50 protein-coding genes and 1 other annotated feature (2 of these 51 cut by a window edge) are annotated in these 57671 nt (G+C 44.7%); of the genes, 17 read left to right on the forward strand and 33 right to left on the reverse strand.

What is annotated here, in order from left to right:
• Together proB and proC are read right to left on the reverse strand one after the other, a co-directional pair.
• Positions 1-70 carry the beginning of a glutamate 5-kinase gene (gene proB, locus ABXS78_RS17520; protein ID WP_366248316.1) on the reverse strand. Its footprint begins 1070 nt before the window's first position, so 70 of the gene's 1140 nt are visible here — the first part of the coding sequence; its start codon is at positions 68-70; the stop codon falls past the left edge of the window.
• Positions 70-939 carry a pyrroline-5-carboxylate reductase gene (gene proC / locus ABXS78_RS17525; protein WP_366249977.1) on the reverse strand — a complete coding sequence of 290 codons (870 nt, stop codon included), beginning with the start codon at positions 937-939 and terminating at the stop codon, positions 70-72. The genes proB and proC overlap by 1 nt, the downstream gene beginning before the upstream one ends.
• A gap of 268 nt (positions 940-1207) precedes the next feature.
• On the opposite strand from proC, the gene ABXS78_RS17530 reads away from it, so the two are divergent.
• The 4 genes from ABXS78_RS17530 to ABXS78_RS17545 all read left to right on the forward strand — a co-directional run bounded on the left by ABXS78_RS17530 (position 1208) and on the right by ABXS78_RS17545 (position 5715).
• A complete protein-coding gene (locus ABXS78_RS17530; protein ID WP_366248317.1) occupies positions 1208-2587 on the forward strand; it encodes a PepSY domain-containing protein in 1380 nt (459 codons plus the stop codon).
• 16 nt (positions 2588-2603) lie between these two features.
• A complete protein-coding gene (locus ABXS78_RS17535; protein WP_366248318.1) occupies positions 2604-3080 on the forward strand; it encodes a FixH family protein in 477 nt (158 codons plus the stop codon).
• A 101-nt stretch (positions 3081-3181) separates the two neighbouring features.
• Complete coding sequence (locus ABXS78_RS17540; RefSeq protein ID WP_366248319.1) at positions 3182-4333, forward strand: FtsW/RodA/SpoVE family cell cycle protein; 1152 nt, start codon at positions 3182-3184, stop codon at positions 4331-4333.
• A 62-nt stretch (positions 4334-4395) separates the two neighbouring features.
• A complete protein-coding gene (locus tag ABXS78_RS17545) occupies positions 4396-5715 on the forward strand; it encodes an MATE family efflux transporter (RefSeq protein ID WP_366248320.1) in 1320 nt (439 codons plus the stop codon).
• Between the two features lies 1 nt (position 5716).
• Here the strand turns inward: ABXS78_RS17545 and ABXS78_RS17550 are convergent, their stop codons facing one another.
• Entirely contained in the window at positions 5717-6973 is a 1257-nt protein-coding gene (locus ABXS78_RS17550; RefSeq protein ID WP_366248321.1) for a DNA polymerase IV, read from the reverse strand.
• 464 nt (positions 6974-7437) lie between these two features.
• Positions 7438-8265 carry an HAD-IIB family hydrolase gene (locus ABXS78_RS17555; protein ID WP_366248322.1) on the reverse strand — a complete coding sequence of 276 codons (828 nt, stop codon included), beginning with the start codon at positions 8263-8265 and terminating at the stop codon, positions 7438-7440.
• A 108-nt stretch (positions 8266-8373) separates the two neighbouring features.
• Between ABXS78_RS17555 and ABXS78_RS17560 the strand changes: the two genes are divergently transcribed.
• Positions 8374-9354 carry a LacI family DNA-binding transcriptional regulator gene (locus ABXS78_RS17560; protein WP_366248323.1) on the forward strand — a complete coding sequence of 327 codons (981 nt, stop codon included), beginning with the start codon at positions 8374-8376 and terminating at the stop codon, positions 9352-9354.
• A gap of 33 nt (positions 9355-9387) precedes the next feature.
• On the opposite strand, the gene ABXS78_RS17565 is transcribed toward ABXS78_RS17560, so the two are convergent.
• Complete coding sequence (locus ABXS78_RS17565; protein ID WP_366248324.1) at positions 9388-10716, reverse strand: 6-phospho-beta-glucosidase; 1329 nt, start codon at positions 10714-10716, stop codon at positions 9388-9390.
• A gap of 179 nt (positions 10717-10895) precedes the next feature.
• Between ABXS78_RS17565 and ABXS78_RS17570 the strand changes: the two genes are divergently transcribed.
• The gene (locus ABXS78_RS17570; RefSeq protein WP_366248325.1) at positions 10896-11897 is read left to right on the forward strand and encodes a LacI family DNA-binding transcriptional regulator; all 1002 of its coding nucleotides are present in this window, start codon (positions 10896-10898) and stop codon (positions 11895-11897) included.
• Positions 11898-12132: 235 nt separating this feature from the next.
• Here ABXS78_RS17570 and ABXS78_RS17575 read toward each other — a convergent pair whose 3' ends face one another.
• The gene (locus ABXS78_RS17575) at positions 12133-12585 is read right to left on the reverse strand and encodes an NUDIX hydrolase (RefSeq protein ID WP_366248326.1); all 453 of its coding nucleotides are present in this window, start codon (positions 12583-12585) and stop codon (positions 12133-12135) included.
• 112 nt (positions 12586-12697) lie between these two features.
• Between ABXS78_RS17575 and ABXS78_RS17580 the strand changes: the two genes are divergently transcribed.
• From ABXS78_RS17580 to ABXS78_RS17590, 3 genes are all read left to right on the forward strand, one after another.
• Positions 12698-13057 (forward strand): Lin0512 family protein, encoded by a 360-nt coding sequence (locus tag ABXS78_RS17580; protein ID WP_095221987.1) that lies wholly within the window; start codon positions 12698-12700, stop codon positions 13055-13057.
• Between the two features lies 1 nt (position 13058).
• On the forward strand, positions 13059-13520 hold the full coding sequence (locus ABXS78_RS17585; protein ID WP_366248327.1) for an 8-oxo-dGTP diphosphatase: 462 nt from the start codon (positions 13059-13061) through the stop codon (positions 13518-13520).
• 430 nt (positions 13521-13950) lie between these two features.
• A complete protein-coding gene (locus ABXS78_RS17590; protein ID WP_366248328.1) occupies positions 13951-16377 on the forward strand; it encodes an immune inhibitor A domain-containing protein in 2427 nt (808 codons plus the stop codon).
• A gap of 29 nt (positions 16378-16406) precedes the next feature.
• On the opposite strand, the gene ABXS78_RS17595 is transcribed toward ABXS78_RS17590, so the two are convergent.
• Both ABXS78_RS17595 and ABXS78_RS17600 read right to left on the reverse strand, forming a co-directional pair.
• A complete protein-coding gene (locus tag ABXS78_RS17595; RefSeq protein ID WP_366248329.1) occupies positions 16407-17834 on the reverse strand; it encodes an ATP-binding protein in 1428 nt (475 codons plus the stop codon).
• On the reverse strand, positions 17831-18508 hold the full coding sequence (locus ABXS78_RS17600) for a response regulator transcription factor (protein WP_366248330.1): 678 nt from the start codon (positions 18506-18508) through the stop codon (positions 17831-17833). The genes ABXS78_RS17595 and ABXS78_RS17600 overlap by 4 nt, the downstream gene beginning before the upstream one ends.
• Positions 18509-18711: 203 nt before the next feature.
• On the opposite strand from ABXS78_RS17600, the gene ABXS78_RS17605 reads away from it, so the two are divergent.
• Entirely contained in the window at positions 18712-20187 is a 1476-nt protein-coding gene (locus ABXS78_RS17605) for an ABC transporter permease (RefSeq protein ID WP_366248331.1), read from the forward strand.
• Positions 20188-20202: 15 nt separating this feature from the next.
• Positions 20203-20880, forward strand: a complete 678-nt coding sequence (locus ABXS78_RS17610) for an ABC transporter ATP-binding protein (RefSeq protein WP_095221996.1) — start codon at positions 20203-20205, stop codon at positions 20878-20880.
• A 44-nt stretch (positions 20881-20924) separates the two neighbouring features.
• On the opposite strand, the gene ABXS78_RS17615 is transcribed toward ABXS78_RS17610, so the two are convergent.
• Both ABXS78_RS17615 and ABXS78_RS17620 read right to left on the reverse strand, forming a co-directional pair.
• Positions 20925-22286, reverse strand: a complete 1362-nt coding sequence (locus ABXS78_RS17615) for an amino acid permease (RefSeq protein WP_366248332.1) — start codon at positions 22284-22286, stop codon at positions 20925-20927.
• Between the two features lie 34 nt (positions 22287-22320).
• Entirely contained in the window at positions 22321-22938 is a 618-nt protein-coding gene (locus tag ABXS78_RS17620) for a GPR1/FUN34/YaaH family transporter (RefSeq protein ID WP_095222000.1), read from the reverse strand.
• 156 nt (positions 22939-23094) lie between these two features.
• Between ABXS78_RS17620 and ABXS78_RS17625 the strand changes: the two genes are divergently transcribed.
• Complete coding sequence (locus tag ABXS78_RS17625; protein WP_366248333.1) at positions 23095-24516, forward strand: amidase family protein; 1422 nt, start codon at positions 23095-23097, stop codon at positions 24514-24516.
• Between the two features lie 317 nt (positions 24517-24833).
• Positions 24834-26300, forward strand: coding sequence for an amino acid permease (locus ABXS78_RS17630; RefSeq protein WP_366248334.1), 1467 nt, complete (start codon positions 24834-24836; stop codon positions 26298-26300).
• A 16-nt stretch (positions 26301-26316) separates the two neighbouring features.
• Here the strand turns inward: ABXS78_RS17630 and ABXS78_RS17635 are convergent, their stop codons facing one another.
• From ABXS78_RS17635 to manA, 3 genes are all read right to left on the reverse strand, one after another.
• Positions 26317-26583 carry a DUF4190 domain-containing protein gene (locus tag ABXS78_RS17635; RefSeq protein ID WP_366248335.1) on the reverse strand — a complete coding sequence of 89 codons (267 nt, stop codon included), beginning with the start codon at positions 26581-26583 and terminating at the stop codon, positions 26317-26319.
• Between the two features lie 105 nt (positions 26584-26688).
• Positions 26689-28677 carry a penicillin-binding transpeptidase domain-containing protein gene (locus ABXS78_RS17640; protein WP_366249978.1) on the reverse strand — a complete coding sequence of 663 codons (1989 nt, stop codon included), beginning with the start codon at positions 28675-28677 and terminating at the stop codon, positions 26689-26691.
• Positions 28678-28998: 321 nt separating this feature from the next.
• A complete protein-coding gene (manA, locus tag ABXS78_RS17645; RefSeq protein WP_366248336.1) occupies positions 28999-29952 on the reverse strand; it encodes a mannose-6-phosphate isomerase, class I in 954 nt (317 codons plus the stop codon).
• Between the two features lie 208 nt (positions 29953-30160).
• Between manA and ABXS78_RS17650 the strand changes: the two genes are divergently transcribed.
• Entirely contained in the window at positions 30161-30958 is a 798-nt protein-coding gene (locus ABXS78_RS17650) for a PAS domain S-box protein (protein ID WP_366248337.1), read from the forward strand.
• A gap of 29 nt (positions 30959-30987) precedes the next feature.
• Here the strand turns inward: ABXS78_RS17650 and ABXS78_RS17655 are convergent, their stop codons facing one another.
• From ABXS78_RS17655 to ABXS78_RS17715, 13 genes are all read right to left on the reverse strand, one after another.
• Positions 30988-31545 carry a TetR/AcrR family transcriptional regulator gene (locus tag ABXS78_RS17655; RefSeq protein ID WP_366248338.1) on the reverse strand — a complete coding sequence of 186 codons (558 nt, stop codon included), beginning with the start codon at positions 31543-31545 and terminating at the stop codon, positions 30988-30990.
• Positions 31546-31566: 21 nt separating this feature from the next.
• Positions 31567-33885 carry a YhgE/Pip domain-containing protein gene (locus ABXS78_RS17660; RefSeq protein ID WP_366248339.1) on the reverse strand — a complete coding sequence of 773 codons (2319 nt, stop codon included), beginning with the start codon at positions 33883-33885 and terminating at the stop codon, positions 31567-31569.
• A 356-nt stretch (positions 33886-34241) separates the two neighbouring features.
• Positions 34242-35450, reverse strand: coding sequence for a S1C family serine protease (locus ABXS78_RS17665; protein ID WP_366248340.1), 1209 nt, complete (start codon positions 35448-35450; stop codon positions 34242-34244).
• A gap of 56 nt (positions 35451-35506) precedes the next feature.
• The gene (locus tag ABXS78_RS17670; RefSeq protein WP_366248341.1) at positions 35507-36304 is read right to left on the reverse strand and encodes an MBL fold metallo-hydrolase; all 798 of its coding nucleotides are present in this window, start codon (positions 36302-36304) and stop codon (positions 35507-35509) included.
• A gap of 13 nt (positions 36305-36317) precedes the next feature.
• The gene (gene yycI / locus ABXS78_RS17675) at positions 36318-37169 is read right to left on the reverse strand and encodes a two-component system regulatory protein YycI (protein ID WP_366248342.1); all 852 of its coding nucleotides are present in this window, start codon (positions 37167-37169) and stop codon (positions 36318-36320) included.
• Positions 37169-38461 (reverse strand): two-component system activity regulator YycH, encoded by a 1293-nt coding sequence (gene yycH / locus ABXS78_RS17680; protein ID WP_366248343.1) that lies wholly within the window; start codon positions 38459-38461, stop codon positions 37169-37171. The genes yycI and yycH overlap by 1 nt, the downstream gene beginning before the upstream one ends.
• A complete protein-coding gene (walK, locus tag ABXS78_RS17685) occupies positions 38458-40311 on the reverse strand; it encodes a cell wall metabolism sensor histidine kinase WalK (RefSeq protein ID WP_366248344.1) in 1854 nt (617 codons plus the stop codon). Before walK ends, yycH begins: the two co-directional genes overlap by 4 nt.
• Before the next feature lie 5 nt (positions 40312-40316).
• Positions 40317-41021: a response regulator YycF gene (gene yycF, locus ABXS78_RS17690; RefSeq protein WP_095219677.1), complete on the reverse strand. Its 705-nt coding sequence runs from the start codon at positions 41019-41021 to the stop codon at positions 40317-40319.
• Positions 41022-41199: 178 nt separating this feature from the next.
• The gene (locus ABXS78_RS17695) at positions 41200-42489 is read right to left on the reverse strand and encodes an adenylosuccinate synthase (protein ID WP_366248345.1); all 1290 of its coding nucleotides are present in this window, start codon (positions 42487-42489) and stop codon (positions 41200-41202) included.
• A gap of 152 nt (positions 42490-42641) precedes the next feature.
• A complete protein-coding gene (dnaB, locus tag ABXS78_RS17700) occupies positions 42642-44006 on the reverse strand; it encodes a replicative DNA helicase (RefSeq protein WP_366249979.1) in 1365 nt (454 codons plus the stop codon).
• A 104-nt stretch (positions 44007-44110) separates the two neighbouring features.
• A complete protein-coding gene (gene rplI, locus ABXS78_RS17705) occupies positions 44111-44557 on the reverse strand; it encodes a 50S ribosomal protein L9 (RefSeq protein WP_095222027.1) in 447 nt (148 codons plus the stop codon).
• On the reverse strand, positions 44554-46521 hold the full coding sequence (locus ABXS78_RS17710; RefSeq protein ID WP_366248346.1) for a DHH family phosphoesterase: 1968 nt from the start codon (positions 46519-46521) through the stop codon (positions 44554-44556). The genes rplI and ABXS78_RS17710 overlap by 4 nt, the downstream gene beginning before the upstream one ends.
• A 36-nt stretch (positions 46522-46557) precedes the next feature.
• A complete protein-coding gene (locus ABXS78_RS17715) occupies positions 46558-47496 on the reverse strand; it encodes a YybS family protein (protein ID WP_366248347.1) in 939 nt (312 codons plus the stop codon).
• A gap of 756 nt (positions 47497-48252) precedes the next feature.
• Here ABXS78_RS17715 and ABXS78_RS17720 point away from each other — a divergent pair.
• Both ABXS78_RS17720 and ABXS78_RS17725 read left to right on the forward strand, forming a co-directional pair.
• A complete protein-coding gene (locus ABXS78_RS17720) occupies positions 48253-49068 on the forward strand; it encodes a histidinol-phosphatase HisJ family protein (RefSeq protein ID WP_366248348.1) in 816 nt (271 codons plus the stop codon).
• 205 nt (positions 49069-49273) lie between these two features.
• Positions 49274-50590, forward strand: coding sequence for an amino acid permease (locus ABXS78_RS17725; RefSeq protein ID WP_366248349.1), 1317 nt, complete (start codon positions 49274-49276; stop codon positions 50588-50590).
• 34 nt (positions 50591-50624) lie between these two features.
• Here ABXS78_RS17725 and serA read toward each other — a convergent pair whose 3' ends face one another.
• Both serA and ABXS78_RS17735 read right to left on the reverse strand, forming a co-directional pair.
• The gene (serA, locus tag ABXS78_RS17730; protein ID WP_366248350.1) at positions 50625-52208 is read right to left on the reverse strand and encodes a phosphoglycerate dehydrogenase; all 1584 of its coding nucleotides are present in this window, start codon (positions 52206-52208) and stop codon (positions 50625-50627) included.
• Positions 52209-52210: 2 nt separating this feature from the next.
• Positions 52211-53368, reverse strand: coding sequence for an alanine--glyoxylate aminotransferase family protein (locus ABXS78_RS17735; protein ID WP_366248351.1), 1158 nt, complete (start codon positions 53366-53368; stop codon positions 52211-52213).
• Positions 53369-53452: 84 nt separating this feature from the next.
• Positions 53453-53686, reverse strand: a binding site (T-box leader).
• A gap of 164 nt (positions 53687-53850) precedes the next feature.
• On the opposite strand from ABXS78_RS17735, the gene ABXS78_RS17740 reads away from it, so the two are divergent.
• Positions 53851-54570, forward strand: coding sequence for an NAD-dependent protein deacylase (locus tag ABXS78_RS17740; protein WP_366248352.1), 720 nt, complete (start codon positions 53851-53853; stop codon positions 54568-54570).
• A 28-nt stretch (positions 54571-54598) separates the two neighbouring features.
• On the opposite strand, the gene ABXS78_RS17745 is transcribed toward ABXS78_RS17740, so the two are convergent.
• The 5 genes from ABXS78_RS17745 to ychF form a co-directional block, all read right to left on the reverse strand.
• Positions 54599-56029 carry a DHA2 family efflux MFS transporter permease subunit gene (locus tag ABXS78_RS17745; RefSeq protein ID WP_366248353.1) on the reverse strand — a complete coding sequence of 477 codons (1431 nt, stop codon included), beginning with the start codon at positions 56027-56029 and terminating at the stop codon, positions 54599-54601.
• 226 nt (positions 56030-56255) lie between these two features.
• On the reverse strand, positions 56256-56486 hold the full coding sequence (gene rpsR / locus ABXS78_RS17750) for a 30S ribosomal protein S18 (RefSeq protein ID WP_038562624.1): 231 nt from the start codon (positions 56484-56486) through the stop codon (positions 56256-56258).
• A 20-nt stretch (positions 56487-56506) separates the two neighbouring features.
• Positions 56507-57007 (reverse strand): single-stranded DNA-binding protein, encoded by a 501-nt coding sequence (gene ssb, locus ABXS78_RS17755; RefSeq protein ID WP_366248354.1) that lies wholly within the window; start codon positions 57005-57007, stop codon positions 56507-56509.
• Positions 57008-57019: 12 nt separating this feature from the next.
• Complete coding sequence (rpsF, locus tag ABXS78_RS17760; RefSeq protein ID WP_366248355.1) at positions 57020-57310, reverse strand: 30S ribosomal protein S6; 291 nt, start codon at positions 57308-57310, stop codon at positions 57020-57022.
• Positions 57311-57455: 145 nt separating this feature from the next.
• Positions 57456-57671, reverse strand: the 3' portion of a protein-coding gene (gene ychF, locus ABXS78_RS17765) for a redox-regulated ATPase YchF (RefSeq protein ID WP_095222057.1). 885 nt of this gene lie beyond the right edge of the window; 216 of the gene's 1101 nt are visible here — the last part of the coding sequence; its start codon lies off the right edge, out of view; it ends in the stop codon at positions 57456-57458.

Genomic DNA, 57671 nt, shown 5'->3' on the forward strand with positions numbered 1-57671 from the left:
TGACGACAATACGTTTCGGTTTTGTTGCTTGAATAGAAATGATAACGTCCTCCAGTTTCCAGATTTTCATTAGCGAGTCAGCTGTTGTTTTTTTAGCTCCTCGCTGATAGCATTGGATCGTTCAGCTGCAGAAAGGATTGCCTTGGTCATCGCTTCTCCAGCACCACCATTATTCAGTGCTTCCAGTCCTGCTGCCGTTGTACCATTTGGCGACGTCACTTTTTTCCTTAAAGACTCCGGGTCTTCCTTCGTTTCTAATAGCATCTTAGCAGCACCGAGCATAGTCTGGGTTCCAATCTTCCTTGCTTGCTCTCGATCGAATCCTGCAGCTACACCAGTTTCCTCGAAATGCTCCATCAGTCTATAGAAATAGGCAGGTCCGCTGCCGGCCATTCCTGTGAAAACATCCATTTGATCTTCTGCAATAACAAAAGCCTCTCCAAAGGTCTTTACCAGTTCTGTGGCGAGTGTAAGCTGTTCTACAGATACATATTTTCCAGGTGCAATGGCTGTAGCCGATTCACCAATGGTACTGGACGTGTTAGGCATGATACGAACAACGGGTTGGTTTTCTGGCAGATAATGCTCGATTTGTTCATTCTGGATACCTGCTGCTACCGATATGACCAGCTGCCTTTCCTGAACCTTATCTTGCAAGTCGATCAATGCAGCGGTGATGTCCTTCGGCTTCATCACAAGTATGATGACATCCATACTGACCCAATCCACCTCAGCGTGAGGAATTCCGGTAATGGCATAACGCTCCTGCAGCTCACCCAGACGCTCCGAGTTCGTTCGATTTGTCACATAAACCTGCTCGTTATGCACGCTGTCTGACCCGTTCATTCCTGCAATCATTCCTTCTGCCATCGATCCTGCTCCGACATACAAAATCCGTTTGTTAGTTAAGATACCTAATCGCTCCTTTTGAGAAAGAATTTCGTTCCCTGTTAACAGTTATCTATGCTAACACTATAGGACTCCATGTCAAGGAATGTCACATCACAAAAGCCTGGCCTATCAGCGTTTCAGCCCCATGCACAAGAGAATGGAAACGCTTTATAAATTAATCAATGTTATGTTCAAGGAATGGTCATAATAACCTGCATTTCCCTACTTGTATGGGCGTGAAAATTGTCCTAAGCTTAGGCTTGTACTACTTCGCCTATTATTACATTTAAATATAGAAGAAAAGGAGTTGTCCTATATGGAGGCACAAAAGGAGCCGTCGGTGTCGAAGCAGAAACAACAGAAACGTCGGTCACTTTATCAGTCTGTCTGGCGCTGGCATTTCTATGCAGGTCTTATAATTATGCCATTCCTCATTATTCTGGCTATCACAGGCGGTGTTTATCTATTTAAACCTCAAATCGAAGCAGCCCTTTACAAGGACTATTATGAAGTCACACCGCAAACTACTGTCACAACTCCGTCCGAGCAAATTAATACAGTGGAAGCTGTGAATCCGAATGCAGCAGTGACGTCGTATCGTCCAAGTGACAGTCCAGACCGTTCTGCTGAGGTAGGTATTACAGAAGACGGTAAAGCTTATACCGTTTACGTAGACCCTTATGAAAATGTCATACTCGGTAAATTAGAAGACTCTTTCAAGCTCGTTAACGTATTTGAAAAAATTCATGGTGAGCTGCTGATGGGTACTTTCGGGGATCGTATTGTCGAGTGGGCAGCTTGCTGGGCGCTGATCTTGATCATTACTGGCGTTTACCTGGGCTGGCCTAAAATGAAAGGGAAATCGAAAATCTTTGGTGTTCTCATTCCGCGCTTGAACAAAGGGAAAAAACTACGGGCACGTGACTTGCACGTAGTGCCCGCATTCTGGATTTCGTTAGGTCTTCTGTTTCTGATTCTTACAGGACTGCCTTGGTCAGGATTATGGGGAAACAATTTCCAAACGCTTACCACTAATGCAGGTGTCGGCTATCCACCTTCTGTGTGGGTTGGTGATGCTCCTGCTTCTGATGTGAAAACAAAAGAAATCGCAGATGTGCCTTGGTCAGCTGAGAACTTGCCAGTTCCAATTTCAACAAATCAGCAATACACACAGCTATCTGTAGATGATGTTGTGTCGATAGCCGAAGCGGAAGGTGTAAAGCCGGGATATAATATCATGATTCCGCAAACGCAGGATGGCGTATTCACTTTATCTGCTTTCCCGCCGAAAGCTCGGGATGAAGTTACAATGCATATTGATCAGTATACTGGCGCTGTTTTGGCAGATTACCGCTATGACAATTATCATACGCTTGGTAAGATTATTGCTTATGGTATTACCATTCATAAAGGAACGGAATTCGGTATCTGGAATCAGATTATCGGATTGCTTGTTTTGATTGGCATTATAGGTATTGCTGTGAGCGGCTTCATCCTATGGCTCTCCCGCAAACCGGAAGGGAAGCTTGGCTCGCCGAAAGCACCGTCTGATAAAGTCATGAAAGGCGTTATCGTACTGATTATCATTCTTGGCATCATCTTCCCGCTTGTCGGAATCTCGATTATCGTCGTCTGGCTGTTTGACCGGTTTGTCATTCCGAGGGTGCCTGCACTGAAGAGGTTCTTTAATGCGTAAGAAAGGAGAAAAGCAGATGCGACTATTTAAAATTACGCCGTTGTTACTGACATTCTTTCTCCTTGCTGCATGCTCTGCCGATCCTGAAGCAGCTGACCATTACGCGAAACGGGAAGAAGTGAACGTGATCATTGAAGCTCCTGAATCCATCGAAGCAGATTCTGCTCCTAAAATAGATGTAAAGCTGTCACATGATGGGAAAGCACTTGAACAGGAAGCAACCGTCAACTTCCTTGTATGGAAAGATGAGAACAAAGCAGATGCAGAAACAATTCCTGCCTCATTGGATACAGACGGAACCTATCATCTGGAATATACCTTCCCATCTGATGGCGTATATTTTGTTAAAGCAGATGTAAAGGTCGATAATATCCATTTGATGCCGACGAAACAAATTCGCGTTGGAGAATTGACGCAAGAAGAGATAGAAAAGATAGAACAGGAACAAGAACAGAAAAAACAGGATGATAGTGGAAGCCACCATCATCATTAATAGTAAAAAGCCGTATTTCTTCTGGAATACGGCTTTTCTAATTGGAAATATCTGTTACGATAGTAACAGTGGCTTATTATTATGATGAAATGGTGACAAGCATGCAAAAACTGCAAACATATCTAGAGAAATTCGATTATATCTACTTTTCACTTATCATACTGCTCGGACTTGCAAGCCTAGTCAGTTTATATCAAGTACAACTCTTGCAAGGAGAATATTTTGTTCTGCAGCAAGTTGTCTGGTATGTAATTGGTTTAGGCGGCTGTTTTGTCGTGTCTTATTTTCTTGATCTCGATATACTGAAGCGTTTATCACTTTTTGTTTATCTTTTTTTCCTGCTGTTATTAGTAGGTATCTTGATTGCACCCTCCAGCATCTCCAAAGAAATCAATGAAGCATACGGCTGGTATACAATCGGCGGCTTTTCATTCCAGCCTGCTGAATCGATGAAAATCGGATTGATTCTGTATCTGGCACAAGTGATCAGTAAAGGGACGGATAGCTCTCCTACATTAAAGGAGGAAATACTGCTTGTCGGCAAACTGACAGTTATCACATTAATCCCTGTTGCTGTCGTCATGCAATTTCCAGACTTCGGTAATGCAATGGTTTATCTTGCTATTTACGGGGCGATGCTGCTTGTTTCCCGCGTCCGGATAAAAACGATACTGCTTATCTTCTCTGTTCCATTAACGATTGTACTTGCCTTAACCATTACATACTTCGTTGCGACTGATTTCTTCCTCGATCGGATACTCGGCATGCTGCCAAGCTATCAGGCAAGCCGTTTCTATGGCTGGCTGCAGCCAGAAAAATATACGATTTCCGGCTATCAGCTGAATCAATCGATCATGGCGATTGGTTCTGGTAATATGAGTGGCTACGAACATCTGCCACATGTGCCATACGCCTATTCAGATTTGATTTTCGCAGTCATAGGCGGCGTTTTCGGCTTTGTCGGAACAAGTCTTGTCCTGCTTCTTTACTTTATGCTCATTTATAAAATCGTCATGATTTCCCAGCGTTATCATGATTCATTCGGAACCTTGATTGGTGCAGGAATCGCTGGTTTCCTGACATTTCAGATATTCCAAAATGTCGGTATGAGTATCGGACTGATGCCCGTAACGGGACTTGGTTTGCCGCTTATCAGCTATGGAGGAAGTGCCCTCGTCATTACACTTGCATCTCTTGGATTGATCCTCAATATGCGTGTAAATACGATGACGTTTATGTTTGGAAACAAATAGCGTTTACTTCTGCAAACATGTGCGGTATATTATATCGTAATTACTACTATTAAGGTGAGTACATGCAGCATAAAAACTACTTAGCGCTAGCCCTGCCGCTGACCCTATCAACGATCACGACGCCATTGCTCGGTGTTGTTGATACAGCCGTTGTCGGCCAGCTTTCCAATGCTTCTTATATTGGCGGGGTCGCCATCGGTACGATTATATTCAATACGATGTACTGGCTTTTCGGATTCCTACGGGTAAGTACATCCGGGTTTGCCGCTCAGGCATCTGCCAGTCTCGATAAAGAAGAACATGTAATGGCGTTAATGCGTCCTTTCCTGGTCGCTTTTATTGTCGGCCTGCTATTCGTTCTTATACAGCAGCCGATCCTGCACTATTCCCTCTCCTTCCTAGGAGCGAGTGATGCCGTGAATAGCAGTGCTTCGGCTTACTTCTCAATCCGGATTTGGGGTGCGCCATTTGCGCTTGCTAACTATGTCATCCTTGGCTGGCTGATTGGCATGTCCTATATCAAAGCAACACTTGTTCTGCAGATAAGCACGAATGTGCTGAATATCATTCTTTGTATTCTTTCAGTTCATGTGTGGGATTTGGGAGTGGCTGGTGTAGGTACTTCTACGCTGATTGCCGAGATTTTCTCTTGTGTATTCGGCATTGTCCTGCTGCGCAAATACGCCGGCAGCATCTTGCAGCATCCATTCGTACAGGTCTTGCGACGTGCAGTCGATCCTAAACCGATGTGGCGAATGATGAAGGTCAACCGAGATTTATTCATTCGGACGATATGCTTACTTATTGTTTTTAACCTGTTTACAGCAAAAGGTGCTGCGTTTGGGGAAGATATGCTGGCAGCCAATGCCATCCTGATTCAGATTCACTATATGATGGCGTATTTCTTTGATGGCTTCGCTAATGCGTCCAGCATCGTGGCCGGTCGGGCGCTTGGGGAACGCAATGAAAAACTCTTTTCGCAATCTCTGCGTCTATCTCTGCAATGGGGGCTTGGTATCGGGGTGACGCTTGCGCTTCTGTTCCTTGCTGGCCAGGAGTGGATCTATCCTTTGTTCTCCGATCAGCAGCGCATTATCGAGCTGACTGGCTCCTATGCCAACTGGCTTGTTCTGTTTCCGATCGTCGCCAGCCTTGGCCTTGTCTATTATGGCGTTTTCACTGGCGTAACGGAAGTACGCTTTGTCCGCAACTCCATGATTCTTGCTGTCCTGCTTTACTTAGCGGCGCTTTATGCCCTGCAGCCACTCGGCAATCATGGACTATGGATCGCCTTCCTGCTGTTCAGTCTCGGTCGGTCCGTCTTCCTTATCATGTATGTACCAAAGCTGCGCCGGCTGTTTCAGCAGACGGCAGCAGCTTGACTCAGGCCTGATGGCCTCCGATTTTCGTACTGCGTTCAATTGTCATTCCGGCAGCTGTATGGCTGCTGGCACGCAGAATGGCGGTCGTACCAAAGCGCGCCCGAATCTGATCCATCGTCCGACTCAAATCCTTCTGCTTGCTTTTGTCCTCAAACAAGCTGAGCTGCGTTGCTTCTTCTTCGTATAAATTGGTCAGGGAGACAGACACCCGTCTGACTTCGTGGCCTTTTTGGTAGTACTCATGAAATAGTTCGAGGCAAAGCTTATACATATCCGTCGTCAGATTCGAAGGGCTCGTAAAGGAACGGGACCGGCTGAAGCCGCCGCCATGCTGACTGGCATACCCAACAGCCAGATGGACTGTATTGCCTTCCTTCCTATCTCGTCTTGCCCGTCTGCAGGCCTCCTCGCATAGCTCCAAGATGATGGTCGGAATCTCTTCGCCACGGTAATTACGCAGCAGTGTAATGCCGTGTCCGTAGCTTTTCTGCTCCTGTTTGACGAAATCACCGAGCACCTCGCTCTCATCGATTCCCCATGCATGCCAGTATAATTGCTCACCCATCACACCATACCGTTTCTTGAGATGCTCCAAGGAAGTATGAGCAAGATGCCCAAGCGTGACAATACCCATCCGATTCAAATTCCGCTGCATTCGTCGTCCAATCCCCCAAACATCCTGTATCGGGACCGGCCACAATAAGCGCGGCACATCCTGATAATGGCAAACAGCAATACCAGAGGTCTGTTTCTTTGCATGAATATCCATCACGACCTTGGCCAGGAACTTGTTATCTCCGATTCCAATGGCCGCCGTAACACCGAATTGCTCCAGGATATCCGCCTGCAGCTTGGCCGCTGTCTCCTCTGCAGTTCCATGCAGCTTTTCCGTGCCATCAAGTGTCACCCAGAATTCGTCGACAGAATAAACATGGATCGCTTCCATCGGCACATACTCATGCACTAGCTCGGTAATTGCCACCGAAACCTCCAAGTAATCCTTCATATGTGCTTCCGCAATGACGAGTTCCGGATCTTCCGGCAACTCGAAATAACGGCTCACATTGCTGACGCCATGCTTCTTCTTCAGCGCAGGACTAGCAGCGAGCACAATACTACCCGGCCGCTTCGTATCCCCGACCACTGCAAGCAGTGTCGTCATCGGATTAAGGCCGCGTTTAACGCATTCCACACTTGCATAGAAGCTCCGCATATCCACACACAATACCTCATGCTGCTGAAATCCGCTATAATCCATCTTTACCACCTCCAAAGGGAACAAATGTTCTTACTTTAGATTACCCGATTCGAGGCAGTTATAGTAGCTGTAATTTTTGGATAGGGAGGAAAAATGAAAAAAGATTGCTCTAAACAAACAATTATATCCCCTCTATTTAGCAATATAGTTATATAAAGGATACCAATTAGTTGTCAGAGGAGTTCATTATGAGGATTTGGTTGATTTTCATTATATAGTAGGAATCTTAATACAGAACAGCTTCCTTATGATTTGGTTCTAGAGGGACATATTAAATGGTTTTACCTAGCTATATTTATTAGTCAGCTGGGTGCTATATATTCAATGAAAGAGGATCAAAAAGACCAAGCAGCGCATTAACGGTTCTGCTAATAAATGAACTGCGTCCCAAGTAACCCTCAACTTTTGGGACGCAAAGAAGTAACCGGTATTTTTCTAGGTTTAACAATTCCACACTACTCTTATCAAATAAAGAAATGTTGCAGCGTCGTACGGATACCGGCTGCGTAAGGTGTTCCGCATACCTGACTATGCTTCTGTTTCGCCTCCTCTGTTGCATTAGCAACAAGGAAACCATTTCCTGCATATCGCAGCATTTCAAGGTCATTTCCACTGTCTCCAAAAGCATAGATCTGCGATGGCTCCACCATGCAATGATTTGCCAAGAACTGAACGGCCGCTCGTTTTCCAGTCCTTAACGGAATGAAATCCACATCATATGCCCCGTCTGGGTCTCCTGCCAGTGGATTGCATGCGTTCACATTCAATCCTACCTTAGCTGCAGCGGCTGCCTGCCTTATACGATGCATTACCTCAGCCAAATCATCTTCATTAGGAAAGTAATAATAGTTCTTTTTGTACGAGCTCTGCCCATGCATCGTCTGTGGCTGTAACGCTATCCCATCCAAAGAGAGCATATGAATCAAATCCTCTACAAGCTGATTGAATTCTTCTTGAACAGGTAAATGCTTTTTCCAATCGTATATCTCCTTTAGTTCTCCACCAGCTGTTAGTTGGTACAGTTCCGTTCCTAGATTAGCTGCAATGAAATGGGGCATATAAGTCAAATGTGCACGCTCCATTTTAGCAGCCAGGGAATTACAATCACTTCCGGTAACCCATGCAATCTTCACATGATACTGCCTGGAAATCTGATCTAGATAAAGTTCCATAGCATGCAGATCCTCCAGCTGCCCTTTCTCACAAGCATGAGGAAAATAAGTCTCATCAAAATCAAAACAAATAAGTGCCTTTGTGCTGTCGGTACTAGCAAAGCATTTTTTCACACTCATTATTCAACCACCTCCCTTCCTACCATAAGAGATGGGAACGTTCCCAGGTCAACAAGAAAACAGGTATGCTATGATAAAGCTACATTCAATGTCCAAGGAGCTGGTTGAATGCCTACTATAAACGACATCGCAAAGAAATGCGGTGTTTCCAAAAGTACTGTCTCTCGCGTATTAAATGGGCATCCTTATGTATCTGAACAGAAGCGGCAAAAGATCCTTTCTGCTATCGAGGAATCCGGATTCACCCCGAATAGCTTGGCTGTTCAATTTCGTAAGCGAAAAACCTCTGCCATAGGTATTCTCACACCTCAAGTCGATCATCCTTATTTCGCAGCATTGGTGCAATCATTATCGAATGCCTGTACAGCAAAAGGATGGAAAACCGTAATCTTTCAGACATTCGGTGATAAAAAACGTGAACTGGATGTATTCGCCAAGCTGAAACAGCGTGAACTGGACGCTATAATCGCAACTTCATCAGCACTGGAAGCTCCCCTTTTAGCCCGTTGCTTAGAAAACGGTCCAATACTTATTTGTAATGAGAAATACGAAATTGACACAACTGTATGCAGTCTAGATGAAGAGAGTGCCGCCTATAAATTGACCATGCATATGCTGCAAACAGGTAAGAAGCGACTCTTATTCTGCCTTGACCACACTTCCCCATCCCAAGAAGCTAGATATAAAGGTTTTCTAAATGCCTTAGCTGCGAGAAATCTAAAGGAAGGCGGGAAACGCATAGAAGGAATGGTATCAATTGAGGATGGTATTCGTTTGGGTACTGATTTATTTCATGATAAACAATTGCTCATAGATGGCATATTTGCTGGAAGCGACTTCGTTGCCGCTGGGATTCTGCATGCTGCCAAGCAGCATCAAATCGCTGTGCCAGAAAATTGCGCAGTTACTGGGTTTGATAACCATCCTATCTCTCAGATTACCGATCCTCCGCTGACCACCTATGATAATGAAATAGAGGCCATGGCACGAAAGACTGCAGAACAATTAGATATGCAGCTATCTGGTAACATTAATGTACCCAAACTATTTCAATGGCAAGGATATCTTGTACCGAGGCATTCCACGTAAAAAAGACCCGTGCTCTCTGCACGGGTCATCTTTTTATGCTTCTATCTTTTTAAAGAACTGTGGCAAATGCTCTTTATGAGCCTCCAACATTTCATCCATTATCTTCTTCGCTATCTCATCAGAAGGTACAAGCGGGTTGATTGTCATCGCAAGCAAAGCAGTGTTGTAATCACCTGTTACAGCTGCCTCAGCTCCAACACGCTCGAATGACTTGATTTGCTGAACAAGTCCGCGTACTGGTACTGGAAGGTCACCAATACCAATCGGTTTTGGACCATCTTTGGTAATGACACAGTTGATTTCGATAGCAGAATCGTTCGGGATGCTCTGGATAGCACCATTATTGATTGTGTTCACTGTCTGAATATCACGTTTGTCATTGTAGATGGAGTTGATCAGACTGCAAGCAGCATCACTGTAGTATGCACCGCCGCGTTTGGACAGCTGCTCAGGTTTCTCTGCAAGATTCGGATCTTTGTAAAGCTCGAACAAATCACGCTCAACGCCTTGCACGACCTCGGCACGTGTACCTTCGTTATCTGCTTCTTCAAGCTCTGCTTCAAGCATTTGCGAAGTCTTGTAGTAGTAACGGTGGTATGGACACGGGATAGCTTTCAAACCTTTGATGAAGCTAGGTTCCCAGTCAAGATTTTTGATGTTTCTCATCGTCATCTCTTTTTTATCGGCGCTTGTCATTTTATCCAGCACGGTATCCGTAACATTTTCTCCGTCCAAGTATACATTCAAGCCGAATACCATGTGATTCAGACCAGCAAAGTCGATGTGCACACGATCTCCATCGGCACCAAGCAGCTCTGCTACTTGCATCTTCATCATGATCGGCACGTTACATAAGCCGACGACATTTTTGATATTAGAGTAGCGAAGCACTGCTTCTGTTACCATACCAGCTGGGTTTGTGAAGTTCACAAGCCATGCATTCGGGCAAAGCTCCTCCATATCTTTACAAATATCAAGGATGACAGGAATAGTACGCAGACCTTTGAACAATCCGCCTGGTCCGTTCGTTTCCTGTCCGATTACATTATATTTCAATGGGATTCTTTCGTCTTTTGCTCGTGCGTCCAATAGTCCAACACGGAATTGTGTTGTAACAAAGTCTGCATCCTTCAAAGCTTCCCGGCGATCCAATGTCAAATGCACATCGATCGGCAAGCCTGCTTTTTCCACCATGCGCTTTGCCATATTTCCTACAATCTCAAGCTTTTCTTTCCCTGCTTCTACGTCCACGAGCCAAAGCTCTGTAATTGGCAATTCATCATAGCGTTTAATGAACCCTTCCACGATTTCCGGTGTGTAACTTGAACCTCCGCCGATTGTAACGATCTTCAATTTTCCCATGATTAGTGCCTCCTATATGGTTACATTTTTGATCTACAACCACAGCTTAAATGCTGGAATGCATCCCAGGTCAAGAACAAATTCGTAAGGAATTTGCAAACCGGTCCACCAAAGCTTACAAAACGTTCATTTTCCGCTAAAATAAAGGTAAGAAAGCGATTTCTAATGAGGTGAAGCACATGAGTAATATCAAACAGATTGCACAGATGGCTGGCGTTTCCCGCAGCACTGTTTCACGTGTCCTCAATCACCATCCCCATGTCCATGAAGATACTCGGCGCAAAGTCCAGCAAGTCATTGATAAACTAGACTATATTCAAAATAGCAATGCAGTCCAGCTGAAAAAAGGCAGGACCAATACTATTGGTGTCGTCTCGCCTTCCATCAGTCATTATTTTATGCAAATTGTTCAAGGTATCGCCGAAGCTGGCACCTCCTGCCAATATCAAACCTTACTTTACCAAACGAATGAAAAAGCCGATCAGGAATTGCAGGCATTGGAAATGCTGCGTCAAAAGCGCTTGGACGGACTGATCATCCTGCGCTGCGGATTAGATTGGGAGAAAGTTGCCACTTATACAAAGTACGGACCGATTATGACATGTGAGCCTCTGCAGCATCCACAGATCCAATCCATCTATATGAATCATTACGAAGGGTTCCAGCTTGGGCTTGAGCATTTGATCGAAAAAGGCTATAACCGCATTGCCTGTACAATAGGAAGAGCCGAAAGCCGAAACAGCCTGGAACGGAAGAAGGCTTTTGAGGATATATTGCAAACACATAACCTTCCCGTCCATCCCGAATGGATCTTAGATGAGACATTCACCGTCGATGACGGACGCAGGGCCTTGCAGGAGCTTTTAAACGGTAAGAATATGCCTGATGCGGTCATCCACGCCAGTGATTACGTTGCGGCCGGCATGGCTGCCGAAGCTCGGGCGCAGGGAATCAGCATTCCTGATGAGCTGGGCTTGGTAGGTTTCGAATCCGATCAAAGCGATGTTGCTGGACTGATGGAGCTGACTCATGTCCGCAATCCACTCAAGCAGATGGGAGCGGAAGCATTTCGTCGCATGCATGCGGTATTAACGGAAACACCTTATACACCAGCCGAACTTGGCTTCTCTCTGACAGAGCGTCAGTCTACTGCCAGAGGTGTTAAGCAAGTCCAGGTATGAGGCTATCAAAAAGTTTTATATAAGTAGAATCGTTCCACGTGCTAGGATAGTGCTATAGAGGTGATGATTGTGTTGATCTTAAGGCGAAATAACAGTGATTGGATTTTAGGTATATCCACCGTATTTATGATCGTTCTTGCCCTTGTCTCTTTGCTAATTGAATATGCTGTATCATCCATGCCATGACTAGTTAAAATAACAGCTATCACAAGGCAGAAAAGGGGTAGCTGATAAGCTACCCCTTTTCACTGAATTCCTTTATAAATCGGCGATGGCTCCTGACCATCTTTTCCGGCAGTTCATCAAGCGGGAAAAAGCCCAGCTGCATAGACTCTGCTTCATCCAGCATTAATTCTCCGTGAAACTTACTTGTCTGGTACACGATTGTCACATTGTAAAATTCATCACCATTCGCAGCTACGGCAAAATTATCTTTTCCGGAATACACATCAACCAGCTTCAATTCCTCCACTGTCAGTCCTGTTTCTTCCAGCACTTCCCTGGCAGCTGTCTGTTCAGCTGATTCACCAAGTTCCATCAATCCTCCAGGCAAGCCCCACGTTTCGGGCGGGTGGATTCGTTTCTGTAAAAGGACATGCTGCATTTCATCAAAAAGAAGGCATAATGCCCCAACTAATATGACAGGCTGATGCCCGACGTACTTCCGAAGATTCTCTACATAGTTCACAAGCACATCCCCTTTCTCTCGACAAGTTTACCAAATCTTACATATAGCCGATAGAATTCTTTAATCTTAATATGATACAGTAACTATATCAGAACAATCTAGGAGTGATCATATGGAAAAAATCATGTTCATACAAACCGGCTTCGGTGTCGATGTACACGGTCAAGACGTCACAAAAGCAGCGGTACGTGCAGTAGTCAATGCTATACATACAAATTCCATGCCTGGTATTACGAGCGTCCTGCCAGACAACGATTTGCATAATATGAAAGTAAATATCCGCTTGGCAGTCCCTGCTGATAAGGACAAGCTGGATATCGAGCAGGTCAAGGCCCGGATTCCATATGGTACTGTAACAGTAGAAGTAATCGATGGTGGTATGCTGACTACAAGCGCTATCTACTTAGAGGAGAAACAGGATAAAAACGATATGATGTATATCGTGAACGCTTCCGTCGAGACGGGATACTGAAATGATCGAGCACAAGATCTATAATATGGTGATGATACATAATGAGGATCAGGTGCTTCTGCTGGATCGTCAGCATGATGACTTCCGCGGATTCATCCCGCCTGGCGGGAAGGTGGACTTTCCTGAGAGTCTCACTGCAAGCGCAATTCGCGAGGTGAAGGAAGAGACAGGACTGGACGTATGGAATCTGGAGTATAAAGGCATACAGCACTACGTGAACGATGAACAAAATGTCCGTTATCTGATCTTCTATTATATAACTGAATCTTTTTCCGGCACACTGCTGACAGATTCCAGAGAAGGCAATCCATCATGGTTCCAGAATTCTGAAGCGATGGAACTGCCAATGCAGGATGTAGTCCGCACTGTCTTTCCGTTATTCTTCCAGGAAGGTACATTTGAATTGTACCTGCATGCTGAATCTGAAGCTTCTGATTACACGGAAGAAATACTGCATACATAAATACGGGGGAGCATATCAGCTTCCTCCCCCTTCTATTAATCAAAATACATACTGATATTCCATATATTGCAACTTCAATTCTATTGAATAAGATTAATAGATAGGTCTATTCTCTCATTTTTCTAGTAAAAGTAATATTTTCTGATTGCTTGTACTTTCCCAACTTTCCTCATCCTTCTACAAGTTTCCATATGTTTACGTTATTTTCCACTCTCTTGTTTCCCAACTTTATTGCCAACCCTGTCGGATTATGTGATGACATCTCACGAAAACCGCATTATTTCAATGTATACACCACTTCTCTTCCTTCCAAAGTACCATTGTAAATCTAACAGACTAGTCGCTATACTACCCTTTAAGGAAAACTTTACCTACATATCGAATCTGTTTTCCGACTATTTAAACTATTAGCACAGGGAGAGTGACTTGCTTGAAGAAGAATAAATGGATGGCTTCTGCGATGGCAGCAGTTATCGGATTTAGCACTTTTACATTATCATTTGTGCCAGCGCAGGAAGCCCAAGCCGAAGCAACTGTTGAAAAAACACCAGCTGTGACGTACTCGCCGAAAACTGCCCAAAGCGGCGGACCTTTCGACAGTGCAATTGCAAATGAGGATAAATTGATTGAATTGCTTAAAGAAGAAGGAAAGATCAGTAAGGATGCTACGGAAGCGGAAGCCCAGGAAGTATTGAATGCTTATCTAAAGGAACGGGAAGAAAAAAGCGCAGAAGCTGCTAAGCAGCCTTTGCCGGATGAGCTGAAAGAAGCTGCAATCGATGAAACAGTGGTTAGTGACACTGATAAGCAGAATGGCAATGCCGACAATGCTGCAAGTGCATCCAAAGAGAAAGACAAAGACAAAGGAAAAGGTAAGGATAAAGGTAAAAATAAGAAAGTAAATAACGTGAAGGAAGAAGAGTATGACGGAGAAGTGCGGGAAGACAAAGTACTCGTCCTCGCAATTGACTTCCCTGATTACCAGAACAGCTCTATCACACCGGAAGAAACGGATATGTGGTACGAAGATTATACACATGATCACTTCCAAAACATGATCTTTGGTGATGATGGCTATACTGGTCCGGATGGCCAGGAGTTCACTTCCATGAAGCAGTATTATGAGGCACAATCCGGCGGCAGCTATACTGTCGACGGAGAAATTGCCGGATGGTACACAGCAGATCATCCTGCAGCTTACTATGGTGCCAACGATCCTGCTCCAGATGGCAGTGATACTGCTGCGCGGGAATTGGTCTACGAAGCACTAACGAAGGCTGGACAAGATCCGAACGTCGACTTGAGCGAGTACGATCAGTGGGATCGCGATGACTATGATGGCGATGGCGTTTACCATGAGCCAGACGGTATCATCGACCACTTGATGGTCATTCACGCAGGTGTCGGTGAAGAAGCGGGCGGCGGAAGCCTTGGCGGCGATGCAATCTGGTCTCACCGCTGGAATCTTGGCGGTCTTGTTGCAGTCCCTGGCGGAAGCTCCACTAGTGACCGCTTTGACGGACAGCTTGCTGCTTACGACTATACAATTGAACCGGAAGACGGAGCTATGGGGGTATTCGCGCATGAATACGGCCATGACCTAGGCTTGCCGGATGAGTATGATACGAACTATACCGGCCAAGGGGAAGCGGTTGCTTATTGGTCCATCATGGCAAGCGGAAGCTGGGCTGGTGATGTACCTGGAACAGAGCCATCTGGATTCAGTGCCTATGCGAAGGAATATCTGCAAAACGCACATGGCGGCAACTGGCTGAGCGGTACGACGATCGAAGCAGAGGACTTGGATGGAGATAAAGTAGAACTGCTGCTGGACGAAGCTGTGACAAAAGGTACGAACAACGATGTAATTCGTGTAAACCTGCCTGATAAAGAGACCGAAGTCACAAAACCTGCAAGCGGCACGTATGCTTACTTCAGTGGTAAAGGCAATAATGTTGATAACAGCATGACAACGACTGTTGATTTGACCAGTGCCTCTTCTGCTGAACTGACATTCAAGACTTGGTATGATATTGAACAAGATTGGGATTATGCCTCTGTCAAAGTGAACGGGGAAACTGTTCCTGGCAGCATTACGACTACAGAAAATCCGAACGAACAGAATCCTGGTGATGGTATCACTGGTACATCTGATGGCTGGGTGGATGCTACCTTTGATTTGAGTGCTTATGCTGGCCAGGAAATAGAGCTTTCCTTGAACTATTGGACGGATGTAGCTGTAAACAACGCTGGATTCTACGTGGATGACATCCAAGTGACAGCTGATGGCAGCTCTGTCCTGACAGACGATGCTGAAGCTGACAGTAGTTTTGAGCTAGCTGGATTCGCACAAGATAAAGGTGTTTCCCTTTCCGAGCACTACTACTTGCTGGAATGGCGTACGCATAATGGCGTTGATATCGGCCTTGACCATATCCGCCGTGGTGACAGCTTGATGAGCTACAATACCGGTCTTCTAGTCTGGTACGTCGATAATTCTTATGACAACAACTGGACTGGGACACATCCGGGTGAAGGCTTCCTAGGTGTAGTGGATGCCGATCAGAAGGCACTTTACTGGAGTGATAAATCAGTAGCTTCCACTCGTTATCAAATTCATGATGCTGCCTTCAGCAAAGATAAATCTGAGAAGATGTTCCTCGATTATCGTGCTACGAATGGCTTGACGCTGAAAGATAATCACACAAAGAGCTATGATAAGTTCAAGGATGATAAAACTTATTTGAATAAAGCCCTTCCTGACGCTGGACGTAACGTTCCAGAGTATGGACTTGAGTTTGAGGTCAAAGAAGACAGCCCGGATGGTACAGTAGGGAAGATTGAAATTTCCCGCTAAGATTAATAGCAAAGAAGGAACCCGTTCATTTACGGGTTCCTTCTTTTTTTAGGTAGCAGCACTCGGAAGATAGTGCCTTTGCCTTCTTCACTCTCCACTTCTATCGTACCATGGTGCGCTTTGACGATAGAATGGCTGATGGATAGACCAAGACCCGCACCGCCTTGCTGGCGTGTGCGTGAACTGTCACTTCGATAAAATCGATCGAACACGTGGGAAAGATGCGCTTTTGGTATACCAGAACCATTATCTTTCACGACGATCTCAGCAACATGTTCTGTTGCCCCAAGGATGATATCGATTTCTCCATGCTCTGCGTCTGTATGCTGGACTGCATTATAAAACAGATTTAATAACACTTGTTTCAATTTATCTTTATCAGCAGCTATTATCTGATGCTCAGACACCGAAAACTGTACTTTCCTGCTGCCGGCAAGCATATCAAAATGCGGCATCATTTCCTCCAGTACAGTACTTACCTCCAGATCCTGCAGCTGCATATCCTCAGACTGATCCAGCTTGGTGAGTAAAAGCAAATCCTCTACCAGCTTCTTGATCCGCTTCGATTCCTTGAGCATGCTTTCAAGGGCTGGATAGAGCTGGGCTGGGTTATCTGCAGCTCCTCGAAGCAGTACCTCCAAAAACCCGTGAATGGAAGTAAGCGGCGTTCGCAGTTCATGAGATGCATCCGCAATGAACTGTTGCATTAGTTCTTTTGCTTCCCGTTCCGACTTGAACGAGCTGTCGATTCTCTCCACCATTTGATTGAAGGCGACTGTAAGCCGTTTGATTTCGATTTGCTCAGATTCCTCTTCCATCCGCTCGGACAAATTCTCCGCATTCGTCCGCTCTACCCTTCTGATTATCCGATGCAGCGGATCGAGCGCTTTTTTGATCACTCGTGTGTAAAGCAGGATGCCTGCAGCCAATGCCACGATAGCCAGCAGGAAAAATACCTGCAGCTGCCCATTGATGACATCGTTGATCGAAGCGGTCTCCGTCCCTGCCTGTAAATAACCGCTAATATCGCCGAACCGTCTGTCAGCGACAATGACAACGAGCTGCTCATTGCCGTCTTCATCTTCCGTCACGATGTATCTGGCGGACTTATCATCCCTGCTGTTCATATACTTGCGAAGCTCTTCCTGCTCCAAGCGCGGACTCGATAAGCCGTTCTCCTCTGATAAATCTGTGTAGTTACCAGATGTATCGATTCTGGCTAAAGAACGATCGAATAGAAATGGCTGATGCATATTATCATTTTGTTCAAGCAATGCTGGCGGAAGCGAATGCAGCTGTGACTGCATCGCATCTGCCTCATTCTGATATAGGAAATCTTTCATCAAGAAGTATTGTAAGATACCGACGACTGTCAGGATAATGGCAAGAATAAGACAGGATAACGCAACAATCTGCTTATTCAAGGTTCTTGGCTTTAATCTGGGTATTCGCTTCATCTGACATCCAGGCGATAGCCTGCCCCCCGGATTGTGCGAATCAGCTGCCGATCTTTATCGTGGAGCTTTTCCCGCAGAGAACGGATATACACTTCTACAATATTTTCTTCTCCGCCAAATGCATATCCCCATACTTTATCGAGGATAAGTGCCTTGCTGAGCACAATCCCTTGGTTCATAGCAAGGTATTTTAACAGCTCATACTCTGTCGGAGAAAGCTGCAGCAGCTCTTCCTCCAAGTAGATTTCCTTTCGGCGGTCATCTATTCGTAAAGGCCCCGCTACAAGGGAATCGCCCAGTTCCGGAAATTGATTGCGAATCCGTGCCTGCATTCTGGCTAGCAGTTCTTCAAAACTGAACGGTTTGACCAAGTAGTCATCCGCACCACCATTCAATCCTTTCACACGATCGTCCACTTGATCCCTTGCTGTCAGCATAATGATAGAAAGCTTCCGTCCTTTCTTTTTCAGCATCCGGCACACCTCAAAGCCATCCATCCCCGGCATCATGACATCTAATATGATGATATGTGGCTCGAACTGATCTGCTTTGGCAATAGCCTGCATACCATCAGCTGCACTCTCAACAATATAGCCTTCATTTTGCAATCCAAGCATCAGGAACTGTGTGATTGTCTGTTCATCATCGACGACTAATACTTTTATGTTCTCCATTCTGTCATCCATTCTTCTTTTTTTCTTTATTATGGAACAACTAGCTGAAAAACAGCTGAAGATTCCCGATTTTTTCACTTTCAGCAAATCTTCAGCTAGCTTTCAAGTACACTTCAGCACGTGCCCCCATACTAGCAATTAGCAGGTCGGGCGTGGTTCAGAAGCATTATAGCATGCCTGGAAAAAGTAAAGGAGATGGCAAAATGAATTTCTTGAAACGTGCTTTCTGGAGCATGAAAGCAAAAAAAGGAAAGACCTTATTACAATTGGTGGTTTTCACCGTCATATGTGTATTCGTACTATCGGGGCTTACAATTCAATCAGCAGCCAAGGCATCCAGTGAATTGGCAAGACAGGAGCTGGGTGGCTCTGTCACACTGCAAGTCGACCGGGAAGCAGCGATGGAGAAGCAGCAGAGTGAGCAAAGCGAGTCAGACGGCCCGCCGCAGTTCACCAGCACACCAATCAGTCTGGATGACGCAGAGTCAATCGCAGCTTTAGATCATGTGAAGAGCTACAACTATTCTGTTTCAGCTTCTGCTAATGCGGAAGACTTCGATATTATCGAAAGCAGCACATCCACAGACAGCAGTGACACAGAAAGTGAACAGGCTCCTGGCGGTGACCAAGGCCGCGGCGGTATGGTTCAAGCAGATCTTACCGTAAACGGTACGCTGACCAGTGATGAAGCAGATAGCTTCAGTGATGGCGAAGCAGAAATCGTAGACGGACGAGGAATTGAAGAATCAGACGCTGGCAGCAACGTTGCTGTCATCGAGCAGACACTTGCCGAGGAAAATGATCTAGCCATTGGGGATACAATCAATATCAGCGCTGCTAGTGATGAAGATACAACACAAGAGCTGGAAATTATCGGTATTTACGAAACAAGTTCAGCAGGAAGCGACCAAGCAATGAACTTCTCCTTCCTGAATCCGTATAACACGATTTATGTTCCATATACAGCAGCTAATACGCTAAAAGGTGAAGACTATACGGATACAGTAGAATCTGTAACGTATCAAATGGACGATGCTGAAAACATCGATGCATTCATTGCCGCAGCAGAGAAAACGGATGTCGACTTCGACGTGTATCAACTGGATGCAAACGATGATCTGTACCAGCAAATGGTTGGACCAATCGAAAACGTTGCTAGTTTTGCGAAAAACATCGTCTATCTTGTAACCATTGCAGGTGCGATTATCCTTGCATTGATCGTTATGCTATCCATCCGGGAGCGTAAATATGAAATGGGTGTGCTTATGGCGATCGGTGAGAAGAAATGGAAGCTGGCAGGACAGTTCATTACAGAAATCTTTGTGATTGCCATTGTCGCGGTCGGATTGTCTTCCATATTCGGAAATCCGATTGCGAACGTACTAGGTAACCAGCTGTTAGATCAGCAAACAACGGCATCTGCCGAGACTGCATCTACGTCCATGCAGCAAGGACCTGGCGGTGGTGGTATGATGGGCGGCGGTGGCCCAGGACAAGCTGTCTCTGATGCATTCAGTCAGCCAAGTGAAGCAATCAGCAGTCTGAATATTAATGTGACATGGGAAAATATCTTGATACTTGGCGGTATCGGATTGGCTGTAGCCATCATTGCAGCACTTATCCCATCCATCTCGATCCTTCGACTTCAGCCGAAAAACATTTTGACGAAACAAGAATAGAAAGCAGGGGTAAACATGACAGCACCATTATTGGCATTCAAAAACGTTGGTTACTGGTACACGGATAAACAAAATCCGTTGTTCCAATCTGTGAATATCGACTTTTATAAAAACACCTTCTATACAATCACTGGTACATCCGGATCGGGCAAGACCACCTTCCTGTCTTTGGCAGGAGGGCTGGACAAAGCTAAGGAAGGAGACATCGAATATGACGGGAAATCGATCCGCAAAATGGGGCTCGGCAAATTCCGCCACGATTATGTCTCGATTATTTTCCAGTCTTATAATCTGATTCCTTACATGACAGCTTATCAAAATATTGCTTCGGCTATGGCTATCACCGGGAAAAAAGTGGAGAACCAAGAAGACTATATCTTAAAAATGCTGACAAAGGTCGGCATCTCCGAGGAGCAAGCGAAGCAGCGTGTTCTGACGCTCAGCGGCGGGCAGCAGCAGCGTGTGGCCATCACACGGGCTTTCTGCTGTGACACCGATTTGATAGTAGCAGATGAGCCTACTGGGAACCTGGACGATAAGACTTCCAAGGAAATTGTAAAGCTCTTTACCGACCTCGCTCACCAGGAGAACAAATGCGTCATCATGGTTACACATGATCCGCAAATCGCAGCCCAATCTGATGTGACGATTCAGCTATCCAATGGCAGTTTCCGTATGCTGCAGCATGTATAAGAACAGCACAAAAAATGCGTATCCATTAGAGGATACGCGTTTTTTTATTTTCGTTTCAGCTTGTAACCAACCGAGAGAATGATCACCCAAATCGGCAGTATAAACAGCGCCAGACGGTAATCCGGTATAAAGCCCATTATCACAATTACTGCTACTAAGAATACCAGAACCATATAGTTGGCAATCGGATATAATGGCATTTTGAAAGATAGCTTACTTACTGCAGTCTTTCCTATCCGCTTCCGAAAAGCTAAATGGATGATGACAATCATGATCCAGTTGATAATTACAGCGATTGTCGCAATCGCCATCAGATAACTGAACACTTTTTCAGGAAACAGGTAGTTTACGATGACTGCTATCGCTGCAACCCCTGATGATACAAAGATCGCCGCTACTGGGGCTCCTGTCCGTTTACCAACTTTACCCAAGAACTTCGGTGCATTCCCTTGCTTTGCCAAGGAGTGCAGCATACGTCCGTTGCTGTAAAGACTGCTGTTATGCGCAGATACCGCAGCAGTCAGAACGACCAAATTCAGAATACCTGCAGCAGCCGGAATTCCGACGCCATCAAATATCTGTACGAACGGACTGCTTTGACCATCGATTTGATTCCAAGGAAAGACAGACATGATAACAAGCAATGCACCTACATAGAAAATCAATATCCGATAAACAACTTGATTAATTGCTTTCGGTATCGTCTTCTTTGGAGTATCCACTTCACCTGCTGTAATTCCCACCAATTCAACCCCGCCGAAACTGAACATGACAAGGACAAGGGATAAGATTACGCCAGTCCATCCATTCGGCATGAAGCCGCCCTCATCAAACAAGTTAGAGAAGCCGGTCGGTACGCCGCCGTTCCCAATACCAGTGAAGATTATAAGCAAGCCAAGAACTATCATCCCGATAATTGCGATAACTTTGATGATGGCAAAGTAAAATTCGAACTCACCATACAATTTGACACTCAAAAGGTTGATAAATGTAATCAAGACCAGAAAACCGAATGCCGTGACCCAAGTAGGGATACTCGGGAACCAATACTGTACATAGATACCGACGACTGTCAGCTCCGCCATGCTCACTGCCACATAATTGAACCAATAATTCCAGCCGGAAACAAATCCGAAGAAATTGCCTAAATTCTGATAAGCGTAGTAACTGATGGAACCAGAGTTTGGAGAATCTACAGAAAGCTCACCTAGTGCCCGCATGATGAAGAAAATCATGATACCGCCGACTAAGTACGCAAGTGCAATTGCAGGCCCAGCCAGTCCGATCGATGAAGCAGAACCATAAAACAAACCTGTTCCGATTGCTCCGCCAAGTGCAATCATCTGCACATGACGATTTTTCAAACCTTTGTGTAAATCATTTGATGCTCGATCATTTCTTGCCATGTCTATGCCCCTTGCTAACTATTCTTCCATTGTTCTAGTCTGCTTTTGTGAAGACACCGAATGCTTTGCCGATCGGAAGGACTGTCTGTCCATAATGACCGTTCAGCACTGCAGCAGCAGAACCATAGAAAGATAATAGTGAAATAATTAATTCTGCAACGCCCGCAAGCGTATGTGTTATTCCATATGCTATATCAAAAGAACTTAAAGATAAACCGATAAATAGAAAATCAATTGCTACAAATATAAAAAATAGTACTTTATGTGTCCCCATAGCACCAACTGTCATAAAAAGACTGAATATAAGATATCCAATAAAAGCTACACCTAATTGGCGGCTGTCTGCGGCGGTTTGCAGGTTTTCCCCAAAAGCACCAAGCTGAATGAGCCAGCTCATGCCAACACCGAACCAAAACAAACCGAAAGCACCAAATGCTGTTGCCCCAAAGATATTATTGTGTTTAAAGTCCTGAGCGGAAGCAATCAGCTGTGCAATGCCTCCTAAAAAGAATGCCCATGGCAGAACCATAGAAAGTCCTTCCGTCAAACCAAGTTTTTGCGAAGATGCTACTAATGTGACCATTGCTAGTCCGAATAATCCTAATGCGCTAGGATCGGCAGTCAGCACCTTGACTGTCTTTGTTGTTTCCAAATCTTTTTCCCCTTTCTGGATGCTTCTGCATAAATGATAAAATCGGGGTCCCCTAGAAGTTTATTGCAAGAAAATTTAGTATAATTAATAAGTCCGACTTATCTAAATACAGAAGATTTTCTAATCATACACATTTTACAGGGGAGAATCCAGTCTATGAATATTTTTACAATTAAAGAAATGACAATTACATCCTTACAAACTGATTTAGCAGCTGGAAACATTACATCAGTTCAGTTAGTCCAGACTTATCTGGAGCGTATTGCAACGGCAGATTCCTGCGAAGAAGGCACAAATAGTGTATTGGAAATCAATCCGGATGCCTTATTTATTGCCGAACAGATGGATTTGGAAAGAAAAGAATCAAAACTGCGCGGACCGCTTCATGGTATTCCTGTACTTATTAAAGACAATATAGATACAGCAGACGGTATGCATACAAGCGCCGGTACGTTAGTTCTTGCTGATAACTTTGCTAAGCAGGATGCTTTTATCGTCAGAAAGCTGCGGGAAGCAGGAGCTATTATTATAGGGAAGGTCAATATGACAGAATGGGCTAATTTTATGTCAGAGCCGATGCCGAATGGTTTCAGCGGACGCGGAGGCCAAGTGCGAAACCCTTATGGCAGCTTTGATGTCGGTGGTTCCAGTTCCGGGACTGGTGCAGCTATTGCGAACAATCTAGCTGTGGTTGGCATAGGAACAGAAACGAGCGGCTCTATTCTCAGCCCTTCAAGCAGTAATTCATTAGTCGGAATCAAACCTACGGTCGGGCTAGTATCGCGCAAAGGAATCATTCCGATTGCTCACAGTCAAGATACTGCTGGACCAATGACAAGGACAGTTCAGGATGCAGCCCTCCTGCTGCAAGTGATTGCCGGCAGGGATGAAGCAGATCCGGCCACTCTCTTTGCTCCATCTCTTCCGGATTACACTGCGTATATTCGAACGGAAGGATTGAAGGGAAAACGCCTTGGTATAGACGGAGTAACGCTGGATAATCTTGCCCCCGAGAAACGCGAGCTAATGGAGAAAGCTTTTACTGCACTGCGTGAGCAAGGGGCAGAACTTATCAACGTAAAAGTCCCGGAGATAACGAGGGAATCCAGTGTTCTGTATCATGAATTCAAGCATGGTGTGAATCGATACTTACGAACAGTCTCATCCCATTTGCCCGCTCATACATTAAAAGAAGTGATTGAATGGAACCGCATCAACACCGAGACTGCACTCCAGCACGGTCAAGATATTCTTGAAGCTTCTGAGAAAACAGATGGCACATTAAAACAAGCAGACTATCTGCAAGATCGGTTAGCTGACATACGGCAATCCCGCACAGAAGGTCTCGATCGCGTTATGGCTGATGGGAAGCTCGATGCGATCATCTTCCCTAGCTATTATGGATGCGATATTGCTGCCAAAGCAGGATATCCTTCTATTACTGTACCTGCTGGATACACAGAGGCTGGTGAACCATTCGGAATTACGTTTACTGCCGGTGCTTTTGAGGAATCTACCTTAATAGAAATCGGCTATAGCTACGAGTGCGCTACACAGCACCGGAAAGCACCAAAATAATCCATTCTAGAATACAGTTGAAATCTGTCCCCTTGTATAGTAAAGTTAGGAAGGTTTCAATTGCATAAGAACTCATTGATTTGCATAGGCACTCATTAATCAATGAAAATAGTACGCAGCTTTTACAAAAATGCTGCATCTGGACCGAATAGGGACAGAATAACCACGTGAGCTAATATACACGTGCTGCGCTATCTTATTATTTTAGAATGATGCTGTTTTGTATAATAAGCCGTTCAGATAGAGCAAGTCTATCTGATACGGCTTTTTTTAGTAAGTACACAGTAACATGCCATACTATAGACGAGGTGAAAGAAGTGAGCAACAAACATAACAACACAGCACCTGGACTGCAAAGAAAACTCAAAGCCCGTCATTTAGGGATGATCTCCCTTGGAGGTACGATTGGTACCGGCCTGTTCCTTGCCAGTGGCGGTGCGATCAGTGAAGCTGGTCCTGGCGGCGCACTGCTGGCATATGCCCTCATCGGCTGTATGGTCTTTTTCCTGATGACCAGCCTAGCAGAGATGGCAGCCTTCATGCCCGTATCAGGCAGCTTCAGCACATATGCAACTAAATTTGTCGATGAATCACTTGGCTTTGCATTAGGATGGAACTATTGGTTCAGCTGGGCATCGACTATCGCAGCTGAATTAGTTGCTGTAACCCTGATCATGGACTTCTGGTTCCCGGATACACCATCTTGGATTTGGAGTGCGATCAGTCTGATCATCATGTTCTTACTGAATTATATTTCTGTTAAAGGCTTCGGGGAATCTGAATATTGGTTCGCCTTAATCAAAGTAATCACTGTAATTATCTTCATCATCGTCGGACTGCTGATGATTATCGGTATATTAGGCGGGGAGTCTCCAGGCTTTTCGAATTTTACGACAGGTGACGCTCCATTCAATGGTGGCTTTCTTGCTTTGATCGGTGTGTTCATGGCTGCCGGCTTTTCCTTCCAAGGAACGGAATTGCTTGGGGCTGCCGCCGGAGAAGCTGACAACCCGAGAGAATCCATTCCAAAAGCGATTCGGTCAGTTTTCTGGCGTATCCTGTTATTCTATATTCTCGCCATCTTCGTCATCGGAATGCTCATTCCGTATACAACGGAAAGCTTGGCAAGTGAGGATGTACAGCTTAGTCCGTTCACACTCGTCTTCGAAAAAGCCGGTATCGCGTTTGCTGCATCCGTTATGAATGCTGTCATCCTGACAGCTGTCTTATCTGCCGGAAACTCCGGTATGTATGCGAGCACTCGTATGCTATGGAACCTTGCCAAAGAAGGCAAAGCTCCTCGTTTCCTTGGAAAATTGAACAAAAATGGCGTTCCTGTCAACGCCTTGATCGGTACAGCAGTCGTAGGATGTGCGGCATTCCTTACTTCCTTCTTCGGTAACGGAATTGTTTATACATGGCTATTGAATGTTGCCGGTATGACTGGTTTCATTATCTGGATAGGAATCGCAATCAGTCATTATCGCTTCCGTAAAGCGTATGTAGCACAAGGCAATGATATCAAGGACCTGCCGTACACAGCGAAGTTCTACCCATTCGCTCCAATATTCGCGCTTGCACTAAGTATCATTGTTGTAGTCGGTCAGAGCGTATCTTCCTTTACAGAAGACGGTTTCGATCTTGGAGGATTCATCGCTTCCTATATTGGTATCCCGATCTTCCTGCTTTGCTGGCTTATCTACAAAGTGAAATACAAAACGAAAATGCATAAACTGGAAGATGTTGATTTGACAACTCCTGAACATGAAACAGCCCCGGACTGAGTCCGAGGCTGTTTTTTTAATAATACCCTGGCATTGTCAAAATCATAGTGATTATGATAATGAAGTAAATCATGATGAATGCTTGATAGCACAATCCAATGATACCGCATACTCTTCCTGCCAAATACAATGCCTTTGCAGATTCCGTATCTTCTGTCACCTTGATACTTTTATTTGCAAATATAAGTGCAATAATACCTGTGATTATTCCGATCACTGGGAGTGTCATCGATAAAATACCAAGTGCCAGCGTGCCTGATGGTGAATAGCGTTTTTCCCCCATATATTCCCCTCCTTCCTTTAATTCCCATTTATATTCCCTGTCAACATGTTATTATAGCTTATATCCTTGATATAGAAAAAGCGTGCGGAACCCGCACGCTTCTCTTTATTTGAAGACATTCTTCACTTTCTCAACAGTATAATGGCTGCCGCCTTTATCCTGGACACCCTCTACCATCATGCTGATCAGCATGTCCTGCTTATCGTAATCATAAGCAACGAACCAGCCATTTTCCGTACCGTTCTTGTCATCTTGGCTTTGCTTCAATTCAGCAGTACCAGTTTTACCAGCGAGCGTCAGACCATCCACAACAGGCTGATGTGCTGAGCCGCGTTCATCTTCCACAACACCGCGAAGACCTTCTGTGATAGCATCTGCTCCTTCTTTCGGCAGAACACCTTCATGCCATACGACAGCTTCCTCCGCTTCCGACTTCAGCAACGTCGGCTTTATCAAGTTGCCATCATTGATAAAAGGCGTATAAGATGCTGCTAAATGAAGCGGAGACATAAGCACTTGCCCTTGGCCATAGCCCGAATCTGCAAGAAGGGTCTCATTATCAAGACCTTCATTGGAAATAGACGATGCTGCCGTTGGGAATGCATAATCCAATTCTTCATTGAAGCCGAAGGATTTCAAACCTTTTTCGAAGTTTTTCGCTCCGGTATCCACCGCTGTCATCGCAAAGTAGATATTATCCGATGTAATCAGCGCATTCTCTAGATTCACAGCCGAAAGGGCTTCTGAAACACGCGTCACACTGTAATTTCCGAACTTGCCATCATTATCCCATTTCAGCCCTTCAATATGCTTCTTCTCATCTGGTGTAATGACTCCATTTTCCAATCCAATAGCAGCTGTAAGCGGCTTGATAGTGGATCCTGGTGCATAAGCTTTATTGAATTTAGCTGAAAACGGACTATTCTCATCATTGGACAGCTTCTCGTATTCCTCATCATCCCATCCAAAAATGAAATTATTCGGATCATAAGATGGTGCACTCACCAATGCCAGGGTAGCTCCTGTTTTCGGATCCAAGGCAACAGAAGCACCGCTGTCATCCTTTAGCTGTTCATATATCTTCTCTTGCGTATTAATATCAATGGTCAGCTCGACATCTTCACCATTTTTCACAGCTGTCTCAGCAATCACTTCTTGCTCATCGCTGTCTTCTGAAACAGTGTAGATTTTCCATCCTAATGTCCCGCGTAGCTGTTCCTCATAGACTGATTCCAACCCTGTTGAGCCAACAGAGGAGCTAGCATCGTAGTTAGAGGCATTGTCGTCCTTCTCAAGGAACTCAGCATCTACTTTCTTCACATACCCAGTCAAATGTGCTGCCGCTTCTCCGTACGGATAATACCTTGAAGTTGTATCTGTACTCTGCACACCTGGAAGTGACGTTACTTCCGCAGCTAGATCACGCTGATCTGGGCGCAATGTTTTAATTGGTACATCTACTTCATCCGTCACCCAGCTCTGGTCAAGTAAGCTGTCAATCTCTTCCCGGTCCATCTCAAGAAGTTCAGCCACTTGATCCAGCGTCTCATCCCGTGTCATCCCTTCCCCTTCAAGCTGACCTGGGATGATGCCGATAGAAGGAACAGTTGCATTGAATGCAAGCTCCTCTCCATTCGTATCCAGGATGCGGCCGCGTTCTGGTTCAACAGAAGTGATGCGCACGCTCTCGTTATCATTAAGCTGTGCAAATATATAAGAAGGGTCCCAATTCACTTTCCATGTTGCACCGTCTTCTCCATCAACTTTGACAAGCTCTGCGTCTTTATCGAATTTCACTTCACCAGCAACTGTCTGCATGGATACAGACAAAGGCAGCTGCTGTGTGTCAGCGTCGGATTTCTCTTCATCCTCTGAAACATCTCCTGCAGTGACTTTCAAATCGGCTACACCAGATTGATCATAGATATCTGTATAGCGTTTGACGAAATCTTCCTTGGAAATCTCTTTCTGCGATTCTTCTGTCAGCTGCTCGTACATCTTATCGAAATCCTGAGCGTTCCAATTGTCGACAAACTGATCAAGACCATCCTTTGCTGTCTGATCATCCGAACAAGCAGAAAGCAGGAATATCATACTAAGCCCAAATAACAATGCTGCTAATCGTTTCATAGCTCACCTTTCCTGTCTCTTTAAACTGTTCCCCAATTATAGCATAGGGAAGGAAATACTTTGCAGAAAAAACCCAACTATTTCCCAGGAAATAGACGAAGGCTGTCGAATAATGAGGCAGGGATATAACCAAATACTAGTACTTAAAAATAACCATCCTTCTGAGTACCACTTCGGCAAAAGAGATTTCGCCTTACAAAAACCCGAACTTATGTAAATCTTTGCTGGAAGATTCACGTCCTTGTTCGGGTTCCCGTTTATCTGATACATCTTTTCCCCAGTCTCTTACACATGAGAAGCAATCGCTTCGAGTCGCCCTTTCAACGTATAATTGCCGATGTGAACAGGAAGTACGAAATGATCGCCTTTTTTCAATTGATAGGATTGACCATCCAATATGATCTCTCCGTTCCCTTCAATAATGCTGACTTGCAGAAACGAATCTGGAGCTTTCCGTTCAATCTGACCTGCTAGCTGCCAATGATAGACTGTAAAGTACTCACTTTGCACGAGCTGCTGCTCTGTTAGTGCACCATTCGTCACAGCTGATTTTCTGGTTTCATTTGTTACATGCGGAACAGTCGACACAGCTTTGGCTGAATCCAAATGCAGCTCTCGTTCATTCCCTTGGTCATCTTTCCGGTCATAGTCATACACACGATATGTGATGTCAGAGCTTTGCTGCGTTTCTAGAATGACAATACCCGCTCCGATAGCGTGGATCGCCCCACTTGGGACATACACGAAATCGCCCTTTTTAACAGGGATCCTTTGCAGCAGCTGATCCCATTCACCTTGATCAATCATCTGTTCCAGCTGTTCCTTCGTTTGTGCATGATGACCGAAAACAATCTCGGCTCCAGGCTCGGCATCGATTACATACCAGCATTCTGTCTTTCCATAAGGTTCGTTCTCCACTTCCTGTGCATAGTCATCAGCGGGATGCACCTGTACAGACAAGTCTGTCTTCGCATCGAGGATTTTTACAAGCAATGGATAATCTTCATTGTCATGCTCTCCAAATAAATCACGATGGTTCTGCCATGCATCCAATAACGTCTGACCTGCTAATTCACCATTCCGTATCTTGCTTGGTCCGTTCGGATGTGCAGAAATAACCCACGCTTCACCAGTTTGTTCGGAAGGCAGCTGATAACCGAATACATCTGCAAGCTTCGTCCCTCCCCAGATCCGCTCTTGCAAAGCGGGTTCCAGAAAAATAGGCTCCTGTTTATACATAAAGAATCTCCTCACTTTTAGACACTAGCTTCTCTCCGTTATTTTACCAATAGTTCCCTTCTGCGACTATATATTTGTTGTAGGAACCTACGAGTTTCTATATGATGAACGTAACTAGCCAGGAGTCTGCAGCGCTTGAACGACGTTTAGAAATCACCAGATGAGGAAGTTATAAGAATACATTCTTATTCAGGAAGGATAGACTATCATGGAAAAAGAAATCCACTATTCGACCAAAATAAACGATGCCTTCTTTCGCCAAGTCATCGATTATGTAGGAGCCGGCGTTGTTATCACTGATCCTTCACTGCCAGATAATCCGATCATCTATACGAATAAAGCATTTGAGCAGGTCACAGGCTACACGACAAAAGAAATAATCGGTCAAAATTGTCGATTCCTCCAAGGAGAAAAGACTTCTCGAGAAGAAGTAGCAAAAGTACGAAAAGCGATAGAAGAGGAACAATCTGTCATTGTAGAATTGCTGAATTATCGAAAAGACGGAAAATCTTTCTGGAATGAACTTTCCATGTATCCAATTTTTGTTCCTAGCGAAGACAAGTTATATTTTGTTGGTGTTCAACAGGATATCTCAGATCGTAAGAACAAAGAAAGGCAAGCAGACGACTATAAACAGGAGGCCTCTCTGCTGTCTACTCCATTCGTTCCAATCTCAGAAAAGGTATGTATACTTCCTCTGGTAGGCAATATTAATTCGGAGCGCTGGGAAGAAATCTACCAACGTATCTCCGTCCATGTCCATGATCATGATGAAGAAACATTTATTATGGATCTGCAAGGTGTGATGGAATTGAATGAAGACGTGCATAGAGGGTTGCTGCGACTCCATCAATTGCTGCAAGTGATGGGAGCTCGGCTGATCGTTACAGGGCTTGAACCGAGAACCGCTAAAGTCAGCGTGAAGCTGGCAGACTTCCGTAAAAAAGAAATTTCATTTTACGCAAATGTTCAGCAAGCCTTAGAAGCTACCCGTGCCAACCATTAAAAAACCGCTGCATAATAGCAGCGGTTTTTTCAATGAATTTGAGCTCTAATGACTTCTGAGATTGTTTCCTTTGGCAGCGGGTCGTGCTGCCGTTCCCAATCGGAAATGAGCGCAATATATGTTTTATAAACAAGAAATGCAAGCAGCTCAGGATCATGTTTGGTAACAATACCTTTCGCCTTTTCTTTCATGATAACTGACTTGATATAATCTAGAATCTGTCGCTCTACTTGGGTAAGAATCTCTAATACTTCTGCTGTACCCAATTCCTTCGCTTCCTGTCCCATCTTGATCAGCAGCTGGTGATTTTCCCGGAACCCGAGAATTGCATCCAGCATAGCTTGGATATTTTCATGAAAAGCTGCTTCTTCCTGTATCGCTGTATCAGCTGCTTGTCGCAACTGCTTCATTGTCCGTTCTAGGATGGTGGAGAACAATGACTCTTTGCTATCAAAGAACGTATAAATCGTGCCCTTAGCTACTTTGGCTATTTTCGCAACAGATGCCATAGTCGTCGCTTTGAAACCGAATTGACTAAAAGACAAAGCTGCTGCTTCGATGACTCGTTCTTTTTTATCTGTAATCATTGTTCTCTACCCCTTTTTCTTTTACATGGAAACTGCAGGCTCTTTTTCCTCATTATTGTTTTTGAATTTACGAGTCTGCAATGTATATACGAGAATTGTCAATGCTAAGAATAGCACAGAAAAGATGCTCAAGTAACCTGCTTGCCTCCACAGGAAGCCCCAGTCATCGCCGATGGAAATAATCTCCCGGAAACCATTGATGGCATATGTCATCGGGACGAACTTATGAACAACTTGGAAGAATTCCGGAAGCAATGCCACCGGATACGTGCCTGCGCCTGCACCAATCTGGATCAGCAATACAATGATACCCAAGAAGCGCCCGACATTATCCAGTGCAACTGTCAGCAGCTGAATAAGCAGGAAGCTTGTGATGCTGAATAGGATGGCGAATAGAAGCAGCCGCCATTCACTATGCACCTGCAGGTGAACCACATGGACAAGCATAATCACTGCGAATATAGATTGAAGCACACTGACAAACAGTACAATACTGAATTTGCTCAGGAACCAAGCAAAACCAGATGTCGGTTTACTTGCTGGATCACGGAGCGGGAAGATATTCGTGAATACAAGTGCTCCAACAAATAATCCTAAGGAAAGGATGTATGGCGCGAGCCCTTCTCCATAGGTATGCACATTACTCAATTTTTCATCCTTCACTTCCGTCGGACTAGCAAACATGGTATCCGTTTTATCAGTTGTACTGATATTTGCGTCTTCTGCACCTTTAGCCAGCTCACCATACAGTTCATTACTTCCATCTGTCACGCTTTGTGTACCATCGGATAGAGTTTGAGAACCTTCTGTCAGCTGCTGCGCTCCATCAGACAACTGCGGACCATTCGCGTTCAATTGATCCAGTCCTGCAGTTAGCTGCGTGCTGCCTGATTGCAGCTGATTCAATCCATCGTTAACAGATTGAGAACCTGAAACTAGTGCAGGAGATCCATCAGCCAACTGACTGACTCCATCCGTATATGCATTGATTCCATCATTCAAGTCTGTTTGGCCAGATTGAATAGCCGTTGCACCAGCTAATAGTTTACCAGTTGCATCATTGATACCGTTCAATGCTGTTTGTGTCTGCTGTGCACCCTCAGCCAGTTCGTTGATTCTATCTAGCTGCGTAGTCACTTCTGTCAGCTGCTGCTTGATCGCTTCAGGATCGATATCCGGCAGCTGAATATCAGGTGAAGATCCGCCAATCTGTTGAATCTGGTTTTGGAGTTCTTCTTTCTGCTCATCCGACAGACTGCTGCTTGCTATTGTATCCTCAATCTTCTGCAGCTGGTCAGCTTGCTGACTTTCCACTTGCTGCTGAGATTCTTGCAGCTGCTCTGCCAATACCATCAAATCAGACAATCTCGACTGAGTATTTTCCAAGTCACCTTTGACTGCTTGTGCTTGCTCATTCGCTGAAGCAATTCCGTTATTCAGTTCCGGGAACTTACCAGCCAACTGATCTGTTGCTTGCTGCAGTTTTTCAAGACTGCTTGTTAAATCATCTGTAGCAGAGACCAATTTATCCGAACCACTGGACAGTTCTCCGCTCTTGCCATTCAAAGTCTGCAAGCCCTCATTGACTTGGGTTATTCCTTCATCAAGATCAGGATACTGTGATGCTAGACTTTGAATACCTTGATCCAATTTCTGCATTCCTTGGTCTGCTTCACCGACCTTTTCTGTATACGTCGCTGTGCTTGCCGACAGGCTAGCCAAGTTTTTGCTTAAATTTTTCGCACCTTCATTCACTTCACTCGAACCGTCTGCAAGTTCCTTGGAACCATCGCTAGCCTTCTTAAGTCCATCTGCTACATCAGAAAGACTGGCAAAGACGGAATGAGCGTACTCCTCTGTTACTTGTTCAGCCACCTCTTTCTCCAGCTGCTGCATGGCAGTGTCTGTTATTTTGGAGGCTGGATAATTCTTTCCTGGGTTGGAATAGTAATCAATATTCATCTGTTTCGGTTCTTCATCCAGCAACGTAGCCGCATTGGCGGAAAAATTCTCTGGAATTTTCACAACCATATAATAGTCCTCTGCCTTCAGCCCATCCATCGCTTTTGCTTCATCAACGAACTGCCAGTCGAACTTATCATTGTCTTTCAGATTATCCACAAAATCATCTCCAACATGGAGATCTTTGCCTTCAAATGTGGAGCCCTTATCTTTATTCACGACAGCAACTGCTAAGTTATCAGTTTTGTTATATGGATCCCAGTTAGCTGCCAGAAAAATTGTACTGTAAAGCAGCGGAACGACTAAAATACCGCAAATGGCTAGGAGCATTTTCCGGTCTTTCCATATGCGAAGCCATTCTTTTTTCAACATGTTCATAACTTTTCCTCCCAAATTGTACTTCACGAGTTGTCCACACAGACCAAATGACCAAATTGGAATTATGGTCAATTTACTAGCTAATAATAGCAGAAAAAGCCTATAGCCACAATGGTTAAGCTCAATAAAAAATATGTAGTCGCTTACACTGGTTTATCCACTCTAGTTGTGCATAACCCTTTTATACACAGCATTCCACAGTCTATGAACAACTTATCAACAAACTTATCCACATATACACATGATGAATTCTTTATTTAGTAATAAGAATATTTGTTCGCTACAAAATAGAGTATGTTATCCTCATGTGCATCCACAGGATGTGCATAACTAAAAAGGCAGCCAAATTGGCTGCCTCATTGCTGTTCACTTAATGTGACGGTCGTTTCGTTTTTCTCACCATCTCGATAATACGTTACTTTCATTTGATCTCCGATTTTTTTATCCTCATAAAGATGCTTCCGTAAAGATGTCATATCATCAATTGGCTGACCATCAAGCTCTGTGATGACATCCAGCTCCTGTAATCCTGCTTTTCCTGCAGGAGATAGGGCTTCAAGACTCCAAATGTAGACACCATTTTCCATGTCATCCGGCAAACCGAGATGTTCTGTCCGTTCCGATGCCGGTATTTCATTCAATGAATATGCTTCTACTCCTAAGTAGGGGCGCTCCACTTGCCCATTCTGCTCAAGCTGTTCCATGATAGGTACTGCACTATCGACTGGAATAGCAAATCCGATTCCTTCCACAGAGGATTCAGCGATTTTCATCGAATTGATACCAATCAGCTGCCCCGCCATATTTATAAGGGCGCCACCGCTGTTACCAGGGTTGATTGCTGCATCTGTCTGCATAACATCTGCCTGCCAATCTGCTCTGCCATCCCCATTAAAATCCTGGGGAACGGTACGATTGACTCCGCTAATGATGCCTTGTGTAACTGATCCCGAGAAGCCTAGCGGATCTCCGATTGCAATTACAGGCTCACCTGTTTTGACAGTAGAAGAAGTACCAATCTCAATCACCTGCTCCACTCGGGAAGCATCCATTTCCAAGACTGCCAAATCCGTGAAAACGTCACTGCCTAGCAGCTTTGCGGAAACTTCCACCCCGTTATGGAGAATAACATCTACATCCGTTGCACCTTCGACAACATGATGATTGGTCACCACATAGGCTTTATCGCCTTCTTTTTTATAAATGACGCCAGAGCCGCTTCCTGCAGTACTCTCCTCCTGTGAGAAAAGCGCATCACCCTGCTGCAGATTCACGACACCGACGACTGCTGGTGCTGTTTTATCGACAATATCTGTAATACCTGATTGCACATCCACGCTGACATTTTGTAAATTGGGGTTCTGATTCGAATCTGATGCGAGCTGCGTAGCCTCTCCTTGCTGTGACTGTGATTGATCGTTCGGCGTCAGACTTTCTCGATCAAGGCCATAAGCAACAAGCAATACGATACCAGCTCCGATGATACCGCCCAATATAGCCGGCAGCAGCCAGCTTGTGCGCTTCGGTTTTTCCGGTTCCTTCTGGTGATCATCAAAGTAGTCCATATTAGCCTCCGTTCCAATTCTTTTCGATATAGCTATCTTTCCACGATTTCGGAAATTTAAACTATCTGGAAAATCGGTGTCGGTGTTTTTGGATCAGTATCATGCAACTCAATGTGCTTATTCAAATCAAAGCCTCGCTCCTGCAGGATATTCCCTACTGCAAGCCGTGCAAGGTCCTTCATATTGTTATCGCGGCTCAAATGTGCAAGATAAATGCGTTTCGTATTGTTATCAATCAAGTCTGTAAGAGCAAGCGCACTGTCTTCATTGGATACGTGACCAAGGTCACCAAGTATCCTTCGTTTTACATTCCACGGATAGGCGCCCATTTGCAGCATACTTACATCATGGTTTGCTTCAAAAATATAAGCATCTGCTTTCTCGACGATTTTCTTCACTCGATCGGATACATAACCTGTATCCGTCACTAACGCTACCTTTTTACCTTCGTGATGGAAAGCATAAAACATCGGCTCTGCCGCATCATGGGATACACCGAAGGACAGCACATCCAGATCTCCAAATGTTTTCGTCTCTTCCATGTCAAAAATGAATTTATGATCCAAAGGTATTTTCCCGATGCTGTTCTCCATCGCTTTCCATGTCTTTTCGTTTGCATAGATCGGCAGATCGAATTTCCTTGCCGCCACACCTAATCCTTTTATATGGTCACTGTGCTCATGTGTGACTAGGATTTTCGTCAGTGTCGCCGGATCGATTCCTGCCTCCTCCAATAAACGCTGCAGCTCCTTGCCTGTCAGACCAGCATCGACCAGGATGCGCTCTTTTTCCGTTCCGATAAAGAACGCATTCCCAGAACTGCCTGAAGCAAGTACGCTAAAGCTTAACGTCATGCTGTTTCACCTCTTATTGTGTTTCTTCTGTCTCTGGCTGTAAACTGCTTAAAAAACCTGACTCGGTTGGTGCGTACACATATGGATAATCCGGCAGCAGCAAATAAAAGTAATGCTTCGTATTGTTCACTGTTATTTTGTACGCAGGTGCATAGTTCGGCTTTGAAGAAAGCTCAATAGTCGGATAGAAGCCTTTTTCCACTTCAATTGTGTCATTGGCCTCAATATACTGCTGACTTTGCAGTGCTTTAACCGCCTGCTTCTCTGAATACTGCTTTAGATCCCCGTTATGTTCGCTCTTTTTAAAATCCTCGATATATGTTTGTGTATATTCGGTTACATCGTACTCGTCATTGATAGTGACAAGCAGCATACTATCCGGACTAAAATAAGTTTGTCCTTCACTTGTCTTCTGGAAAAATAGCAGTTTATTCCCTTGCCTGCCCCAATAGGTATAATCATTTCCGTGCAGGACGTAATCATCGACAAAGGTGCTTAATTTTTCAGCTGTCTGCTCTTTATCTTCATCGATCGGAACCTCGATCGGCAATTCCTGTGGTTCCTTAAATTTCGCAACAAGCTGATTACGCGAGCTAATATCAAGGTCCATTTGATCCTTTGATGGGATCTTTTCTAATTCTTCTTCTGTAAAAAGAAGCTTTTTAGCTTCATATTGCTGATTTGGTTCCGTTTCTTCATCAGAAAGCTCATTATACCCTGTCACAGTGGACAGAACTTTATCCTGGCTTTCTGTCTCCAGTACTAGCTGTTCCGTTTCTTCCTGCGGAAACAGCTGAAAGATAAGATAAATGTTTAAGACAAGGAAGGCGAGAATGAACATGAGCTTTATTTTATTCCACTGCATCAGCTCTCTCCCCCTGTCTCACTGTCTCCTACCTCATACCATTCTCCCTGGTATTTCACATACCAGCTTGGTTTCAGATGATATTTGTAAATAGCAGAATCATCGTTATCTTCCAAGCGATACCCAATGATAGCATCCTGTATATCACGCGGACTATACTTGTTTTCAATGATCCAGTCTATCACCTGCTGCGCTGTTAGCTGATATTCATTCTGTGAACCACCGGCAACACCAATGTTAAGGAGCGTTCTCTCATAGCTTACTGGTTCGGGCAGATTATCCTGCATGCGGATAGAAATCAAGGAAAGATCATTTGTCTGAAAAACAGGATAGCCGTTACTTATCATCCGAAACTGAAATGTAAAGTTGTTTTCTCCGCTTATAGCATACAAATTATAATCATCCGTCCATCCCTTATGCGTATTGATGGCACTGATTGCAGCCTGCAGCTGATCCGTCCTGCTCGTTGTCCCTACGCTGGAAGAGGTTGAATTATATTGATAAGAAGCGAATTGTCCGTTGTTTCTGAACTTGATCATCTCTAACAAGTTGCTATCCGTATATTGATCTGTACCTTGTACAGATTTTTCCTCCATATAAATATCTGCGAAATCATTCCTGGTAATCGTCTCGCCGCGGACAATACTATCGTTAACATCAGCCGTTTCCGGCAAATAAATTCTATTCCATTCATTTGTATCTGATAAGGAAACTGCAGCATTGAGTTTATCCTCATCGTGAATGAAATCATAGACACTATTTGTGGCAGTAGCAGTTACGACACTCTCCAATGGATTTTCCTGCCGTTCGTTGACAAAGGTCAATTTTGTCGTCCTGCCATCTTCGCTCGGTTCCAAATACAGTCTTGTAAAACCGCCATTACCAAGTCTGTTTGTTACGTTCTCTGCTCCTTCCACCTGGAAGAGAGCATTCAGCTGGGAATAGGCAACAGTCACCGGATAAACAAGTTCTATACTCGTCTGAGGCAGTTCCGTTACGCTTCCTGATTTGGTATTCGTAAGTGTCCAGTCAGCCAATCCATTCACGAAGACCTGCTCTTCATCCTTAGAAGTAAAAACAAAGTGACTGCCACCGTTATGCACATACGTATGCGTGGGCCGAACCACATCAGCCAGCTGTTTTTCTGTCCCATCCAATGTTTTAGGTTCTTCGGTGCCGATTGAATCTGATTTCAAACTGTTAGGCTGAAATGTCCATACATAGGCTGTCAGGACCAAACTTAATGCCACAAGTATGATTAGAAGAATCGTATTGAAAGTTTCCATCTTCATCGCACCTCACCCCTTTTCCGGTTGATCGGAATGGTGAAGAGCACGGTCGTGCCTCTTCCTTCCTTGCTCTCTGCCCAAATGACACCATGATGCGCTTCGACAAGGTCTTTCGCAATTGCAAGGCCAAGACCCGTTCCACCCAGTTTACGTGTACGAGCTTTGTCCGTCCGGTAAAATCGTTCGAATATCTTATCTAGTTTTTCATATGCGATACCCATACCCTCATCGGAGATGCTGATTAATAGCTTCTGGCTGTCTTTACGAAGGCGGAAACGGATGGTGCCGCCATCGGGAGAATATTTGATTGCATTACTAATCACGTTATCCAAAACTTGCATAACTTTATCTTTATCAATCGTGACGAGCGCTTCTTCCTTCGGTAAATAGCGTTCGAAATGGATATCATCGCGCTTGTTCATTTCAAAACGGTCAATTACGTGATGGAAGAAGTCAACAAAATTAATTCGATCCCACTCCATCGTGTAGTTGCTGCTATCCATACGGGAGAGCTGCAGCAGATCATTGACAAGCCTGATCATCCGATCCGTTTCCTGCTGGGTTACGTCAAGGAAATGCGGTGCGATTGATTCATCCTTCCATGCACCATCTGTCAGTGCCTCCAAATAACTCCTCATGGTTGTCAGCGGAGTCCGGAGCTCGTGAGATACGTTTGAAACAAACTCCCGGCGTTCTTGATCAATTTGTTCCTGTTCGGTAACATCACTGATTACAGTGATGAACCCGCTGATTTGCTCGTATTCATCCTGCACGATCGAGAAGTTGCATCGCAGCAGCAAATACTGGTCATCATCACTCATATCAATGATGATCGATCCTGTTTCCTGAATCTCTGTAATATCGACTATCTTTTCATTCAGATTCAATACTTCAATTAGGAATTGACCGCGAACTTCGTCAGCACTTCGTCCAATCAGACTCTCTGCTGGAGCATTCATTAGCGTGATAGCTCCATTCCTGTCGGTCGCGATGACACCATCTGACATATGAGAAAGGACAGAACTAAGCTTGCGGCGTTCTCCCTCAGTCCGCATATGTGCTTGCCGGAGTTCATCATTCATGTGATTGAAAGTACGGGCTAGCTGCCCAATTTCATCCTCTCCATAGACATTCACTCGCTTGGAGAAGTCCCCAGTTGCCATAACACGGGCCTGCTTTTGCATTTCCTTGATTGGTTTCGTTATTGCCCGGGCAATGAGTACCCCTAGGATAGCTGCAAAGATAAGTGCAATAAATGTGGCGCGCAAGAAGATAAGGTTCGTGCTTTTCAGCTGACTATATACATCTTCAATCGACGTACGAACATAAATCAAGCCGAGCAGTTCACTCTCGCCATTACTATCTGTTCCTTCGATGTTGTAGTACGATTTCAGCGTGCGATCGCCTGTGGCTTTATCTATAACGATGTTAAGCTTTGTCTCCGATGCAGGTGCAAAACCATTATTCGTGATCGCTTGAACGATATTATTGTCTGTTACCCTGGAACCGATTGAAGTCTGATCACCAAGCTCACTTGTCCCGACAAGCTGCCTCTGTATATCAATTACTTGTATTTTTGTCTCTCCGCCCTCTGAATAAGTCTTCAGTAAATCCGCGATATCTTCCTCTAATGTAGGATCGGTCGGGGAACGCTCTTCTTCAAATTCCTGAGCTAATGATTGCTCCAGCCATTGCATATTGGAATCAAGAGAATCACGCGTATTTCTTATCAGCTGGTTTTCCAAGCTGTTGGTAAAAAAGACGCCGATCAACAAAAGAGCGATGATCAGCAGCAAAATGTAAACGACAACCAGTTTTAGGCTCACAGAACGGAAAAAGCCTATTTTATTCATAGATGTTACTCCTGTTCAGGGCTGCGAAGATAATAACCTACACCCCTGCGTGTAATGATCCAGAGCGGACTGCTCGGATTGTCTTCGATTTTCTCCCGGAGACGGCGGACAGTTACGTCAACTGTGCGGACATCGCCGAAATAGTCATATCCCCATACTGTCTCCAGCAAATGTTCACGTGTCATGACTTGTCCGCTATGACGGGCAAGGTAATGAAGCAATTCAAATTCACGATGCGTCAGTTCTACCTGTACGCCATCATTTGTAACGGTATAGGCTTCCGGATGAATGACAAGCTTACCGATTTCGATATCTTTGTTTTCTTTGCTGTCATCCTCTGGGATTTGAGCCTGTCTGCGTAAATTCGCTTTAACACGGGCAATCACTTCCCGGTTGCTGAAAGGTTTTGTGACATAGTCATCAGCACCAAGCTCAAGACCGAGTACCTTATCAATCTCTGCATCTTTTGCAGTCAGCATGATAATCGGCATATTATGTGTTTTACGCACTTCACGGCAAACTTCATTGCCATCTTTGTTCGGCAGCATAATATCCAAAAGGATCAAATCCGGGTTCTCTTGCTGCACTAATTCGACAGCTTCATCACCGTCATATGCACAGATCACCTCGTATCCTTCCTTCTCTAAGTTGAATTTCAATATATCAGCGATTGGTTTTTCGTCGTCCACCACTAAAATCTTATGGTTCATCGTATTCCCACGCTTTCCAGTGTTTTTTATCTGAATTGTATTATCTTTTATTACTAGTTCAGTGTTTGCATACCCTTCCTATTTTACAGCAATTTCGGTCAAATGTCTTTGCAAGGGGTCGATTCGGCAGTTTTTGGAAGAAAAAAGAAAAAATCGCCCGTATGGACGATTTTTCAACTTATTGGCTGTATACACTTCTTACTTCGTTTGTTTGTGTACGATCTGGACCTACAGAGAAGATGCTTAGTGGAATACCTGTAAGCTGGGAAATACGCTCAAGATAGTGGCGCGCATTCGCTGGAAGCTCGCTCAAGTTGCGAACACCTGTAATATCTTCTGTCCAGCCTGGCAGCTCTTCATAAACTGGCTCACATTGTGCCAATTCTTTCAGGCTTGCTGGGAAATGCTCCATGATTTCACCGTTGTAACGGTAAGCAACACAGATTTTCAATGTTTCGATACCTGTCAGTACATCGATCGAGTTCAAGGAAAGATCTGTAATGCCGCTCACACGCTGCGCGTGACGGACAACAACGCTATCGAACCAGCCGACACGGCGCGGACGACCTGTTGTTGTACCGTATTCACGGCCAACTTCGCGGATCTGATCACCAGTCTCATCATGCAATTCAGTTGGGAACGGACCATCACCAACACGTGTCGTGTATGCCTTGGAAACACCAACAACATGATTGATCTTCGTTGGTCCTACACCGGAACCGATTGTAACTCCGCCTGCAATCGGGTTGGAGCTTGTAACGAATGGGTACGTACCTTGGTCGATATCAAGCATAACGCCCTGTGCACCTTCGAACAGTACGCGGCGGCCTTGATCCAATGCATTGTTCAGCTCAACGGATGTATCAGTTACATACTTCGCAATTTGCTGTCCATATTCATAATACTCATCAAGTATTTCTTCCACTGTGAAGACTTTGCTTTCATAAACCTTCTCGAACAGACGGTTCTTTTCTTCCAAGTTCTGCTCCAGCTTTTCACGGAAAGCATCCTTGTCCAGCAAATCAGCAATCCGGATACCCATGCGGGCTGCTTTATCCATGTAAGCAGGTCCGATACCTTTTTTAGTTGTACCGATCTTATTAACGCCTTTTGCTTCTTCCTGAAGCTCATCCAATTTCAGATGATATGGAAGAATGACGTGTGCACGGTTGGAAATAACAAGATTATCTGTGCTGACATTGCGTTCGTGCAAATATTCCAATTCTTCAAGCAACGCCTTTGGATCAATTACCATACCATTGCCTAATACACATTTCTTTTCCGGGAAGAAAATACCGGATGGAATCAAGTGAAGCTTATATGTGACATTATCGAATTTAATTGTGTGGCCAGCATTGTTCCCGCCTTGATAACGAGCAACAACCTCGGCATTTTGTGAAAGGAAGTCAGTGATCTTTCCTTTACCTTCATCTCCCCATTGGGTTCCTACTACTACTACTGAGGACATCTGTGTGGCACCTCCGCCAAATAAACTTTTTTTAACACCTCTAAAGTGTATCAATCCCCAAAACACATGTCAATGATACAACCGAACATTTAATGATGAAGCCCTATATTTGTTCGTTAAAAAACACCCTATCGATTGATAGGGTGCTGTAATTATGCCGGTGGAACATCGCTTTCCGAATATCTATGATCCAAATCTACGAATTTATTATACTCTTTCACAAACGCCAGCTCGACTGTTCCTACCGGGCCGTTACGCTGCTTAGCCAGAATGATCTCAATGATATTCTGTTTTTCCGATTCTTTGTCGTAATAATCGTCACGATACAAGAAGCCGACGATATCGGCATCCTGCTCGATACTTCCTGATTCACGCAAGTCGGACATCATCGGACGTTTGTCCTGTCGCTGCTCTACTCCACGAGAAAGCTGTGATAGAGCGATTACTGGCACTTCCAGCTCACGAGCTAGAGCTTTTAAGGAACGGGAGATTTCCGATACTTCCTGCTGACGGTTTTCTCCTTTTCCAGAGCTTGAACCCATGATGAGCTGTAAGTAATCAATCAGGATCATCCCTAATCCGCCTTCCTGCTTCAGACGACGGCATTTGGACCTGATATCACTTACACGGATACCAGGCGTATCATCGATATAAACCCCTGCATTAGACAGGCTGCCCATTGCCATCGTGAGTTTAGCCCAGTCTTCCGCTTGTAGACTTCCTGTCCGCAGACGCTGTGCATCGATATTCCCCTCTGCACAGAGCATACGTGATACAAGCTGTGATGCACCCATCTCCAAGCTAAAGATAGCTACATTTTCCCCTGCATGTATCGATACATTTTGTGCAATGTTCAAGGCAAATGCTGTCTTACCTACAGAAGGACGGGCAGCAATGATGATCAAATCATTACGCTGGAATCCGGAGGTCATTTTATCTAAGTCACGGTAACCAGTCGGAATACCTGTAATAGAAGCATTTTGATGATGTAATTTCTCGATATTATCGTAAACATCAATCAAAACGTCCTTTATGTTCTGAAAAGCTCCGGAATTTTTACGGCCGGATACTTCCATAATCGATTTCTCTGCTTCGTTGAGAACATCCTCGACAGCATCTTCTTTAGCAAAGCTTGATGTGACAATATCCGTGGCAGAACGTATAAGTCGGCGCAGCAGCGCCTTTTCAGCTACGATTTTGCTGTAATATTCAATATTTGCTGCAGTTGGAACGGCGTTAGCAAGATCGCTCAAATACGAAACGCCACCGACCTCCTCCAACAATTTTGCATTAGCAAGTGCAGTGGTGACGGTTACCAGGTCAACTGGTTCTCCTCTATCGGATAGGCGCATCATCGCATCAAAGATACGCTGGTGGCTTGCTCGGTAGAAATCGTCCGCTACAACCTGTTCCGATGCTCTCGATAAAGCTTCCGGCTCCAGGAAAATAGCACCAATTACAGCTTGCTCTGCTTCTATATTATGTGGAGGGGTCCGATCATTCCAGACTTCTTCCATCATGATTCCCCCATTTCTGGCATACTGCTACCATTGTACCGAAATATCCCCCTTTTGTGTAAAAAGGGGGATGGAAAACTGCTAGTATTTTGTTGGAAAAAATATTATTGCTCGCTGATATGGACTTTCACTTTACCTGTTACTTCCGGATGCAGCTTCACATCCAAGTCACGATAACCAAGAGCCCGAATCGGTTCGTTCAGTTCGATCTTCCGTTTGTCCAATTTAATTTTATGAGCTTTTTTCAGCTCATCAGCGATTTGTTTGCTTGTGATAGATCCGAATAGACGACCGCCTTCTCCGGACTTCGCTTTTACTTCTACTGTTAGGTTGGCAAGCGTTTCACGCAATTTTTTCGCATCCTCCACTTCCTGGAGTTCAAGCTGATGCTGTTTATTGTCTTTTGCTTCCTGTACTTTCACATTTCCTTTTGTAGCTGGTACAGCCAAGTTATTTTTAAGCAAGTAATTACGTGCATAACCATCTGGCACTTCTTTTACTTGTCCTTTTTTCCCTTTACCTTTTACGTCTTCTGTAAAGATTACTTTCATTCTTCTTTTCTCCCTTCAACATATTCATCAATGATCAGCTGCAGCTCTTCCTTCGCTGCTTCTACTGTTGTGTCAGCGATCTGTGTAGCAGCATTTGTCAAATGTCCGCCGCCATTCATCCTCTCCATGATCACTTGAACATTCACTTGTCCAAGTGATCTGGCGCTGATACCAATACGGCCATCTTCCCGCTCGGAAATGACAAAGCTGGCACTCACACCATCCATCGTCAGCAATGTATCTGCTGCCTGAGCGATGACAACCGGCCCGAATACCTGCCCTTTTTCACCCGCAGAAATTGCAATGCCTTCCCGGTAGAGCTGCGTATTCTCAATTAAGTGCGCCCGTTTCACATACGTATCCAAGTCCTCTTTCATGAAACGCTGGACAAGGACGGTATCAGCGCCTTTGGAGCGTAAATAGGATGCCGCGTCGAATGTTCTTGACCCGGTACGAAGCGTGAAGCTTTTCGTATCGACAATAATTCCCGCGAGCAAGGCACTTGCTTCCAAGGTGGACAATCGCAGCTTCTTAGGCTGATAGTCCAATAGCTCTGTCACAAGCTCTGCTGTCGAGGATGCATATGGCTCCATATAGACGAGCGTTGGCTTTTCAATGAATTCCTCTGCCCGGCGATGGTGGTCGATCACCACAACATGTTCCGTTTTGCTGAGCAGTCTATCATCAGCTACCATTACAGGCTTGTGCGTATCGACAACGACAACAAGTGTATTCTTCGTTACACGATCGAGCGCTTCTTCTGGACTGATGAATTGTTCCCAAAGCTCTTCATCCTTTTGAATGGCTGACATCAGCTTAGAAACGCCTGTAATATCCTGCTTGTCAAGGACAATATGCCCGACAATATCATTTGCTTCTGCAATTTTCAAGATTCCGATGGCAGCTCCGATAGAATCCATATCCGGCGCTTTATGCCCCATGATGAGCACCTGCTCACTCTGCTTGACCAATTCCTTCAGCGCATGAGATATAACACGTGCCCGAACCCTGGTCCGTTTTTCCATCGGATTCGTTTTGCCGCCATAGAAGCGCACCTTGCCGGCTTCTCCTTTGATGGCAACCTGGTCTCCACCGCGTCCCAATGCCAAATCCAAGCTTGATTGGGCAAGTTCTCCAAGCTCAGGTAATGTCTGTCCGCCAGCTCCGACTCCTATACTAAGGGTGATCGGTATATTCTGATCTGTTATCAAGCCGCGAATTTCATCGAGAATCTCAAATTTCGTCTTTTCCAGTTCCCTCAAAATGCGCTGATTGAGTACTGCCAAGAATCGTTCCTGAGATGTACGCTTTAAGTAAAGACCTTTTTGGCGTGACCACTCATTCAATTGAGCTGTCACACGGGAATTGATCTGACTTTTCGCTGTGTCATCCAGATTCTGGGTCATTTCTTCATAGTTATCAAGAAAAATGATAGCTAGAACGGTCTGTTCTTCATTATATAAGTTCTGGATTTCCAGCTGCTTCGTCCGATCGAATAAATACAGAAGCCGCTCTTCCTTTTTGATCACTGTCAGGAAATCATAATCATCAAGCGTAATCCAAACCTCGTTTTTTTCGTCCTTGATTGCTGGTATCAGCGCATCAGATAAATCATCCAGCGGGGCACCCACAAGTGTATCCTCCGCAAACCTGTTCATATAAGGCGTCGTCCATTCAATCTGGTAATTCTCGCTGTACAGTACGATCCCGATCGGCATCTCCAAAAGTGCTTCCTCGCCGACCTTCTTGACACGGTGGGACATTGTCGAAATGTACTCCTCCGTCTGGTCCTGCATTCGCTGTTCCGTCAGTATACTGTAGAAAAAAGACAGAGCCAGGAGCACTGTCAGCGGCAGCCCAAGCTTCCATTCATAAAACCATACACAAATAAGCAGGATGACAGCAAGTACATATGTCACGATCAAATGCTTACTCAATGCTGGTTTCTTAAATATCTCTGGCATATATGTCAGCTCCTAAACCTAAATTCCGCGACCATGCTACTTTTTGCTGCTCATCCGTTCCCGCAGCCTGAATCCTACATCAATTATACCCAAAATACGCACAAGATACAGCAGTACTGTCCCGAAAAGGACCGATAGTACGACCGCGAGAATCGGCAGGACTTTCGGCAGATTCCGGTGGTGGGCAAAATAGAAGAAGAACGAGAATCCTTGCAGCACGAGAAGGATTCCGGCAAGCTCCGTGACATTGGCGACAATCGGATAGAGCCATCCATTTGGATCCATATCGAACCAGCGGGCAAATGAACCGATGAAATAGATGAATAATACGATGACCGGCAGGTTGAATCGGCGGAATTGCGGATAAAGGATCTTCTCTTTGCTCTGACGATTATGGATCTTTTGAGCCAGCCATTGCGTGATGAAAGCATACAGCAGGGAGCCGGCAGCAATCATTGTCGGAATCAGCACCATGATATAATCAAACATAGCACTGACCTGTTCCCACTGAGCATCAGTTACTGTCACCCCGACTGTATCCATCTCAGACTGAACCGATTGGATCGTAGCCTGATAGCTTGTTTGAATTTCGTCAATGATGTTTATTCCTGATACAAATTGCGTTCCTGCCAGGAATATAGTGAATCCAAGTGCATACCCTGCAGTTCCTTTTAATAAAGCTTCATAAGTCGATTGCTTGTGATGAAGGGAATAACCCGTCGCTGCCGCTCCAATCACAACTGAAATCGTAATGAAAAACCCGGCAAGTGTCCCTATGAAGGAAAAAAGCAGAATGGCAAGAGCAAAGTAGATACCTGGCTTGAAACCATGGCGGATCCAATAGAGGATGATGGGCACTGGCATAACAAGCGTGGCCAAGATATTGATTACCGGCGCAAATGTTGCGATAAGCAACAGAACCAGAAAAATCCCCCCAAGTATAGCCCCTTCCGTCATTTTTCGAGCATTGTTCATGAATCGTGACACCCCATTTAAATATGTAATCTTGCACTTGTAGAAAAAGCACAGCTGCATAGGCTGTGCTTACGTTCGTTTGTAATGGACGAAGGCATGAGAAAAAAGCTGTTCATCCGAAAAAATGCTACCCCACGATTATACCCGAAAGAAAGTCTTCAAACAAATGATTCGCCGTGAAAATAGTCCCACCAGCTGCTAAGTTTGTGAATATCTTAATTTACCTGTTTATTTTTCTGAAATGAGCCTTTATAATAGTGAGACAACCTTACAACGGGTTAGCACTACATACTACATACCTCATTAGCCACTAATGAGACGAACCTCAAAATCGGCTGCATCGCGATAAGCATGCAGTCGATTTTTCTTTTCCACACTTTTTACACAATTTTTCTACCGAATCAAGAAGAAGTACAAGATTCCTGCGTGCTATGATTATTCCAAGATCAAATCAGGTTATAAACACAACGAAACGGGTAAACAAAAAACAATTCAATCTACGGAAAGGACAGGAACACCATGAAAAATAGTCACTTCAATGCGATTCTCGCAGCAACACTTTTAATCAGCAGCATCGGCGGTTACTTGCACTCTATCTTCTAATCCTATATCCCTGGCAAGCTCTTCCTTATAAAGGCGGAGCTTTTTTTATTATTTCAGAAGTTCAGCTTTAGGGCAGGTTGTGAAATCTCCTCTTGGAACATCCTGCAGAATATGTCACACTATTTTTAACTTAACCGTTAGGAGTTGGACGTTTTGTTGACAGATTATCATGTACATATGGCTGAAACTGGCTCGTTCACTTTGGACTATATCCGCCAATATCTCAGTGCGGCGAAAGAAAAAGGGATTGAGGAATTCGGGATTTCGGAGCATGCTTACTTCTTTCAAGAAACAAACAAAATCCTATCCAACCCGTGGGTAGAAAACCGCCGGACACTTCACTTTCAGGATTATCTCGCTTTTTTCAAAGAAATCAAACAAGCTGAACTTCCTGTCAAAATGGGAATCGAGATGGATTACACACCTGGTAAAGAAGCCGAAATGGCAGAATTCCTCGATCAGCATCCTTTCGACTACGTCATCGGGTCCGTCCACTGGATTCGTGAGTGGGGAATCGATCTGGATATTTATAAAGAAGAATATGAAAAACGGGATCTGAAGCAGGCGTACCGTGATTATTATGACCAAATCATCACACTTGCTCAGTCCAAGTTATTCAGCTTTGTCGGCCATATTGATCTGATTAAGATTTTCGGCTATAAACCAGGCGATCAAGCCTTTGTCGAAGGAGAATATGATCGAGTTGTCAAAGCGCTCTCAGAAAATGACACATGTATTGAAATCAGCACAGCTGGTCTGAGGAAGCCAGTCGGGGAAATATATCCCGATCCCGTACTATTGCAGAAATGCTATGATGCTGGTGTCGGCATCGTGATAAACTCCGATGCACACGCACCAAAGCATGTAGGCTATGCATACCAACAGGCAATTGAGCTTGCCAAACAGGTCGGCTATACTGAGATTCAAACATTCGAAAAGCGCCAGCGCAAAGCAATGCCGCTAGGCTGAACAATCACATAACTACTCTTTATTTGGAGACACTATCCAGAGGAGCTGCAGATTGCTGCAAGCTCCTTTCTTTTATGATAAAACCCTTACATGTCAGAATACTTTTTCTAGTTTCTATTTGCAGGCACATTTCCTATAATGAACTACATATCTTCATTACTACACTAAAGGAATGCAGTATGCTGCGTCGATAAGGAGTGACATCATGAATCAACCAGAGAACACAGCATTAAAGAAGGAAATCGGACTATTTCTAGGTTTATCCATCGTAGTAGGGACCATCATCGGCTCTGGAGTATTTATGAAGCCAGGCCCTGTGCTGAGTCATGCTGGCAGTTCTGAAATTGCCATGCTCGCTTGGTTAATCGGCGGACTGCTGACACTCGCTGGCGGTCTGACCATTGCTGAAGTAGGTGTACAAATTCCTAAGACTGGCGGTTTGTACGCATACTTAGAAGAAACGTATGGAGAGCTATGGGGCTTCTTATGCGGCTGGGTGCAAACGATTCTTTATGGACCAGCCATCATCGGGGCTCTCGGACTATACTTCGGAACTCTCATGGTCAATTTGTTCGGCTGGAATACGAAATGGACTGCGGCTGTTGGTATCGCAAGTGTCGTGTTCCTTTGTATCATTAATATATTAGGCACAAAACTCGGCGGTGCCGTACAGCTTGTTACGACAATCGGCAAGCTGCTCCCAATCCTGCTTATTGTTATCTTCGGTTTTTGGAAAGGCGATGCGGACTTTTTCAGTGCAGTACCGGAAGCCATTTCCGATATAAACTTCGGCGCGGCCGTATTAGCCACACTGTTCGCTTATGATGGCTGGATCATGCTCGCTTCCATGGGCGGCGAAATGAAGAATCCGGAAAAGACATTACCAAGAGCGATGATCGGCGGTATTCTGATCGTGACAGCTTGTTACCTGTTTATCAACGCTGCCATGCTTTATATCCTGCCTGCAGCAGAAATTGTAAGTCTGAATACAAATGCAGCTAGTACAGCAGCTAAGCTTGTGCTAGGTGATGCTGGTGAAATTATCGTGAGTTTGGGTATCATCGTCAGCATTTTCGGCTGTCTTAATGGTAAGATCCTGACATTCCCGCGTATTCCGTTCGCAATGGCTGAACGCGGTCAGCTGCCGTTTTCTAACCTGCTCAAAAAGGTGCATCCTACCTTGCATACACCTTGGGTCGCAGTCATTTTGCAGCTTGTGCTTTCTATCATCTTCATGCTTGTCAGCAATCCTGATAAGCTGTCTGAAATTAGCATTTTCACGATCTATATGTTTTATGTTCTCGCTTTTTATGCTGTTTTCATCTTGCGGAAGCGTAATAAAGGAAAAGAACGTGCTTATAGTGTGCCGCTATATCCGTTCATCCCGATTGCAGCAATTGCAGGCTCTTTGTTTGTCTTGATCAGTACACTATTCACAGACTTCCTCAGCTGCCTTCTCTCAATCGGAATAGCAGTAATCGGCCTTCCGATATTTTATATGTTAAAAGCTAAACGGCGCTAAAAAAAGCGAGCAGATATAGTCTGCTCGCTTTTTTTTATATCGTGATAGCTGTCACATCAAAAATGTCATCCAGCTGTTTTAATCCTTCCACTTCTTCTTTCTGCGGCTCTTTATCGACCGTAAGCATCATGATTGCGTCGCCGCCCTCATTTGAGCGCCCTACCTGCATCGTTGCGATATTGACTGCGTATTTAGCAAGTAATGTACCTACACGGCCAATTGCTCCTGGCTGGTCTTTATGTCGGACCAGCAACATATGGCCGGCAGGCGTGACATCGACATAATAGTTATCTACCTTCACAATACGTGCTCCTAAACCATTAACCAGTGTTCCTGCTACTTGGTGCGTCACGGTTGCCGATTTTGCCTCGACTGTTACCAGACTAGTGAAGCCTCTTGTTGTAGATGTTTTTTGCTCATTGATTGTGATACCGCGTTTCTTAGCTAGGTGAGTCGCGTTTACGTCATTTACATTTCCTAGATAACGCTGAAGTAATCCTTTGACTGTATTTCGTGTCAATGGAGCAACCTCTTGGTCTGCCAGGTCTCCCGCATAATAGACGGTCACTTCCTCTATTGCATCAGGCATTGTGCGCGCCAGGAAGGCTCCGAGCTTTTCAGCAAGATCAAAGTAAGGCTGGATTTTCCGCATCACTTCAGGAGAAATGGAAGAGAAGTTGACCGGATGGATCGCCTGACCTCCTTGTAGAATCTGCATCACATCTTTGCTGACGTCGATCGCAACGTTTTCCTGCGCTTCCACTGTGCTTGCACCTAAATGCGGTGTGGCAATAACCTGCGGCAGCTCCAACAATTTATGATGAACTGCCGGCTCCTCTTCGAACACATCCAATGCCGCGCCAGCTACCTTCCCGCTGATGATTGCTTCATACAAAGCATCCTCATCAATAATCCCGCCTCTTGCACAGTTCATGATCTGTACACCATCTTTCATCTGTGCGAAAGCTTCAGTAGAAATCATATGATGTGTTTCTTTCAGCAGTGGTGTATGAACTGTCAGGAAGTCACTCGCAGCAAAAACCTCTTCCAGTGTTCCATAGCCAATCCCTATCTTATCCGCACGGTCTTTTGTCAGGAATGGATCATAGGCGATTACATCCATACGCTGCCCCTTTGCCCGGTAAGCAACTTCTGCCCCGATTCTTCCCATGCCGACAATACCAAGTGTCTTACCTTTCAATTCCACGCCGATATGCTGCTTACGTTCCCAGCGTTCTTCCTTCAAGGCGAGGAAGGCCTGCGGGATGTTGCGCGCAAGTGACATCATCATCGCAATTGTATGCTCAGCAGCGGAGTTAGTATTCCCATCCGGTGCGTTGACAACGACTATGCCAAGCTCTGTTGCAGCTTCCAGATCGATATTATCCACCCCAACACCGGCACGCCCGATCACTTTAAGATTAGGAGCTGCTTCCATGATTGCACGTGTAACAGTCGTCTGGCTGCGGACAAGCAGCGCATGATATTTACTGATCTTTTGGATGATTTCTGCTTCCGTCAGTCCAGTATCCACTGTAACAGCAAAGTCATCTGCTTGTGTTAATGGGGCCATGCCTTCTTCACTTAACGGATCACTGATTAGTACTTGGTAAGTCATGTTCAATTCGCTCCTTGTTCCAAGTAGATTTGCTGTGCTGCTGCAGTGCCTGTACCTAATGTTATTTGTTTTCCAATCTTCACAAGGCCTATTTCCACTGCTCCGATCACCTGCAGTACATCTGCCGGAGAGCAATATCCCATATGACCAATCCGGAAAATTTCTCCCTTCATATGCTGCTGTCCGCCTGCAAACGCCAGGTTGAACTCCTGCTTCACTTGCTTACGCAGCTGCTCGGCGTCGAAGTCTGCCGGTTTAATGGCCGTAACTGTCGGAGAAGCATATGCATCCTCTACTAGCAACGGTATATCTAACGCACGGAAAGCAGCTCTTATCATATCCCGCATCAGCCGATGTCTTGCATACACCTGCTCCAGCCCTTCTCCCTCAAGCAATGAGAGCACTTGCTCTAGTCCGAACAATATGGATAGAGCCGGTGTGAATGGTGTGCTGTCCTTTTCGAGTCCATCCCGATATTTTGTCAGGTCCAGATAGAAACGGGGTTGAGTATTTGCTTCAATCACACGCCATGCTCGGTCACTTACTACAGCAAAGAACATGCCTCCAGGCAGCATAAATGCCTTTTGCGTTCCTGTCACCAAAATGTCGATGCCCCATTTATCAAATTCCGTTTCTACACCTGCCACACAGGATACGCCATCAACGATGACCAAAGCCTCCGATACATCATGGACTGCTTCTGCGATTTCCTTGATTGGGTTCAACACTCCTGTGGACGTTTCACAATACGTGACAAAAACAGAGCTGATTTCCGGATGTTTATGCAAGAATGTCTTGATATCCTCCGGATTTGCCGCTTCTCCCCATGTAACGTCCAAACGATGTACTTGAAGCTGATATGCTTGGGCTATTTTTACAAATCGGTCACCAAAAGCACCTACGACTACAATCAACACGTCATCTCCTGGCTTGGAAGTATTGGCTACTGCCGCTTCCAATCCGGCTGTACCGCTGCCTGTCACAAGCAGTACATCTTGTTCTGTTCCGAATACGGGCTTCAATTTCGGCTTGATCCGCTGCAGCAAAGCCGTTGTCTCTGCACCGCGATGGCCGATCATCGGCTGGCTCATTGCGCGCTGTACACTAGGCGGAATTGGTGATGGTCCTGGAATCCGTAGTAAAAGTTGATCTGGTAACATAATTTCTTTTCCTCCTTGGATTGTAAGATATCTTCACAGGTAAAAGAGCCCATAAGAAAAGCCTTCCGCTCCCTTACCTGATAAGTAAGGGGCGAAAAGCTTGGATCTACTCACGCGGTGCCACCCTTTTTCACTGTCTGCTTTCACACGACAGCCTTCATTGAAGCTATGCATAACGGGCATATACCGGACAAACCTACTAAATTCAGCCTGCCTATTCAGAAGTGCTGCCCTTTGACGGATTATGCTAGTTCACACCAGCCACTAGCTCTCTTGGATAATCACGAACAAAGGTATGATCTTCATCAACATAGTTATGTTTTGGTTCAATTTTTTATTTATCATAGCAGACTTACAGTCATTGTCAATACGTTTTCTAATAATTTTAGCAAATCCGATTGTTCGGATTTTGCTGTAATCTGCTTCCTTCTGCCTTTTTTGCTATACTGGAAAAAATAATAAATGCGCTGGAGGTATGAAACATGCAATTGGAAACAGCAGCTAAAATGATCGCAGGTGCTTCATCAGTCGCAGTCTTGACAGGAGCTGGGGTATCCACTGCCAGCGGTATTCCTGATTTCCGCTCCACCACTGGTCTTTGGACTGCTGATGAATCCCGGGAATACTATATCTCCAATCACTATTTTTATAAGAATCCAGTAGATTTCTGGCAGAAATACAAGGATATTTTCCGCGTGAAGCTGCTAAAGGATTATGGTCCGAACCATGTACATCGCTATCTCAGAGACTTAGAAGTGAACGGAAAACAAATCGCTGTCATCACCCAGAATGTTGATTGTCTTCATACCCTTGCAGGTAATGAGCATGTCATTGAATACCATGGTACTTTGAATAGTGCCACATGCCCGAACTGCGGCAGGAGCTATGGCTTGCCTTATCTATTGGCAGCTGAAACCCCTGTTTGCGAGAGTTGTGAGCATGTGCTGAAGCCGGATGTTGTTTTGTTTGGTGATCCGATTACCGAGCATGACAGAGCAGAACGGGCGATACAGCAGAGCGAACTCGTTCTTGTATTGGGAACATCCCTGCTCGTCAGTCCATTCAACATGCTTCCTGAATACGCCAGCTCACTTGGAAAGCCATCCATCCTGATCAATCGGGAACCAACAGTCATGGATGAGCTATTTGATATTGTCATTCATGATGATCTTTCCGAAATTGTACAGCAGCTGCAAAAATAGCGAGCCCCCTCAGGGAGCTCGCTATTTTTCATTCGTATTGATAATGGTGAACCGGTTTGGATTGTTTGACTAACAGAACGAATACTACGGCGGCAACAGCAAAGGCCCCTGCAATAGTAAACGCAAACTGTAAGCCAGCTGTCATCGCCTGATCAGCACTCTGGGAAGCTACAGCTTGGCTCCCGCCGCTCATCAAGGTGATGAACAGTGCCGGACCAATTGCCCCAGAGATTTGATTAAAGGCATTCAGAGAAGCACTGCCATGAGAATAGAGCTCTTCCGTCAATTGGTTCAGACCCAATGTCGTCATCGGTGTCAGAATCAGCCCAATTGCGAAAGTAAAGCCAACATACAGCAACGTAAACTGCAGCATTGTCGTTTCAGTTGAAATTGTCGTCATCAACCCGATCATTGCTACTAGAAGTACTGTTCCTGTGATAGCAAATGGCTTAGGTCCGAATCTATCGGAAAGACGGCCAGTAAGCAATGCCATGATTGCAATCATGATACCGCCTGGGAACAGGACAATGCCAGAATCAAAAGCACTGATTCCTAAAGCATCCTGCATGAACACAGGCAAGAGAATCATCGCTGCAAAGAAGCACATCATGACTGTAATGGTCACTAATATTGCCATTAAGAAATTTTTATTTTTGTATGGGCGCAAATCCAGCATCGGCGTCTCCAAATTGAATTGACGATAAGCGAAATATGCAATCGCAGCTAGTCCAATCATTAAAGCGCCTAACACTAACGGACTTGTCCATCCTTCTGCTCCAGCACTGCTGAATCCGATAACGATTGAACCAAAACCGATCACTGCCAGCACGACAGATAGGATATCGATCTTTGTACGCTTCGTCTCCAGCACATTCCGAACATAATAAGCAGCAAAGCCAAGCAAAACAAGTGTCACAGGCAATACGCTGATGAACACAAATCGCCAGGAAGCCTGTTCCACAACAAGACCGGAAAATACAGGACCGATAGCAGGTGCAAACAGTATCACTACCATGAGCAACCCAAGCATTGAACCGCGCTTGGCGAGCGGTGTAATTGTAATAATCACTGTCGTTACAAGCGGGATGATAATCCCTGAACCAGAAGCTTGAATCACACGTCCGAGCAACAGAATTGAAAAGTTAGGAGCAATACCGGCAATCAGCGTTCCTATAAAGAAAAACGATAGTGCAGTAAGCAATAATTGCCGCGTTGTAAAACGCTGCATCAGATAAGCACTGATCGGAATAAGAATACCGATTGTCAGCATATAACCGGTTGAAAGCCAATGAGCAGTCGTCGTTTGGATTCCAAGGGTCTCTTCTATATTGGGCAAAGCGACATTCATCACAGTTTCATTTATCAATGCAATGAAATTCCCCACCATTAAGACAATGATCAACGGAATACGATTTTCCACTTGCACATGCTTGTCAATTGTTTGTGTAGTAGCAGCCATATAGATGCTCCTTTCCATCTGTCAGATTAAGAATCAACTTTTCCCATTATAAGGGTTCTGCTATGAGATTCAAGCATCTTGTTCGTAATAGGCGCATATTATCAAATTAATTAAATTCTGAAAACTAGATACAAAAAGAGACCCTCCATATAGAGCCTCTTGTCATATACTCAGCTATTAAAATATATAAAAAAAAGCATCATCCTGATGGATGATGCTTTTCTCATTACTCGCTCACGTATGGCAATAGAGCCATTTGACGAGAACGTTTGATAGCGATTGTCAATTTACGCTGGTATTTTGCAGAAGTTCCAGTCACACGGCGAGGAAGAATTTTTCCACGCTCGGAGATGAAACGTCTAAGCAAATCAACGTCTTTGTAATCGATGTAAGTGATGCCATTTGCTGTGAAATAACATACTTTTCTGCGCTTAGCGCGACCACGACGTGCTGCCATATCAGATTGCCTCCCTTAAATTAAAATGGTAGATCATCATCGGAAATATCGATCGGTTCACCTTTATCACGGAAAGGATCTTGGTCGTTATTTCGATTATTGTTATTGTTATTGTTGCTATTGAAATTGTTATTATTGTTGTTGAAGTTCGAGTTCTGATTTTGGTATCCAGAAGAACCTTGTCCGCCTCCTTGAGAGCCACCTTTGGTCTCGAGGAATTGCACGCTATCCGCAACAATTTCTGTTACATAAACACGATTACCCTCTTGATTATCGAAGCTTCTCGTTTGGACACGGCCATCTACGCCAACCAGACTTCCTTTGCTCATGAAGTTCGCCAGATTTTCGGCTGGACGTCTCCATACAACACAGTTAATGAAATCTGCCTCACGTTCGCCTGACTGATTAGAGAAAGGACGGTTTACTGCTAAGGTAAAGTTGGCAACTGCCACTCCATTTGGTGTGTAACGCAGGTCCGGATCCTTGGTTAATCTGCCGACAAGTACGACACGATTTAACATCAGAACCCCTCCTTATTTCTCGTCTAGACGAATAGCCATCTGACGAATAATATCATCAGAGAACTTCGCTTGACGGTCGAATTCATTAATAGCAGCTTCTTCGCCGTTTAGATTAATGACATAGTAGTAGCCATCACGGTAATCGTTGATTTCGTAAGCAAGACGTTTCTTGCCTTTCTCGTCAACTTTCACGATTTCCGCACCGTTATCAGTTAGGATTCCGTTGAAACGCTCAACTAGAGCAGTTTTAGCTTCTTCCTCGATATCTGGGCGGACGATGTACATGATTTCGTATTCTCTCATCCGTTTGCACCTCCTTTTGGACTTAACGGCTCTTATCTTTCATAAGAGCAAGGAGTAATCTTAATTACTCACAATGATGAATTATAGCAAATTATCTGCCGTTAAGCAAGCTGTTTCCACATATTTGCAAGATGAGGATCCGACCTTACACGTTGAAACGGAAATGCATGACATCCCCGTCTTTCACCAAATACTCTTTTCCTTCCAAACGAACTTTCCCACGTTCTTTCGCAACACTCATAGAACCCGCATCAACCAGGTCTTCGTAGGAAACTGTTTCCGCACGAATGAATCCTTTTTCAAAGTCACTATGGATGATACCAGCTGCCTGAGGAGCTTTGATACCCATAGGGAACGTCCA

This window comes from Terribacillus aidingensis (assembly GCF_040703035.1).
In the GTDB taxonomy this organism is placed as follows: domain Bacteria; phylum Bacillota; class Bacilli; order Bacillales; family Amphibacillaceae; genus Terribacillus.

What these genes read in the sequence shown, in the direction of transcription:
- ABXS78_RS17530 (WP_366248317.1), top strand. Translation starts at nt 1,208, where the DNA reads ATGGAGGCACAAAAGGAGCCGTCGGTGTCGAAGCAGAAACAACAGAAA.
- ABXS78_RS17535 (WP_366248318.1), top strand. Translation starts at nt 2,604, where the DNA reads ATGCGACTATTTAAAATTACGCCGTTGTTACTGACATTCTTTCTCCTT.
- ABXS78_RS17540 (WP_366248319.1), top strand. Translation starts at nt 3,182, where the DNA reads ATGCAAAAACTGCAAACATATCTAGAGAAATTCGATTATATCTACTTT.
- ABXS78_RS17545 (WP_366248320.1), top strand. Translation starts at nt 4,396, where the DNA reads ATGCAGCATAAAAACTACTTAGCGCTAGCCCTGCCGCTGACCCTATCA.
- ABXS78_RS17550 (WP_366248321.1), bottom strand. Translation starts at nt 6,973, where the DNA reads ATGGATTATAGCGGATTTCAGCAGCATGAGGTATTGTGTGTGGATATG.
- ABXS78_RS17555 (WP_366248322.1), bottom strand. Translation starts at nt 8,265, where the DNA reads ATGAGTGTGAAAAAATGCTTTGCTAGTACCGACAGCACAAAGGCACTT.
- ABXS78_RS17560 (WP_366248323.1), top strand. Translation starts at nt 8,374, where the DNA reads ATGCCTACTATAAACGACATCGCAAAGAAATGCGGTGTTTCCAAAAGT.
- ABXS78_RS17565 (WP_366248324.1), bottom strand. Translation starts at nt 10,716, where the DNA reads ATGGGAAAATTGAAGATCGTTACAATCGGCGGAGGTTCAAGTTACACA.
- ABXS78_RS17570 (WP_366248325.1), top strand. Translation starts at nt 10,896, where the DNA reads ATGAGTAATATCAAACAGATTGCACAGATGGCTGGCGTTTCCCGCAGC.
- ABXS78_RS17580 (WP_095221987.1), top strand. Translation starts at nt 12,698, where the DNA reads ATGGAAAAAATCATGTTCATACAAACCGGCTTCGGTGTCGATGTACAC.
- ABXS78_RS17585 (WP_366248327.1), top strand. Translation starts at nt 13,059, where the DNA reads ATGATCGAGCACAAGATCTATAATATGGTGATGATACATAATGAGGAT.
- ABXS78_RS17595 (WP_366248329.1), bottom strand. Translation starts at nt 17,834, where the DNA reads ATGAAGCGAATACCCAGATTAAAGCCAAGAACCTTGAATAAGCAGATT.
- ABXS78_RS17600 (WP_366248330.1), bottom strand. Translation starts at nt 18,508, where the DNA reads ATGGAGAACATAAAAGTATTAGTCGTCGATGATGAACAGACAATCACA.
- ABXS78_RS17605 (WP_366248331.1), top strand. Translation starts at nt 18,712, where the DNA reads ATGAATTTCTTGAAACGTGCTTTCTGGAGCATGAAAGCAAAAAAAGGA.
- ABXS78_RS17610 (WP_095221996.1), top strand. Translation starts at nt 20,203, where the DNA reads ATGACAGCACCATTATTGGCATTCAAAAACGTTGGTTACTGGTACACG.
- ABXS78_RS17615 (WP_366248332.1), bottom strand. Translation starts at nt 22,286, where the DNA reads ATGGCAAGAAATGATCGAGCATCAAATGATTTACACAAAGGTTTGAAA.
- ABXS78_RS17625 (WP_366248333.1), top strand. Translation starts at nt 23,095, where the DNA reads ATGAATATTTTTACAATTAAAGAAATGACAATTACATCCTTACAAACT.
- ABXS78_RS17635 (WP_366248335.1), bottom strand. Translation starts at nt 26,583, where the DNA reads ATGGGGGAAAAACGCTATTCACCATCAGGCACGCTGGCACTTGGTATT.
- ABXS78_RS17640 (WP_366249978.1), bottom strand. Translation starts at nt 28,677, where the DNA reads ATGATATTCCTGCTTTCTGCTTGTTCGGATGATCAGACAGCAAAGGAT.
- manA (WP_366248336.1), bottom strand. Translation starts at nt 29,952, where the DNA reads ATGTATAAACAGGAGCCTATTTTTCTGGAACCCGCTTTGCAAGAGCGG.
- ABXS78_RS17650 (WP_366248337.1), top strand. Translation starts at nt 30,161, where the DNA reads ATGGAAAAAGAAATCCACTATTCGACCAAAATAAACGATGCCTTCTTT.
- ABXS78_RS17655 (WP_366248338.1), bottom strand. Translation starts at nt 31,545, where the DNA reads ATGATTACAGATAAAAAAGAACGAGTCATCGAAGCAGCAGCTTTGTCT.
- ABXS78_RS17660 (WP_366248339.1), bottom strand. Translation starts at nt 33,885, where the DNA reads ATGAACATGTTGAAAAAAGAATGGCTTCGCATATGGAAAGACCGGAAA.
- ABXS78_RS17665 (WP_366248340.1), bottom strand. Translation starts at nt 35,450, where the DNA reads ATGGACTACTTTGATGATCACCAGAAGGAACCGGAAAAACCGAAGCGC.
- ABXS78_RS17670 (WP_366248341.1), bottom strand. Translation starts at nt 36,304, where the DNA reads ATGACGTTAAGCTTTAGCGTACTTGCTTCAGGCAGTTCTGGGAATGCG.
- yycI (WP_366248342.1), bottom strand. Translation starts at nt 37,169, where the DNA reads ATGCAGTGGAATAAAATAAAGCTCATGTTCATTCTCGCCTTCCTTGTC.
- yycH (WP_366248343.1), bottom strand. Translation starts at nt 38,461, where the DNA reads ATGAAGATGGAAACTTTCAATACGATTCTTCTAATCATACTTGTGGCA.
- walK (WP_366248344.1), bottom strand. Translation starts at nt 40,311, where the DNA reads ATGAATAAAATAGGCTTTTTCCGTTCTGTGAGCCTAAAACTGGTTGTC.
- yycF (WP_095219677.1), bottom strand. Translation starts at nt 41,021, where the DNA reads ATGAACCATAAGATTTTAGTGGTGGACGACGAAAAACCAATCGCTGAT.
- ABXS78_RS17695 (WP_366248345.1), bottom strand. Translation starts at nt 42,489, where the DNA reads ATGTCCTCAGTAGTAGTAGTAGGAACCCAATGGGGAGATGAAGGTAAA.
- dnaB (WP_366249979.1), bottom strand. Translation starts at nt 44,006, where the DNA reads ATGGAAGAAGTCTGGAATGATCGGACCCCTCCACATAATATAGAAGCA.
- rplI (WP_095222027.1), bottom strand. Translation starts at nt 44,557, where the DNA reads ATGAAAGTAATCTTTACAGAAGACGTAAAAGGTAAAGGGAAAAAAGGA.
- ABXS78_RS17710 (WP_366248346.1), bottom strand. Translation starts at nt 46,521, where the DNA reads ATGCCAGAGATATTTAAGAAACCAGCATTGAGTAAGCATTTGATCGTG.
- ABXS78_RS17715 (WP_366248347.1), bottom strand. Translation starts at nt 47,496, where the DNA reads ATGAACAATGCTCGAAAAATGACGGAAGGGGCTATACTTGGGGGGATT.
- ABXS78_RS17725 (WP_366248349.1), top strand. Translation starts at nt 49,274, where the DNA reads ATGAATCAACCAGAGAACACAGCATTAAAGAAGGAAATCGGACTATTT.
- serA (WP_366248350.1), bottom strand. Translation starts at nt 52,208, where the DNA reads ATGACTTACCAAGTACTAATCAGTGATCCGTTAAGTGAAGAAGGCATG.
- ABXS78_RS17735 (WP_366248351.1), bottom strand. Translation starts at nt 53,368, where the DNA reads ATGTTACCAGATCAACTTTTACTACGGATTCCAGGACCATCACCAATT.
- ABXS78_RS17740 (WP_366248352.1), top strand. Translation starts at nt 53,851, where the DNA reads ATGCAATTGGAAACAGCAGCTAAAATGATCGCAGGTGCTTCATCAGTC.
- ABXS78_RS17745 (WP_366248353.1), bottom strand. Translation starts at nt 56,029, where the DNA reads ATGGCTGCTACTACACAAACAATTGACAAGCATGTGCAAGTGGAAAAT.
- rpsR (WP_038562624.1), bottom strand. Translation starts at nt 56,486, where the DNA reads ATGGCAGCACGTCGTGGTCGCGCTAAGCGCAGAAAAGTATGTTATTTC.
- ssb (WP_366248354.1), bottom strand. Translation starts at nt 57,007, where the DNA reads ATGTTAAATCGTGTCGTACTTGTCGGCAGATTAACCAAGGATCCGGAC.
- rpsF (WP_366248355.1), bottom strand. Translation starts at nt 57,310, where the DNA reads ATGAGAGAATACGAAATCATGTACATCGTCCGCCCAGATATCGAGGAA.